The following is a 56893-nucleotide window of genomic DNA, read 5'->3' as shown; positions in this document are numbered from 1 at the left end:
AGTTGCATGCCGAAAATGCTTATCAGGCATTCGCTGATGCCCGCAGTCAAATAACCGTTACTGATGAAGTACTTGAATTACTTACTAATCTCAGTAAACACTACCGCCTCATCGCCATCACCAATGGTAATGTCGAAGTAGAAAAGTTTAACCTTAATGGTGTATTTGAGTTAGTTTTACAAGCAGGCCCACACGGAAAAGCGAAGCCGCATAGCGCCTTATTTGATAGCGCAGCCAAACACTTAAAGGTGCCTCACAAGGAAATTTTGCACATTGGCGATAGCCTAGATACTGATGTGCAAGGCGCCAATAATGCCGGCTGCCAAAGCGTTTGGCTTAATAACCAAGCAACGCAATATCGTTATCAAGGGTTAGCAGATATTGAAATAAGCAATATCATGGCGCTCAATCATTTAGTTAAAAAGTAACGACTTTAAAAAATGTGTTTTATGCTGAGTAAGTAAATAACAAAGATTAAATGATTGGGCAAAACGGATGAATGCTTTTCTTAAATTAATATTGCTATGCTCTCTTAGCTTAAACGGATACTTTATTTGGCAACTGTTTAACCCCGCGAAGCCAAAACAAATTGAGACTGTAGCAACCACTCCTATAGTCAAGAAAAGCGCGGTTTTACCAGCCCACTTTCAACAAGCTGTTGCGCTATTTAGCAACCAATTATTCGACAAAGCGGTGGCCGAGTACACCCAATTGCTTGTTAATGAACCTCACTATGCAAGGCAACTTAAACAAATTTGGCAACAACAACTTGAGACATGGCTTTCCCATCAAAAATTCACCTTAAGTGAGCAATTTTTAACGGCCTTTTTAAATAGTCACCCTTACGATGTCACCATGCTTGAACTTGAGGCAAAGCGTTTAATAGCACAAGGTGATACCCAACAAGGTATTATCAATTTACTGGCGCTTAGCAACCAGTTAGACAGCAATGATAAGCAACAACTTAACAAACAAATAGACGAGCTAAGCAAATCCTATATTGATGAACTTATTGCAACGCAACAATGGCAAGCCCTACTTAATATTAGTCAACAATGGCTTGATTACGCGCCTGGCAACGCGCATTACTTATATAACAATGCATTAGCTAACTACCATTTAGAAGATTATGTCGCGAGCCAAATAACCCTAGATCAACTACCCGAAGATCATGACTATAAACAACAGGCTGAGCAATTACATCAGTTGATTCAACAAGCCCTCGCAGGTGTTGAAATTATAAAATTAACTGCTCGAGGTTCGCACTATTTGGTGAACAGTATTATCAACGATGATATCGAAACCGAGCTGATGATCGACACCGGCGCTAGCTTTACTGTAATTAACCAAACATTATTAAACTCGCTTAACACCCCAGCCAATTACCTTGGCACCTTACAAGTAAACACAGCTAATGGAATTGTTGAAGCAGAGCGTTATCAGCTCGAGTCGTTTCAAGTCGGTCAACAACGTATTCGTAATTTTGAAGTGCTGGTAATAGAAAATCATGCCGGGTATGGTTTACTAGGTATGAACTTTTTAGAGAATTTTGAGTTTAATATCAATCAGCAAGTGAATGAGTTAGAGTTGATAAAGAACAATTTTTAAGGACAAGCAATGACTCTTAACGAATTTCTTTCGAAATTAGCAAGCACACCGCAGCAAATTGAGTTTACCGATACCATGGCGGTCATAGACAACAATTATGACTTTACCCCAAGTGGTTTTAACAATCATGGCCTGCTAAGCGCGGCAAATGAAAATAATGGCTCGTGTAAAATTTTTGCCTTTGCTAAGCTAAATCAATTGAGTAAACAAAACACCCTAGATTGCTTTGGCGCGTTTTATCGTGATGACGTATTACACAATCCTGAAGGGCAAGACCACATGAACATCCGCACCTTTATGCTTGCCCCAGAAGCGACCCCTTTCTTAGGTGTTACTTTTACCGAGCAAGACGTGCTTAAAGCGAAGTGAGTAAAAGCTGATATTTAAAGGCTTTTTTCCATAAAATAACGGCAGCCGTCGAGTGGGTAGTTACGCATTTCATATTTAACTAGGTAGCCGTTGTTTTCGTAAAAGGGTTTAGCTTGGAAATCGAGCGTATCAAGTTGTGCGGTGTTTGCACCAAGTGCTTTAGCTTTACTCTCTAATTCAGCGAGTAAGCGTGTCGCAAGTCCCTTACCACGCGTCTTATCATCACACCAAAGCCAACTAATAAGCAGCCAATTGCCAAATACCTGACCATGAATACCAGCAACAACAGTGTTTTGTTTATTAACGAACTTAAAACCAACGGGAATACGCTCGGCATTAAAATGCGCGGCGTTGAAAGCCACAATATGTTCTCTAAGCTGGTTGTTTAAATCAGCTGAGTCATCACTTTTTAATTGATACATATACTCAGTATACGCTTATATCGTTAATCAGTATAAGTGGTTCTTACCATAGGGTACTTCAAGCATGTTGCTGGCCAGCTTTTCGGGCTGACCACACATCTCATCATAAGCACTAGTGTGGCGTAAAACCATATCACCATAACTTAGGTGATCGAGACGCTTTTGAATGTGCAACGGGCTAATATCGCGAATAAACTCACCTTGCTCATCAGTAACATAATACTCAACGTTATTGATCAGCACAGACACCTGATACAGCGCCATTTCTAATGAATGAAGGATAACCTTTTGCAGTGGTTGGTGAGCTGCAAGCTCTGATAATTTGATAGGCATGTGCATTCCTCTTTGGTGGTGGAACTATTCATACGTGATTTTGATATACTGTGATCAAATTAATTGTACAAAAATCACTCATGCCAGAAAAAGTACGACTTGCTAAATTTATTGCCCATGCGGGTGTTTGCTCTCGAAAGCAAGCATCGCGCTTGATAGATCAAGGTGAGGTAACAGTAAATGGCCGTGCCGCAAATCATATAGATCATGTTGATGAGCACGATGATGTGATTGTACTTGGCGAAAAAATTTTAGCTAAGGCACCACTCACCTACTTTGCTTATCACAAGCCTGTTGGTATAGATTGCAAATTAAATGCTGATGACCCAACAAGCCTTATTCATAGCCTGCCTAAAACCACTCGCGTTTACCCAATTGGCCGGCTCGACAAAGACTCCCGAGGTTTGTTGATTTTGACCAATGACGGTGAGTTTTGTAATCAACTGATCCACCCTGATTACCACCAACCCAAACGCTATTTAGTCACCGTTGATAAGTCCCTTGATAGCGACTTTTGTAAAAAAATGGCGGGCGGTGTGCCTGTCGATAAGCAAATAACCCTCCCTTGCACGGTGACTCAAGTCAACGAAACGCAGTTTTGCATTGTCTTAAAACAAGGTTTAAATCGGCAAATACGAAAAATGGCACGTTTTTGTGGCTACAAAGTCATCGACCTTTACCGCACAGATATCGCAAAACTGTCACTCACCACGCTGAATTTGCCCGAAGGACAGATAGTCAGTATCAAAAAAAGTGACATTCTCTAACAAAAAAGTTTGCATTAATTGATTACACGTGTAATCTTTAATTAAAGATTACATCTGTAGGCATAAAAATGATTGAACTTTCTAAAGCTGAATTCGAAGTATTAGATGCAGTATGGCTTGGCTACCCAGCCACAGCTAGTGAAGTAATTGCGCGTTTAAGTGACGATAAAGAATGGCACGAAAAAACCATTAAAACGCTACTAAGCCGTTTAGTTAAAAAAGGCGCTCTTAGCTTCGAGAAACAAGGCCGCCAATATAACTATACCCCTTGCATCGCCCGTGAAGAATACACATTAAAAGAAAGCCAAAGCTTTATTGAACGTTTCTTTAATGGCCGTATTGCGCCACTGGTGAGTGGCTTTGCTAAATCAGAGCAACTCTCGCAACATGATATTGATGAGCTGAAAAAGGTCATTGATGATTGGGAAAAACAGCAAAAATAAGGCGTTGTTATGTTAGATGTATTTTTTAATTGGCTGTTAGATCAACAACTTTTGATCTCATCTGCAATTATGTTTTTATTGCTGTTAGAGCGAAAGTTACTAAGCCAGCTATCGGCACGCTTGGTTTATACACTCTGGGCGCTTTTACCAATTAGTTTATTGTTAGCGAACCTACCAGAGCACTTAAAGCCAATTCAAAACGACTTTATCAGTAAGCTGACTATCACGCCAAACAAAGCAATAATGCCGCAGTTTACGCTCACTTGGTTTGCTATTTATGGCTTTATTAGTGCCGCACTGCTGATCACTGCCGTATATTTTCATTACCGTTTTCTAGCAAAACTGCAGTTAGCGCCAATTACGCTTGATCATCACAGCAATCAAAGTATGCGCTTATACCAAAGCAACCAAGTGAGCTCACCTATGGTTGTAGGGGTTTTAAATACCAAGCTAGTGCTGCCTACAAACTATCAAAGTCACTACGATAACCATGCTTTAGCGCTTATTTTAGAGCATGAATCAGTGCACATTAAACGCAAAGACAACCTAATTAATGCCATCGCTTTAAGTGCCACTATTTTGTTGTGGTTTAACCCTGTCGCTTGGCTTGGTTATGCAAGTCTGCGCCGTATTCAAGAGCTTTCATGTGATGAGCAAGTACTCAAAAATAAATCAACTGAACAACGAATTTTATACAGTAAGGCATTAGTGCACTGTGCAAGCTTTAGCAGAACAGGCTTAATGGCTTATTCACAATACGGAGATAAAAACACCATGTTACAACGTCTAAACCAAATAAAGCAGATCGACAACAGCTCATTTATCGCAAAAACAGCGTTAGTTATTTTTACAGCGGGCATGCTTAGCAGCTTTGCGATTGCAAAACAGCCGATGTCAGTTGAAAAGACAAAAGACTATCAAGCGGTTATGCGTGTAGAGCCGATATACCCTATTCAAGCTGCAGAGCAAGGTATTAGCGGTTCAGTCGTTTTGAAATACGATATTTTACCAAGCGGCGCCACCAGCAATGTAAGTGTGGTAAGTGCAGAGCCTGAAGGTGTTTTCAATCGAGAAGCGAAAAGAGCCTTAAAAAAATGGCAGTATGCGCCGTCTGAATCCGGCTTTAAAAACGCATTAGTACAACTCGATTTCGCCTTAGACGAAAACTACCAAGCAAAGGATTTAATAGAGAAAATTAAAGTTAGCTCTAAGTAAAAGCAATCACTTAAGACCCTAAAGCAAGCGCCTTATTTAAGCCGCTTGCTTTGTGGTTTTTGACTACTAGCTCTATCGCTAAAGACAAAGAGCAATCATAGCCACAGCACAAACATAGCCAACAAGCCAAACTAATGAACGTAAAATATCCTGGTTTATGTAGTAGAAAATACAATACAACACACGGGCAATAACATGCACAATCGCAAGGGTCTCAGTTACCTGATAGACATTATTGCTACCTATTACGACTGCCAGAGCGACAGCAAAAATAATCAGCGATTCAAAGCTATTTTGATGTGCTGCCAACGCACGAGCACCAAAGCCGGTTAGTTTAGCTTGTTGTTCGCGTGGGTGCTTATTGTCGTAGCCTGACAACTTATTTTGTGCAAAAGCCACAGGCGCTTTGGCCAAATAGGGGATGAGTACTGCGATGAGTGCGCAGATAATCAGTATGGTCATGATATTTCCTTATTTTTTAACTGTTTTAGCTTACCCTAACGCAAACAAAAAAAAGCCGCTACATATAACAGCAGCGGCCAGCAATAGCATCATTGTCACTATAGTCTAAAGTCAGCATAAAAGCCCTGCGGCATATTGTCACAGCTGAGTTTTTCTCAAGTTGGTCGATAAGCTGATGCTCTAACACTTTGGTTTTGTTACTATATACCCAAGCCTCCTCAAGATGCAGAATTCAGCGTTTCACAGGAGCTTAATATCAAGGCGGTACTTTGCAAGAATGGCAGTCCCTTTTAAGAAGTAACAACGATGAGAGTAAGTGCCTGTGAAGCGCCCAAAGGGTTGGTTTAAAAGCGATTTATACTGCGTTATTGATTTTAACAATAGAACCACTATTATTTGCAATCAATGCCTTGCCTAAATCGCTTTTAATTCCAACTGAAACTCACATCTTGAGGTGGCTTGGGTATAAATACTCCTCATTAATTTATTTTCAATATGACTTGGATTTTCTTAACTATTTTTGCGGCATTTATGCAGTCGTGGCGCAACGCTTTGCAAAGCAAACTCAGTGCAACAGTGAGTGTTGCCGGGGTAACGCTTGCTCGCTTTATCGTTGCCAGCCCAATTGCTGCCCTGTATTTATTTGCACTTTATCAATATCAAGACGCCGCACTTCCTGACTTTAATCTGGCTTTTATTGGCTACATTGTTGGCGCCAGTATCGTCCAAATTGTTGCCACAGGTTTAATGGTAAAGCTGTTTAAAATGAATAACTTTGCAGTCGGTGCAGGGCTTGCTAAAAGTGAAGCGCTAATGGCGGCCATTTTAGGTGTCATGTTCTTTGGCTCAGCACTGTCGTTACTGGGCTGGGTTGGCGTATTTATTGGTGCAATTGCGGTACTGCTATTAAGTGGCATCGCGAATGTTAAACACTTTAATTTGGGCACCGCACTGCTTGGGCTTGCTTGCGGCACTTCTTTTGCTCTCTCTTCATCATGGATCCGTGAAGCAAGTTTAAGTTCAGGGCTGACTTTTCCGCACTCTGCAGCTTGGGTGTTAGTGCTGATAATCAGTTTACAAACACTGATGCTATGCGTGTATATTGCATTCAAAGAGCGCGATACTTTTAAGAAAATGTGGCAACACAAAGGCACCACGACCGCTGTTAGTATTTGTAGCTGTTTAGGTTCTATTGGTTGGTTTAGCGCCATGAGCTTGCAGCATGTTGCTTATGTAAAAACACTGGGGCAGATAGAAGTATTCTTTACCATTATGGTATCGATTCTTTGGTTAAAACAGCCGTTAAAACGCCAAGACACGGCGGGGCTTGTGTTAATTGCACTGGCTGCCATTCTTGTAATGCTACCCAATTAGGCTTATTTCTAGTCATTAAAAAAGCGGCTATGCCGCTTTTTTAATGACTAATCTTTAGGGTTATTACACCACTAATTATCAACAGTACTCCGGCAATGCGGCCAAATGTAGCGGCATCCCCATAAAATAAAATACCAACCAAGAAAGTGCCAGCAGCACCAATACCTGTCCATACTGCATAGGATGTCCCCATCGGAATATCCTTTTGCGCCAACCACAACATAAAGCCACTAGCGACCATAAAGGCGACAGCTATAGCAATCCCTAACCAGCGACTATCTGCCTGTTGAGACATTTTAAGGCCAACAGGCCAGCCAATTTCTAACAGCCCTGCGACAATTAAATACAACCACGCCATTATTGTTCTCGCTTTTTCAAAATTACATCATATAAATCTTCACGGCGGTCTTTTAAGTTTCTTACCGTTCCTTCACTGTGAAGAATTTTAAGTTTATCCATATCTAAATCACTGAATAACAGCATTTCAGTATTTGGCGTTGCTTCATTCAAGGTTGCATCATGCGGGAACGAGAAATCTGAAGGGGTAAGCACTGCTGATTGCGAATACTGTACATCTAAGCTTTCTACTTCAGGTAAGTTACCAACCGAGCCTGCAATCACAACATAACATTCATTTTCGATTGCACGTGCTTGCGCACAATGACGAACACGTAAGTAACTATTTTTTGTATCTGTCCAAAATGGCACGAACAAAATATCTAATCCTTGCTTAGCGAGAATACGCGACAGCTCAGGAAACTCTACATCGTAACAAATTTGAATACCGACACGACCCGCATCCGTTTCAAATACCGCAATTTTGTCACCACCTTGGATCACCCAGTCATTTTGCTCGTGAGGGGTAATATGAATTTTACGCTGCTCATCAATTTTACCGCTACGGTGGCACAAATAGCTAACATTATAAATCTTGTCGTCTTCAGCGAGTGGCATGGAACCGGTGATAATATTGGCATTGTATTCAACCGCCATGCGTGACATCGCATCACGGAAGGTTTCTGTGTATTCGGCCAGATAACGAATGGCTTCCGTTTGATTGCTTTGCTCAGTGAGACCCATTAACGGGGCATTGAAAAATTCCGGAAACAGAATAAAGTCACTTTTATAATCTGATACTGTATCAACAAAATACTCCACCTGCTTGAGCAGCTCTTCCACAGACTCAACACAACGCATTTGCCATTGTACGGCACCGACACGGACAATTGATTTGGTCGACTCAAGTACCGTATCAGTCGGCTCAAACATAATGTTATTCCACTCTAGTAAAGTGGCATAACCAACTGACTCCTGATCTTCAGGAAGGTATTTTTTAAGTAAACGTTTAACTTGGAAATCATTAGATAGCTGAAAGCTTAAAATCGGATCATACAGCTCTTTGTGGTCAACTTTTTCGATGTACTCCATCGGAGACATCTCTGCACTGTGATTGTAATAGCGCGGAATACGTCCACCCGCTAAAATAGCGCGCAAGTTATACTGACGGCACAGCTCTTTACGCGCATCGTATAAGCGACGACCCAGTCGCATCCCTCGGTGAGTTGATGAAATCACCACATCTAAACCATAAAGTGCATCACCTTCAGGATCACTAAATACACGGTCGTGACCATCAACAATATCTTCGTAGGTATGTGGGTTAGAAAAGCGCGCGTAATCAACCTGTACACTCAAGGCGATGCCTACTAAAACACCATCGTCAACAATGCCTATTTGCCCTTCCGGAAACTGGTCTATTAGCCTAAAAATAGTATGGCTTGGCCAAGCACCTCCAAGCCCTGGGTAAGCTTGATCCATGAGGGTCTTTATTTGTGGGTACTGTTCTTTAGTTAGATTACAAATCTCTAAATGCGTTTTTTCCGCCGGCATAACTACTCCTTTTTAGGCACGAAAATATTATCAAGGCAAACGGCAAGCCGATATCAATGATGGTTTGATTAGAGTGGCATTAATTCACAGTCCTGCCAAGCTTAAAGCTTAGCAAAAACGAAGTGAACTGGTGTTTAACCCGATTAAATTAAATGAATTAAAGAAACAGAAATCTCTTTAATTCTTCACAGCCTAAATTTTAATCTATACTAGTTTTTACACCTAGCTGTCTAAGAGGTCCGGTTGCTAAAACATCTCTTAAAACAACCTAAGCAATCAGAGTTACAAGAAATAGAGCATGTTAAGTTTCTTATTATTTTGAAGATTGCTTACTTTGCACTCGCAGTCCACGTTGTGCTAATTCCCGTTTTCGCTCACATTGGTGCAGTTACTTTGGCAATAGTAAATGTTCTAAGTGTGTGTGCATGGGCTGGAGGAATTTTTCTAATCAAACAAGGTTTAACCTCCTTAGCTCTTCGTGTGTTTTGTCTTGAAGTTGTTATTCACTCAACCATTGTTTGTGCAATGCTTGGCTTAGATGCAGGATTTCAATTTTATCTATGGACTGTGTCTTGCCTGTTAATGATCGACTATCAACTAACTTTAAAGCGAGCTTCTTTGTATAGCGTGTTAATGATCATTGCTTTTGCATTGTTGTATGTGTTTTTTTCAAATACAAACTACCCTTTTGCTTACTCTGAGCTGCTTCCCCATATTAAAATAATTAATATAATTATTGCTGGCTTACCTATGATTTATGGCATGGGCTTCATTAGAGAGATTACTCTTTCACAACGACTAGAGTTAACGGAAATGGCAGCCCGGGATCCTCTTACAAAACTTTTCAATCGCCGCTTTGCTAAAAAGCTAATTATGAATGCACGCAAAAGTTGCATAAATAATAACAGCCCTCTTTGCATGGCCATGGCAGACATCGATCAGTTTAAAAGAATCAATGATAATTACGGGCATGATAAAGGTGATACTATTTTAGTGAATATTTCACGACTCATCAGTGAATTCATGAGCGAGGATGATATTGCAGTTCGTTGGGGCGGAGAAGAGTTTTTACTAATACTTACTCAATCTAATGAACGCCAAGCCTTTGCAAAAATTGAAGCTTTGCGTACAAAAATAGCAGCATTGGAAGCTCACCCTGACTGTCCGGATTTAAAAGTAACTATGAGCTTTGGTTTAATTGAATGGCAACCCCTTACTCCCATAGAAAAAATGCTGCAGTATGCAGATTCAGCGCTGTATGAGAGCAAGCACTCTGGCCGTAATAAGACCACGATAGTGCATGCTCAAAGTACATTTTTTGAAAATGAAGATTAATTAATTGCCTCAATAGTAATGCTATGTGCAATCTCTTGCGGCAATAATGGCGTTAAACCATTACTGACATAATCGTTAAACCCGGCACGATAAAATTCTGACAATGGATGCCCAGATTGCCCACCCGGAATAGCCATAATCGCTTTATCTAAATGCCCTGGTTGAACAATAAAGCGCTGCGAAGCACCAAAACTACGCCCTTGTACTGAAGGCATAAAGGTATCACCAAACCCAGGCGCCGTAGGCATATTCAATAAGCTTTTAAGTACCGGTATTTGCTTGGCAAATGGGTGCTCAATCACTAACTCGTTGACCTTACCCCACTCCCAGCTGTGCGGGTTGTTACCGTACTGCTCGGTTAGTTTAGTGATAACGCGATCAAATGCAGCTAGCATTTGCTGATTCCAGTTTGCATACTCTGGGTTTAACCATGCTTCAGGCTGCGCTTCGATAAGTTGCCAAACAGCAGGCTCTAAGTCTCGTTTTACTGGTTTTAAGCTGCTGTCGAGGGCTTTTAGCTTATTCTCTAATGGACTAAATAAACCATTAATTACTTCACTGCGGTAACGCTTTACTAAGGTATAACCAATTGAATCGCTACAAGCACACGCCTGCCAATTATTTAGCTCTTTTAAATACAGCGCATATTTATCGCCTGCGTTGCTGAGCTGTTTGACCAGCAGTTTATGCCAAGCTGTTAAGAATCGAGCTTCATTATCATGTTGTAAGTCATAAAAATCTTGTTCGTTGAACTGTTGCTTTTCAAATAATCGATCGCGAATTTGTGCCGAGCGAGCCCCCATGGCATAAGCACCATTACCAAAGCGCTGGTCATCCTCTGCGGAAACAACGCGTGAGTTGCCCGTCCATAATCGGCCACTGTCTGGGTTTTTAACAAATGGACGCAGCGTTTCGTTTTCATGCCACGCTGCAGGATACGCTTGCTCAGCCACCGCTAATTGATGGGGCTCTTTACGGGCTGGAACGGCTCCCATATTCTTCCAAGCGGCGTTACCTTGATCATCAACAACCATCAAGTTTTGGACAGGAATACCCACTTCAGCCGCAAGCGCTAGTGCATCATCAACCGTACTTGCTTGCTCAAGCTTAAGTAATTCCATATCAACCGCATACTCATGGTGAGCAACCCAACTTAGTGCATATGGTTTGCCATTAATTTCTTTTACTGGGCCATATTCACTCATAGTTAAAGCATAATTTTCAATGCTGCCGTCATTGAGTAAGATGGGTTCATCTATCTGCCACGTTTTCTCTTTACTCTCAAGGGCTATCCAATCGGCTGTATCTAGGTAACCATTGGTGAATCCCCAAGCTATTTTATTATTGGTGCCAACTACAATTGCTGGAGCGCCAGGTAATGACACACCGGTGATTTGCTGCATTTCACCATTGAGTGGATAATTGAGCTGGGCACGGTACCAAATGATTGGCACAGCAAATGATAAGTGCATATCGTCTGACAACATTGCAGCACCAGTTTCAGTTAACTGCCCAGTAACTGCCCAGTTATTACTACCAAGCTCCTTGCGCTCTGCAATCTCAGTCATAGCCCATTGAGCGTCTTTGAGATTTGGAATACCTCCGTTATAAGGTGCTAATACGCTGTTATCGAGCGCCGCTTGATAAAGGCTAGGCTGAGTAATAAAGTCGACCATCGCCTTACCGTAGAGATCTTCGATTTCGATCAGTGTTTTGTCGCGTTCAAAGGTAGCCGTTTGCAAATCTAAATACATACTAAAAATGATTAGTAAGCTGTCTTCACTTTGCCAAGGTTTTGCTTCAGCGCCAGTCAGTAAATATTCAAAACTATCGAAACCTACTTGCGCATGACCCTCATTAACCCCATTCGCGTAAGCTTTTAATAGCGCTTTATCTTTTGCTGGTAACTGCGCAACAGCAATCTGACTACGTTTGCGTAACTGATGAAAACGCATTTTTTTATCAAGCCCAACAGCAGCTTTACCAAATAATTCACTAAGCTCACCTGCGGCATTACGGCGCAGTAAATCCATTTGAAAGAATCGGTCCTGACCATGCGCAAAACCAAGAGCATAGGCTGCATCTAAACGGTTTTCGGCATGAATAACAGCCAGCCCTAAAGTGTCTCGTTCAATCTTCACTGATTGCGAAATAGCGTCGCTTTTACCCCGGCCATCAAGAGCCGGTAAACTTAGATTTAATACACCATAAACAAGCCCTGTTGCGAGTAACACCACAACGAACAAACCTATTAATAACCATTTGATTATCTTGAACATGCCATTTACCCTTGCGCTAAAGTAACACTGTATTAACCTGCTATATTAACCTGAGTTTTGTGAAAAAATAGTGTTGCTATCCAAATATTTAAATTTAGTTTTCTTGATTAGCTGATGATTGTTAATTGCCTCAGAAATTGTCTATAGTAGGGAAATAGTTTAGAAATCAATCTTTCTCATGCCATTAGCAACTGAAACCGATAATAAAAAACTGCAAAAACTAAAGTTAGCCTTTTGGTTTTCACTTGCGCTAGTTATTGTAATTGGCTTAATCATCGATCAATTAAACTATAGCCGAGAAAAAGATGCGTTCCGTGCTCAGGAGATTGCGCGAGTTAGCGCTTACCGTGCAAAGTTAGAGGCGACTCTAATCTCTAATATTCAACTTGTTCGCGGCCTTGCCGTCGCAGTTGCTGCTGAGCCAAATTTAAATCAAAGCCGCTTTTCTCAAATTGCCACGCCATTATTCGAAACCTCTTCAGAATTAAGAAATATCGGCGCTGCACCAAACATGATCATTCAGATGACTTACCCACTAAAAGGAAATGAGAAATCAATTGGTCTCAATTTTCTAGAAAACGCCGCGCAGCGAGACGATGCAATTAAGGCGCGCGATGAAAACAAAATTGTCATGGCAGGTCCCTTAGAACTAGTACAAGGCGGTCAAGCCTTAATAGCTCGCATGCCTATTTTTACACCACCAGAACAGCACTTTTGGGGATTACTTTCTGTCGTACTCGATATTGATAAAGTTTATAACAATTCGGGGCTTCTAGCTTTAAATAAGCACTACGACATAGCGTTACAGGGTCGAAACGGGTTAGGTGCTGAGGGGGAATTTTTCTACGGAAATAGCGCTATTTTAAATGACACACCACTTAATTTTGGCATTAATTTCCCTGGCGGGAATTGGCGTATGTATGCTGTTCCGAAAGCAGGTTGGCATCCACCAAAATCAGCCATTTGGCCGTTACGTATCGCCATAATTATCGTATGTATATTATTTGCGGGTGCTTGTGTGTTCTTTTTAAAAATGCTCGAGCGCCAATACAAAAGCGAGCGAATGCTCGAAACAATGAGTAGCCTAGCAAAAGTAGGTGCGTGGTCATTTAATCTCGAGACCAAAGCTGTTTATTGGTCAGATATGACTAAACAAATCTTTAAGTTGCCACTCAATAAACAACCACAATGGCCAACCAATCTCGACTATTTTAAACCCGGTTACAGCCGTGACAAAATTCGCCACTTAATCGAAAAAGCGATAAAAGAAGGTGAAAGCTTTGAAACTCAAGTGCAAATAATTACTGTATCAGGCGAAGCTATCTGGGTTTTAGCGCATGGCGAATCTGAATATAAGAATGGCCGCTGTATCAAACTATTTGGGTCATTACAAAACATAGATGCTCGCAAACGCGTTGAGCTTGAAAACAATAAAATTGCCTTGCACAACGAAATACTTGCCTCATTAACTGTTCACGAAGCCGTCTTAACGGGTAATTTAAACTTATCTAAGCATGTAATTGTAAAAGCGATATGCCAAGCACTAGAGGTTGATCGAGCAAGCATTTGGTTATTTAGCGAAGACCGACAAACGCTTAACTCGTTTGCTAGTCATGATCAAAATCAATCGCGTTTTAGTCGGGCAGTGTCGTTACAGCAAATAGAACACCCTAACTATTTTGATGCCATTAACAATAACGCCGTTATAAATGCGAGTGATGCATATCACCACCCGTTTACCAAGGAGTTAGCTAGCAATTATTTTGATCGCGCTGATATTCGCTCCATGCTTACTGCAATCATTCCGACTGGAAGTAAAAGTATGGGGGTGGTGTGCGCAGAGAACAGCGCATCAAGACGACATTGGAGTAAAAACGAGGAAAGCTTTTTAATTGCAGTTGCGGCACTTATTGGTAGCTTACATGCAAGCCAACAGCGTATAGAAACTGAACATCAGCTAGTTCAAGCGAAAAATGCAGCAGAACAAGCAGTAAAAATAAAAGGTGAATTTTTAGCAAGTATGAGCCATGAAATCCGCACCCCGATGAATGGGGTTATTGGCATGCTTAATATCATTAAACAAACAAAATTAGATAAACAACAAAGCCATCATCTTGAATTGGCACAGTCATCAGCAGAGTCATTGCTGCATATTATCAATGATATTTTAGACTTTTCAAAAATTGAAGCTGGTAAGCTCGATATCGAAAACGTGAGTTTTAATATATCTAAACTTCTAGGCGATACCATTGAATCATTTGCTATAAAAGCAGAGCAAAACAATACCAAACTGTTACTAGATGCAACTCATATCAAACGTGAATTTATCATAAGCGACCCAAATCGTATTAGGCAAATCATCAATAACCTAATAGGTAATGCAGTTAAATTCACAAAAGACGGTGAGATAGTCGTGATAGCCAAACTTGAAACTGCTGATAACGAGTTATATCTGAATTGCTCTGTTGTTGATAATGGCTTAGGCATAAAACCAGAAAAACAAGCAACTCTTTTTGATTCTTTTACTCAAGCTGATGCTTCAACTACCCGGCAATATGGCGGCACAGGCCTTGGTCTTGCCATTGTTAAACAGCTTTGTACTCTAATGGGCGGCGATGTAAATGTTGTCAGTTCTTATGGAGAAGGCAGCACGTTCAATTTCTCAATTAAAGTAAAATTTGACTACCAAAAGCAGCTGCATGAGCCAAGTCACTTAATTGATAAAAAACGCATTTTAATTGCTGACAACTGCAAGCTCAGTAGCAGCATTACTAAAAAACAATTGCAATTATGGGGAGCAAAAGTTGAAGTTATTGGCAATATGCCAAGCTTAATTAACCGTGCGGCCCACTCTCAAGAGCCACCTTGCGATGCAGTTTTTATAGATTACCAACTTTATATGCAAGCAGAACAATCAGAGCAACGAGCGTTCCAAAAATATTATAATAACAATGCATGTAAATGTATTTTAATGGCACCTATGAGCCTAACTGAAGAGCAATCTAAACAAACTTTAGAAGCGCAAAGTATTATATTTAAACCTTTAACCCCTTCAGACTTATTTAACTCTTTGGCTAACGAAAAGTACATTGAACAACAACAAGTAAATAAAGAACAAAGCATCGCTAAAATTTCCATGCCAGCTTCGAGTACATCATCTCGCGTCTTATTAGTCGAAGATAATAAAGTTAACCAAGTGGTTGCTGGCGCCTTACTCAAACAAGCAGGTATTAGTTTTGACATTGCTGAAAATGGTCTTGAGGCAATAACAAAACTAGCAAATAATGAGAATGCCCCTTACGAACTAGTGCTAATGGACTGCCAAATGCCAGAAATGGACGGCTATCAAGCAACAAAGGCAATAAGATTAGGAAAAGCTGGCGAAGCACATCAGAAAGTCAATATTGTTGCACTAACTGCCAATGCAATGCAGGGTGACAAAGAACGCTGTTTAGATGCTGGCATGGATGATTATTTAACAAAACCCCTTAACTTTGACTCATTAAATAAAAAATTAGCAATTTGGCTAAGTGCAGCACATTAAAGAGAAATAAAATCATGCAATTATCATCGATACAACAACGCGTTATTGGCTGTTTACTCGAAAAGCAAAGTACAACACCCGAACATTATCCGTTATCTTTAAACTCCCTCACTAATGCATGTAATCAAAAATCTAACCGTGAACCGGTACTGTCTCTCACTGAGGCGCAAGTACAAGATACCCTAGATGAGCTTATTGCATCACGCTTAGTAACTCTTGATGAAGGGTTGTCAGGGCGGGTTAATAAATATGCTCACCGCTTTTGTAATACCGAATTTGGCAGTTTGCAATTTACTGAGCAGCAACGCGCCATTATTTGTTTACTGCTGCTACGCGGCCCACAAACACCGGGAGAGCTAAGAACGCGCAGCAACCGACTAGCTGAGTTTAGCAATGTCAATGAAGTTGAAGCCGCATTAAATACACTCATTGAGCAAGAACATGTTGCACGCTTAGCACGAGAGCCAGGCAAACGAGAGAGCCGCTATATGCACTTATTTGTTGACCCAGACAGCATCACTGAGGATATGGCTGCTAGTGAGCCGATGCAGGATAACAACAGTGAAGTGCAACAATTACTGAGCGAAATCGAAGATCTTAAGCAGCAAGTCAACGAAATAAAAGCGCATTTAGGTCTTTAATAAAAACCGCGCCCATAACATAATGTAAAAAACGCTGACAACCACAACGAAAAATAGGAGCTCTACCATGCGTGCCGACATTCTGGCGGAAATGAAAGTCCAACCAACTATTGATGTAAAAGCGGAAATTACCCGTCGCGTTAACTTTCTTAAAAGCCGACTTACTGCTGCGCACTCTCGCTCACTTGTATTAGGGATCAGTGGCGGTGTTGACTCATCAACCTGTGGCCGCTTATGCCAATTAGCGGTTGATGAATTAAACCAAGAACTCAACACCAACAAATATCAATTTATTGCAGTTCGCTTACCTTATGGTGTTCAAGCAGATGAAGATGAAGCACAAATGGCTGTTGATTTTATTAAGCCAAGCAAGCGTATGACGGTTAACATTAAAGCGGCTGTCGATGGCATGCATGAACAAGCAATGGCCGCGGTTGTTGGTGGTGGTGCTGAATTACCAGAGCAAGCTAAAATTGACTTTATCAAAGGCAATGTGAAGGCACGCCAGCGCATGGTTGCGCAGTATGAAATTGCTGGTTTCTGCCAAGGCTTAGTGGTTGGTACCGATCACAGTGCTGAAAACATCACGGGTTTTTACACCAAGTTTGGTGACGGTGCATGTGATTTAGCGCCGTTATTTGGTTTATCAAAGCGTCAAGTTCGTGCACTTGCTGAGCATTTGGGAGCACCAGCAGTACTGGTAAATAAAGCCCCAACGGCCGATTTAGAGTGTGATCGCCCAGGTCTGACTGACGAAGAAGCGCTAGGCCTCACTTACGATCAAATTGATGATTTCTTAGAAGGTAAAGACGTCAGCAATGAAGTCGAAGAAAAGCTAACAGCAATTTACTTACGTACTCAACATAAACGCCAAGCAATCCCAACCGTTTACGACGAGCTTTAAGGGTAGTTTAAACATTGCGAGGGCAATAATAATTGCCCTTTTCTACCCCTCCCGCCCCCCTTAGCAATATTCAGAACCTTCAATCACTGATTATCAGCTTCACAAAATGATCTGGAGCATCATGCCTGACGTAAAAGTTAGCAACATGATTGCAGTAAAGATGAAATAGTTCTGTAATTTGGTTTATAGTTGTTACAGTAAATACATTATATTTCAAATCAAAAATCTAAGGTTTTATATTAGCTTATGTCATCGCCCATCTTAATTACCGGCGCAGGCCAACGTATTGGACTCGCTCTGGCCGAGCACTTATTATCGAAAGGGCAAGAAATCATAGTCACTTATCGTACCCGCCATGCAGCAATTGATGTGCTTGCAGGCAAAGGCGCTATTTGTATCCATGCAGATTTTAATAGTGACCAAGCTATCGGGCACTTTATTGAAGAATTAAAAGCGCATACCAACCAGCTCAAGGCAATTATTCATAATGCATCTAGCTGGGATTGCGAAGCAAATAATCACGATTACGCTGACCTATTTGATAACATGATGCGTATTCATGCCAAAGCGCCCTATTTAATTAATTTAGCAGCCTCTGACTTGCTACTGCATTATCAACAAAACAGTGGCCAAGCCGCAGATATTATTCATTTAACTGACTATGTTGTTGAAAAAGGCAGTCCTAAGCACCTTGCTTATGCAGCAAGCAAAGCGGCGCTTGATAATTTAACCAAGTCGTTTGCCGCTAAATTTGCACCAGACATTAAAGTGAATGCTATCGCCCCTTCGTTAATTATTTTTAACGAACACGATAGCGACGAATACAAAGCTAAAACATTAAAGAAATCGCTAATGGGCATTGAGCCCGGCTGCGCCGAGATTATTAACAGCGTAGAACTATTACTAAGCAGTCACTACATTACAGGTCGTTCTATGCCTGTTGATGGTGGCAGACATTTAAAATAACGAATTACTGAGAAAGCTATGCACGATGATTTAAAAAACAGTTACCAACAAATAATTACCGCAGTAGGTGAAGATCCTGCTCGTGAAGGATTACTCGACACACCAAAGCGCGCTGCAAAAGCAATGGAGTACCTGACTAAAGGTTATCGTCAAACGTTAGACGAGATCACCAACAATGCGGTATTCACTTCAGACGCCGATGATATGGTATTAATCCAAGACATTGAGCTTTACTCTATGTGTGAACATCACTTATTACCGTTTGTTGGCCGCTGTCATATTGCTTATATTCCTAATGGCAAAGTACTTGGTTTATCTAAGTTTGCGCGAATTGTTGATATGTATGCGCGTCGTTTTCAAATTCAAGAACAATTAACTCATCAAATTGCTAAAGCGGTTGAAGAAGTAACTGGTGCGAAAGGTGTTGGCGTAATCGTTGAAGCAAAACACATGTGTATGATGATGCGCGGCGTTGAAAAACAAAATTCAAGCATGCGTACATCAGTTATGTTAGGTAACTTCAGAGCCGATCCAAAAACCCGTAACGAGTTTTTACAACTAGTTAGAGGGTAATGATGGCCAACGCAATTATTAATGTCACTAACCTCAGGCTACGAACCTTTATTGGTTTTAATCCTGAGGAACGTGAGAAAAAACAAGATGTAGTGATTAACTTAGAAATCCACTACCCTGCAGATCAAGCCTGTGAAACTGATGCGGTTGATAAAGCGCTAAACTACAAGACTATCACCAAAGAAGTGATCAGCCTTGTAGAGGAAGGCCACTTTTTGCTGTTAGAAAAATTGGTTGCTGAGATTTTATCAATTTGCCACCAGCATCAAAGTGTTCACTATGCCAAAGTGCGCGTTGATAAACCGCACGCGCTGCGCTTTGCAGATTCAGTATCACTGACTCTTGATTGGCAAAAAAGCTAGAATAAGAATTTATCAAGCCCTACTGCAAAGGCAAGCACAGCTAAATAACGTGCGCCTTTGCCTAGGGTCACGAGTAACAAAAAGATTGAAAACTTAACCCTAAAAATTCCGCCAACAACCGTTAACGGGTCGCCGACAATAGGCAGCCAAGCAAACAGCAAACTGTAAATACCGTACTTATTAAATTGCTGTTCGGCTTTGTCTATCGACTTTTGTGAAACGGGAAACCATTTACGGTCTTTAAATCGCATGACTTGCGTGCCCAGCCAATAATTAACACAGCTCCCAAGCACATTGCCCACGGTTGCACTTAACCATAATAGCCAAATTAAATAGTCACCACTGGCTATCATAGCGGTCATCACTAATTCTGAAGAGCTAGGTAATAGGGTAGCTGCAATAAATGCGCTGAAAAATAACGATAAGTAGGCCATAAACATCACATAAAAAAGCTCAGCAAATGGCTGAGCTTTTAGTATATGGCAATTAGTTTACTTTATAAATTCTATTGCCATTGGATATTTAACTTCTTTACCATCGTTGGCTTTAATCGCCGATACTACCACCATAATCAATGAGAATAGCGCAACCAATGGCAGCAAAATGACACCAACGACAACAAACATCAGCATAAAGCAGACAATGTAAGCAATCATCATGGTTAATTGAAAGTTTAATGACTTGCGACCATGCTCAGCAACGAGCGGCATTTCTTCTTTTTTTACAAGCCAAACAATCAAAGGCCCAATCACTGAGCCAAACGGAAAAAGTAAACCAGCTAAGGCACTTAAGTGACAAAACATTGCCCAAGTGCGCTGGTCTTTATCTGCCACAATTATTTCAACTTTTTGATTATCATCCATTTTAAATTCCTTGTTATGGGTCTATTTGTCTCTTTACTATAAACCTTAATAGCATTTTACCCTAGCTAAATTGATTAAATTTAAAACTCTCAACCAGCAAAAAAGGCTGTAATCAATGCTGTGATAAAAATGTGATAACTTCGTGAAGGTTTTTGGATATTGCTATTCGATACTGATTTTGAATCATCAAAAACAGGAATCTCACATGAAAGCTTTACCTTTAACTTTGTTCGCTGCATGCGCAGTAACTAGCCTTGCAAGCCAAGCAGCTGAGCTTGATATAAAACTGACTAACCTCACGCAAGGTTTACACTTTACCCCTATTCTCATTACGGCTCACAACAGTGACAGTAAGCTCTTTAGCGTTGCTATGCCTGCTTCTACAGCCCTACAGACAATGGCTGAGGGTGGTAATCTCGAGCCATTAATGAGTGAAGCCACAGCTGCAAACAGTGACATGGTTGCTAACCCAGCTGAAGGCCTATTGGCGCCAGCAAGTTCAACGATGGCGAGCTTATCTACCAGCGATGGCAATAATTACTTATCGCTCACAGCCATGCTGCTGCCTACCAATGATGGCTTTGTGGGTTTAGATAGTTGGATGATCCCAACAGAAGCTGGCACCTACACTGTTTATCTCAATGCCTATGATGCAGGCACCGAAGCTAATGATGAGCTTGTTGTTGAGGGTTCAGGCATGCCGGGCACGCCAGGTATTCCAGCCGCACCGGGTGGCAATGCAGGAATGAATGGCAGCGGCCTCACCAGCAGCGAAACAAATATGATGGTGCATATTCATCCGGGTAATTTAGGTGACGACGATTTAGAGGCAGGTATGAGTGACCTTGATAACACCGTGCACAGATGGCTAAACCCAGTTGCGTTGCTAACAGTTACGGTTAAATAGGAGGTTATCATGCGCTTTTCAAAAAGCTTAATTATCCTCGCATTAAGTGCCGGCCTTGCGGCCTGTGGGGATTCAGATAATAACGAGGTGGAAGTAACAGATCCTGTAACGCCCGCTATGAGCTATGAATTTACCGTACATGTTACAAACTTAACCAATGCCCAACCTTTATCACCGATTGCAGCCATTGCTCACACTGAGGGTATGCTTTGGCAAATAGGCGAACCAGCCTCAGCTGCCCTCGAATTAATGGCTGAAGGAGGAGATAACAGTGAATTATTAGCGGCTGATTTTAATATGAATTCAAGCTCAGCTGAAAGCCCACTTCTTCCTGGTGAGCAAGTCACTTTAATGCTGAGTACTGAGCAGCTTGATGAATTAAAAATCAGCTTAGCGACCATGTTGGTGAATACAAATGACGCGTTTACCGGTCTTAATGCTATAGACGTGTCTTCGTTAGCGGTAAATGAGTCACTGTCACGTACTAGTTTTGCCTATGATGCAGGCACCGAAGCTAACTCTGAAGCAGCTGGGACAATCCCCGGCCCTGCTGATTCTGGCGAAGGTTACAACGAAATGCGCGACGATATTGACCGTGTTGCAATGCACCCAGGTGTGGTCAGCCAAAATGATGGCCTGACAAACTCAGTGCTCACCAGTCAGCATAAGTTTGATAACCCAGTTGCTCGGTTCACCATAACGCGGACGCAATAATAATCGCACTCCTTACACCGAGGTTATAAGGATGTGCCTCTGTGATTTGGAGTGAGCAATGCGCCAAGAAAAGTTATTAATCGTCGAAGATGATAGAGCAATACGCCAACTTATCAGCACACAATTACACTGCCTAAACCTACATATTGATGAAGCTTCGAGCGCTGAAGCTGCAATAAAGAAGCTTGCCAGCTCAAGTTACGGCTTGGTGCTACTCGATATCAATCTACCACAAATGGATGGCTTGAGCTTATGCCGCAAAATTAAAGAGCACTACCCAAGCATTGCCGTTATTTTACTAACTGCACTCAGTAGCGATATGGACAGAGTGATCGGTCTGGAAATGGGCGCTGATGATTACATTTGCAAGCCGTTCTTCGCCAGAGAGTTACAAGCACGAATAAAAACACAATTACGGCATAGGTCGCAACTTATGGCAGCCCAATCACATCATGAAGATAGCGCTCAAGCAGTCATTCAACTCGGTGAACTCCATATTGAATTTGCCAGCCACCAAGCATTTTTAGCTGACCAAGCAATTAACTTAACCGCCACCGAATTCGATTTACTAGTCTATTTTGCTAAACACCCAAACCATGTTTTTAGCCGCCAACAGTTACTAGACCAAGTGTGGGGTTACCAACACAGCGGCTACGAGCATACGGTTAATTCCCATATAAACCGTTTACGCAGTAAATTTGAGCAGCATCACCCTACAACCTTTATCGAAACAGTCTGGGGCGTAGGCTATAAATTAAACCCTAGCCAATTGAGTGTAAACTAATGAAATCAATGACGCTTTATCAAAAATTGGCTTGGTCATTGGTGCTTATTTTTAGCCTGTTGTGTGCACTGGTTTTAAATTGGAGTAAGCAGCTAGAGCAAAGCTCTGTACACCATGCTCAGCAAAACTTGCACCTTCAATTAGCCGAACATTTAGTGCATGATAACCCACTGATCCAGCAAGGTGTGTATGACTATAAGGCACTAGAAAACTTATTTCACACGCTGATGATACTTGGTCCGGCTTTTGAGTTTTATTTTGTAGACCCAGAAGGTCATTTACTGACATATTCAGCCAAACCGGGGCAAGTCGTAAGGCAACAAATAAACTTAAGCCCAATACAGCAGCTACTCGACAACCCCACTGCCACGCCAATTTATGGTGACGACCCGCGTAGCAAGGATGGCGTAAAAATATTTTCGACCGCGCCAGTTTATAATCAGCAACAACTGCAAGGCTATTTGTACGTGATAATTGGCGGGCAAGCTTACGATACAACCCTTAAAAACATTAAAGCCAATGATAACCTTTGGCTTGCCGCAATGTGGTTTATAGCCGCCTTAGTTGCGCTATTTATTGCGATGTTGCTGTTATTTCGTTTTTTCACCTTACCGCTCAAAAAACTCAATAAAGAGCTTAATAAAATAGAAGCGGCTAACTACAGCCTAACCAAAATGTCATTGGACTCTAGCTACACTGCTGATGATGAAATTGGCAATTTAAGCAAAGGCGTCAATGCCATGCTCGCACGTATTGATGAGCAGTTTCAGTCATTACAGCAAGCCGATAAACAACGCCGTGAGTTACTTACGCATTTATCACATGATTTACGTACGCCGCTATCTTCACTGCACGGCTTTCTTGAGGTGATCAATAAACCGGATAGCCACTTAAACGAACCTGAGCAACGTCATTACCTCAACCTTGCAATGGATAACTGCCAGCAATTAAAACATCTGATCGAACAAATTTTTGAACTTGCTAATTTAGAGTGCGGCCAAGTAAAAATTCAATCAGAGACCTTTAATTTAGGCGAGTTGATTTATGATTGCGTGGCAAAGCTTGCACTCACAGCACAATCCGCAGGAATTTCACTCAGGGTTATCCCAGAAATTTGCGACTTTACCGTGACGACAGACATTGCAAAATTAGAGCGGGTACTAACAAACTTAATTGAGAATGCTATTCGACACACCCCAAGTGGCGGTGAAATTGCCGTCAAGGTTAGCCAACAAAGTGATCAGTTATACGTGGCAGTATCTGATACTGGGGTTGGTATTCATGAGGATGAACTCAATGCTATTTTTGAACCTCATTATCAGGCCCGTAATAGCATAAAACGAGGCTCAACAGGCTTAGGACTGGCTATTTGCAAGCAATTGCTCACCCTAATGGATAGTGAAATAAACGTCAGCAGTACCTTGGGAAAAGGCAGTGAGTTTCGTTTTAATTTAGCAATGCAGGCACCCGTTTAATCACGGATGCCTGCGTTGTTATTATTTTTCGATACCCGCTAAATCTAGCATAAATGCATAATATAAAGCGGTGTCTTGTAAGCTCTTAAAGCGCCCAGAAGCACCGCCATGACCTGCTTCCATGTCAGTTTTAAAAAGCAATAGGTTATCATCGGTTTTATATTCACGCAGCTTAGCAACCCATTTTGCTGGCTCAAAATACTGAACTTGAGAGTCATGCAAGCCGGTGGTGACTAACATATTTGGGTAAGCCTGTTTCTTAACTTGGTCGTACGGCGAATACGACAGCATATAATCGTAATAGACTTTATCGTTCGGGTTACCCCACTCGTCATACTCATTTGTTGTTAGTGGTAAGCTGTCATCTAGCATAGTCGTGACCACATCAACAAAAGGCACTGCCGCAATCACTCCTTTATAAAGTTCAGGCGCTTGATTTACAACAGCCCCCATTAGTAAGCCACCCGCACTGCCACCCATGGCAAAAACATTATCTTTATCTGCATATTTTTGAGCAGCCAATGATTTAGTCACATCAACAAAGTCATTAAAGGTGTTTTGTTTATGAAGTAACTTGCCGTCTTCGTACCAAGGACGACCCAACATCTGCGAGCCACGGATATGTGCAATTGCAAATACAAAACCACGATCGAGTAAGCTTAATCGTGAACTAGAAAAGCTTGGATCCATGGTCGCACCATACGAACCATAGCCATATTGCATAAGCGGATTAGAGCCATCTTTTTTAAACTTATCTTTTCGATAAACAAGGCTCACTGGAACATCAACACCATCTCGCGCAGTTACATATATGCGTTCAGATGTGTAATTGCTCGGGTTGAAATCACCCAATACTGTACGCTGTTTAAGCAGTGTTTTTTCGCCACTTTCGAGGTTGATATCGTAGCTACTACCTGGGGTTGTCATACTTGAATAGTAAACACGTAAATTAGGGTTATCTAACTCACTATTACCATATCTAAAAACCATATACGTTGGATCATTAAACGCAACTATTTGCTCTTGTTGGTTGCGAAGGTCACGAATAGTGATACGGGTTTGCCCCATTTCACGTTCTTCATAAACCAAGTGATTGTTAAATAACTCAATACCCTCAAACTTAACCTTATCGCGACCAGCAATAACCGTTTGCCAATTGGTTTTATCATGAGCCTTATCGCGGTGCACTTTCATCAGTTGGAAGTTAACCGCATTTAAATTGGTAACGATGTAATACCAATCACCTAATTTTTGAATATCATATTCAAGCCCAGCTTCACGTTCAATAAAACGTTTTGGCATTGCTTTGACATCATTAGCATCAATAACCGAGACACCCGAAGCACTGGTGCTGCCATGACTAATATAGATTTCTTGTTGGTCTTTACTCTTGTAGATACCGGTGTAGTAACTGGTGTTTTTCTCTTCGTAAACGAGTTCGTCGTCGGCTTGCGGGGTGCCTAGCGTATGGCGATATACTTGGTAGCCTAACAGCGTTTGTAGGTCTTTTTTGATGTAGTAAAAGGTTTTGTTGTCATTAGCCCACACGACATCACCTTCCGTGCCTTCAAGGCTCTCTGTGAGCATTTTACCTGTGGTTAAATCTTTAACTTTAATTGTGTAAATGCGACGACTAACTGTATCTTCACCGTAAGCAAGTAAATTGCCATTTGGACTCACAGCTAAACCGGTGACAGCAAAGTAATCATGATTTTTAGCAAGCTCATTTACATTTAAAATAACTTGCTTACCCTCTCCTTGACTATCTTGGCTACGCACATAAACCGGATATTCATCATCACCACGCGTTTGTGAGAAATAATAATAATCCCCTTTTTTTGTCGGTACGGTATCGTCATCCTTTTCAATACGCCCTTTAAGCTCTTCGAAAAGGGTGTTTTGTAGCGTTTGAGTATGCGCCAATCTGCTTTCAACATACGCATTTTCAGCATTTAAATGAGCAATAACAGCGGCATCTTTGCGCTCATCATCACGCATCCAGTAGTAGTTATCGATACGTGTGTCACCATGAATGGTCATTTCATGAGGTATTTTTTTAGCAACGGGAGCTGCTATTTGAATCGACTCAGTTGCACCCGATTGTTTTATTGTATCTTTTTCATTTGAGTCATCAGGAGCTTTATTACAGGCAGTTAAAATAGCTAAAGAGAGTGCCGCGAGACAAAGTGAGTGGCCAACTTTCATAGGGATCCTAAATTAATTTTTATTATTAAGTCCCTAATATAAGTAATTAACCGTGAATTTATAAGTAGCCTTTGTGAAGCAATGTAAAAAGGGAGCCGAAGCTCCCTTTTATCACTTATTTTTCAAATAATTACTTTTGCTTACGACGACGCATGAATGCGAACGGTGCAGCAAGTAATGTTAACCACGCTAGTGAACCTGAAGAAGATTTTTTCTTCGGCTCTTCAACTACAACTGGTTGCTCAGACGCTTCATCTGCTAGGTTGTTAACTGTAACAGTTACCATCGCAGACTCTGAAACATTACCTGATCTGTCAGTTGCAACAACTTCTAGTTCAATTGATGTTAAACCAGCGTCATAATCAAGTACGTCTTGATTCATAACTACAACATCACCTGAAGATGTTACTGAAATAGCTGTTGAACTTGAGCTAATTACAATGAACTCTGTAACAGGACTTGCTAAATCAGCACCATAAGTTGCTTCTAGCGTACCAATTACCGTACCGTTTTCAGTGTTTTCATCAACAGAGAACTCAGTATCAACAACAACTGGTGGAGTATTCGAGTCTGATTCAGGTGTTGCAGCATACGCTTTAGAACCCGAGTCAGAAAGAATCATGAAGTCTTCACCTGCATTGTATAAAGTAGCTGAAGCACCTGGTTCAATTGAGCTAACAGCTTCACCAGCTTCATCTACAAACATTGCATATACATCACTTGATGCATCTGTGAATGTGTAAGTACCCATTGCAACATCACCTTCTTCAGTTGCAATTGGTGTCCATGTTTCTTCTTCTGTACGGAAACGAACATCTACAGTTGCTCGACCAATGTCATCGGCTGTTAGGCCAAATGCTTCAATACAGCTTTGCATTGTGAGGTGGTTGTTACCGATAATTTGGTAATAATTATCTAAGAAACCAGAAGCACTACCATAGCCGTGAGTAAAGGTAATTGCAGTGCCCGGCTCAACATCGTAGAACCACTCTAACTTACCATTTTGTACTGTAACATCGTAAACACCATCTTGGTCCATATCGAAGTCAGCCATGAAACCACCCACGTAAGAGTGAGTAATTCCCTCGTTTAGCACTAATGTAGTAAGTGTTACATAACCGCTTTCACAAATTTCAGCTGATACAGCAAATGTTTCGATTGATGCGCCTACTAAGTCAAAACGTTGGTCTTCATCAATATCATCAGTCATTACTGTAGGAGCAAATACAGGATCAAGTGCTACCGCACCTGTGTTTGTTACTTCATGTGCAACGCCGTTATCAGTCACAACTGGCATGAAGCTCATTGCCGCATTTGCTTTTGGTAATACGTGATAAACAAGGTGGAATGCTTCATCGCTGCCATCAGAGAAAATTAGCGCACCATCAAGCTCTAGGTTAGTTAAGTCAGCCGTAGCATCTTGAGAACCAATATTTTCCTCAGTTAAAATCCACTCAGGTAAAGTTGCAGGATCAATCGTCGCTGTCACGTCAAATGACATTGTTTGACCTGCTGGCACTGTAATTGACTCTGGGTAGTCAAGTGAGAATGAACCACGCTCAACATCATCTGCATAACGCTGCTCAAGAGAAAGTGTATACACTTGATCTTCGTTAGAGAAGTTCTTAACTTGAACTGTTTTAGTAAGCTCAACGGTTTCTGATGCGTTTACTAAACCAAACGAAAGAGCAGCTTGTTTAGTATCTGCAGCCCATGCAGCAACTGGTAAGTTAGCCGCTTTGTTTACATCAACAAGACCCGCACCGATATAACTAATTGGTGCAAGCTCAGCGTCTGGGTTAATCGCTAACGGCTCCATAGTTACATTTAGGTTTGCCGTGTTCATTAACGTCGCTTTAATTTCAAACGCGTTACGCTCTGGCAGCGCTTCTTTTAATAAGCTCACCGCACCAGCAGTAATTGGGCCCGAGAATGAAGTACCTGTTGCGCCAGTAAGACCATCACCAAGACCAGGATGAGCAGTCATGATGTTTACACCTGGTGCTGTAATCTCTGGTTTTAACAGCCCGCCCATTGAAGGACCACGCGATGTGAAATCAGCAATCGCGCCAGACATAACAAGACGCTCAACTGTTAGGTTAAACGTACCGCCCGCTTTTAGAGCTGTACCAGCTGCAAACGTTACGCCTACAGAAGGGATAGTAACAGTTGGATCTGAACCGCCCATAGGTGCTGGCGTGCCATCGTCATTATTGTTTGCAATAATAACAAACTCTGCGCCTTTAGCTTGTGCTGCTAATACTTTAACTGTAAATGCACATGCACCACGGTCGATGATAACGCCTTTACCTGTAAAATCTACGTCGTCAGCAAACGCTTCACAAGCCGTTTGATTTGCATCTGGGTACACAAGTTCCAAGTTTTCATTAGTGTAGCTAAATGCCATCTGTGGACCAAAGCTGGCTGGTTGCACAATCGCTTCTTCACCATTAACTGTACCACTACCAACTGATTCTTCACCTGTAGGGTGAGTCATAGCACCTACTGAAAGAGCGTTTTCAGTTGTACTTGGACCACCAACGATGAACGGGTATGCACCGTCATTACCAGCAGAGATAACAACGTTTGTGCCAAGCTTAACCGCTTGGTTGATAAATAGGCCTACAGCATCGTTGGCAATATCACCGTAATCGCCACCAAGTGACATATTTACAACGTCAACACGGTCGCTCATATCACCGTCACCATTCGGATCCATTGCGCTTTCAAGTGCTAATAATTGCGCAAGACCTGGACAGCCACTATTACACACAGAGTAAACGAATAAATCTACGTTTGGCGCGATACCGTTAACAGAGTGAGAAACGTGTGTACCGTGGTTAGTTGTCACATCGATAGGGTCAGCATCATCATTAATAAAGTCGTAGCCGCCTAATACCTTACCTTGTGGCCAATCTACAGAAGCAGGGTCAGCAATCGCTGCAGCATATGCTTCATCTGTACCCGCACCGCCAAAAGCAGTGTGAGTGTAGTCAATACCTGTATCAAGCACAGCAACGCGAACACCTTCACCTGTTGCTAAACCATTAGAAACTAAAGGCGTTGCTTCAATATAGTCAGCGCTGTCAGCAACATGCAACTCATAATCGTATACTGGGTAAATGCCCTCAACTTGAGAATTCGATAGTAACTTAGCAACATCTTGCTTGTTACCATTCACTACGATTGAACTTACTAATGTTGATGTTTTAGCAACAACTTGTACTGGTAAATCCATGCTATTAATAGCTTGTTCTACGCTTGCTTGCGCTACTTTTGCTTGCGCTTGAATTGACGCTACATCCGCGCCCATTGTTTTAGCATTAACTGATGCTGGAGCATTTAACTTAATTAACCAGCTTGTAGCTTCGCGATGAGCTTTTTGTTCTTTTTTAGTTACCGCGCTCGATTGGATTAATTTTTTGCCGGCAAGATTATATTTAGAAAAGTCATTGGCTTGTGCACTAGCGCACATTGCACTGGTTACAGCCAAAGCAACTGCAGTTCTTTTTATTAGATTTTTAGACATGGGTTCCCCTGGGATATGTTATGTTATCGTCTAAATAGTGATTGAAACAAAGTTTCAGAACCAATATAAAACGGAAACCCTAGCAAGAACAACATTTCTGTTACATAAGAATTACATTCAGCTAAAACAAAGAACGCCAAGTTTAAGTAACGCATTGTTTTAAAATGATTTAAAGATGCAAGCTAGAGTTGTAAACGTTTGTAAATGAACAGTGTGTTGAGTTTTAGTAAATAGAGTATTGAAAATGAATTCAGAAGTTATCAACATTCTTACCATGGCAAAGGTGATTCAAACGGCTGTTGCACCCGTCTTTTTAATTACCGGTATTGCAGCAACGTTAGGCGTGCTTTCCAACCGCTTGGCGCGTATTACCGATCGAGCGCGGCAGTTAGAACGCAAGCTTAAAGTCAGTACGGATGAAGACTTCAATAAGTCATTAACAACGGAGCTAAGGGCACTGTTGAAACGCTCTCGCTGCATCCATATTGCATTTAGTCTAAGTGTACTCAGTGCTTTATTAGTATGTGCTGTGGTTATGTGTCTATTTTTATCGCATATTCAATCTATCAACTTGAGCGTGACAATTGCTAGCTGCTTTGTGGCTGCTATGGCGCTTTTGATATGTGGATTTTTATCTTTACTATGCGAGGTTTTCTTAGCAACAAGAAGCATGCGCCGCGGCATGATCTTCGCTGATATTGATATAAATGATTAAATTAAACTTAAGTTAAGATTAACCGCAATACACTTGAATATTATATTGAGCTAAGATAAAACTCAGTTAGTTTACTTTTATGACATCTTAAGGGGCAAAAGGAATGAAATTAAAACAATTAGTAGTGGGTGCAATGCTTTCAACAATGGCACTAGGCGCTTCAGCAAATTCTGTATTTGAAGAGCCAAGCGATGCAATCGAGTATCGTCAGGCAGCATTTTCAATGATCCGCGTACAAATTGGTGACATGGGCGATATGCTAAAAGGGAAAGTACCTTTTGATGCAGAACGTTTTCAAAAGCGTGCTAACAATGCAGCGGCATTATCTAAAATGCCTTGGGAAGCTTTCGTAGCGGGTTCTGATAAGGGTGATACATCTGCGCTTGCAGCTGTATGGAGCGACAACGAAACCTTTATGAAAAAAGCAGTTGCTTTCCAACAATATGCTGATGAGCTAGCAGTTGCAGCGCAAAGTGGCGATAAGAAAGTAATCGGCAAAGCATTTGGCGCTTGGGCTAAAGGCTGTAAAGATTGCCATAAGTCTTTCAAAGACTAGTTAAAAATTTAAACTAAAAAGGCGCTTATTAGCGCCTTTTTTAATGTCTTATACCAATTCGCTTAATTAAGTGGTCTATTTTGAGGCAATAGAACCTCGTTGATAGCAAGGCAAAAATTTCGTTATTTAGTTTGTTCTAAATCAGAAATTTTTAACGCAGGTAGCGACAGGTTTTATCCCTCAAAATGATTAAGTATTATTGCGGATTGGTATTAGATTACCTAGCCAAGCAAATAGCTGAGCGGCTCAGCACCCCAAGTCGTAAATAGCACCACTAAGCACACTGCAAAAATAACAAAAGCTATCAACGGTGATTTAGTAACAGGCTCAGTAACCGCAACTTGCTCACTATTACCCGTTAGCATAGGTTTCACTAAGTTTTTTCCCTTAATGCGGTAAATCACAATCGCTAATACATGCAACACAATGGCATACAACAAGATGTCAAAGTTTAAATGATGGAGCCAACCGGCAAACTCTACGGTATCTGAGGATACATGCGCCACCAGCGGGCCATCCGTTAAAATATCGTCACTGGTCATTAAGCCAGAGGTTAACTGTACGATGAGTAGCGCAAAAAAGGCTATCACCATATAACTACCCGCCGCGCCATGACCCGCTTTATGTTCATTGCTTGTAAATGACTTAATTGCAGCAACAGGAGAGTGAATAAGTGCAGAGAGCTTTGCCGTTTTACTACCAATAATGCCCCAAACAAGACGTGTAATAATAAGCGCTAGAGTGAAGTAGCCTGCAGTAAAATGCAGCTCCAACATACCTTCTTCAGCACTAAAATAGAGGGTTGCGATGGCGGCAACTAATAACCAATGGAAGCTTCTTATAAAGCCATCCCATACTTTAACTTTTGACATTGTAACTTTCCCTTTAAAAGATGCTAATGATTTCAGCAACAGGCTCGGCTATACATTATTGCAAACTTCAGTTATTTTGACACACCTCTATTTCAGCTGTTTTGATCTGAGCCATAACAACAAACATGAGCGATAAGATGCATAAATCAACAATAAGAGCCTTACTAAAAGGTTTTTTCGACATGCTCCCCTTATGCCTTGCGGTGTTACCTTGGGGAATTTTATGTGGCTCGTTAGCAGTTCAAAATGGCTTCAGTGCCCTAGAAACACAAGCTATGTCGTTGTTGGTATTTGCAGGTTCAGCACAGCTCGTTGCGATTGAATTAATGGCCGGCAATACGCCGCTTTTAACTATTTTATTTACCACACTCATTATTAGCTCACGGCACTTTTTATATGGTTTAGCTATTCGCCACAAAGTCATAGATCAACCCTTTCGTTGGCGACTGCCAGTGAGTTTTGTACTAACCGATGAATTATTTGCTTTTTCGCACCATCGCAAAGCGTACCGAACGAAAGTACGCCTTATTTATGCACTCAGTGCCGGTTTTAGTTTTTATATTGCATGGAATATCTGGACCTTGCTAGGTATTGTCGCAGGAAGCCTCCTTCCCGATTTAACACACCTAGGTCTTGATTTTGCCATCGCTGCCACGTTTATTGCTTTAGTTATTCCGGGTGTAAAGAACTTTGCAACACTGGCTACTGTGATCACCGCAGGCGTTGTTGCAACGCTATTAAAAAGTCAGGGCTTTCAACTTTGGCTTGTCACCGCGGCTCTTATCGCTATGACAGTGGGTTATCTAATTAGTCGCTGGCAAGCAAAAGAGGAGCATACACAATGATGATCACCATTTTATTAATGGCGTGTATCACCTTCTTCACACGTTACTTATTTTTACACCGCGCATTACCATTTAAAGTTGGCCCGAAAATGCAGCAATTTTTAAGTTTTAGCGCCCCTGCCGTACTCACCGCAATTTGGGTGCCCATTGTGTTTATTAATGACGAAGGGATAAATCTAGATTGGCAAAATCCTTACCTAAGTGCTGCTGTTGTGTCTGTTATCGTGGCCTATAAAACACATAACATATACTATACAACACTGGCAGGAATGGGATTATTTATAATTTTAAGTTAGCTGCGATGCTTATCCCCAAGTAAGAAAAGCCGCTGATTAAAATTTACCCTTTTAGAAAAATGCCAAGCAAGTTAGAATCAATGCAACAATAATAAAAAGTTATCACTATGAGCGAATTTCACCAACTCTCAGCTACCAGCCTACAAGGCCAATCCGTTGACTTTTCTGATTTTGAAAACAAGGTCGTACTTGTTGTAAACACTGCAAGTAAATGTGGCTTCACTCCACAATATGAAGGCTTACAAGCACTGCATGAAAAGTATCATGAGCAAGGCTTAGTAATAATTGGTTTTCCTTGTAACCAATTTGGTAAACAAGAGCCTGGGGACGCGAAGGAAATTAAAGAAGGCTGCCTCATTAACTACGGCGTTAGCTTTTTAATGATGAGCAAAGTCGATGTGAATGGCGAACATGCTCACCCTGTTTTTAGATACCTAAAATCAGAGTTACCGGGGTTTATCACCCGCAAAATAAAATGGAACTTCACCAAATTTTTAATTGGTAAAGATGGCAAAGCAATTAAGCGATATGCGCCACTCACAAAGCCTGAACAGCTCGAATCAGACATCGCAGCTGCACTGGGCAAATAACAAAGTCTAAAAGCAATAAAGAGGCAAATTGCCTCTTTATCTAAATTTATGCTTAGTCGTTCAAGTACTCGTCAAAGTCGTCATCGCCTAAGTTTCTACGCAAGCGTTTTTGTTCAAGATAGTCTTCCAACTTCTTCTTAACGCGTTGCTTTTTCTTGTCGTGTTGATTACGCCCGACCATTTCGTACTCGTCTTCAACAAAATCGTCATCTAGCGCGTCATAACTAAATGTCTTACCCACAACCCACTCCATAAAGTGTTTGAGACCAATTCTTGAGATTAAAATTTGCTCGATGAATTGGCAAAGATTAAAAAGCTCAGTAGTAATTTAGTATCTAAAAAACCACCAAAATAAAGCCATACACCCATGCTAAATAGGTCATATGTCAATATTGTGAATAAATAGCGCTAAATTTGATTTCTGAAAAGTGAGAGTTTTTTATCGTTTCGATAAGAGTCATTTATGCATGTGTATTTTTTAGTTAATTTGACTAAAAAGTGGTTAAAAAATTATTGACCGCAATTTTCAAAAAATCATAAAAACACATCAAACCATTGAATTAATTGAACTTATAAATTATGGCATTCAATTTGATTATGTATTTGTGTCATTTCAAACAGGAAAGAAAAAAATGAAAAAGTTATTGTTAGTAAGTTCTTTATTTATCGCTACCAGCGCAATGGCTCATAACGATAATGATACAAATATTTCATTCAGCGGTGAGCAGTGTGATGTTGAATTTATAAATGATGTACGCATCACACCAAGCGAGTTAGAAGTATACACAGCCGATAATCGCACTATGAAAATCATCGATCAGCACACTTTATATATCGATGGTCAAGGCGTATCGCTTGATGCTTCACAACAGCAAGCAATTGCAGATTACTCAGACAGCTTACGCAGCCAACTTCCTGAAGTCGCCAATATCGCACTTGATGGCGTAAAAATAGCAGGCGTAGCAATTGAAGAAGTATCAAATGCTTTCAATATTGATGGCCTAAACGACATTTCAGAATTAATGGACGATATCAGTGTAGAAGTGCAAAACGCCTTCTATCAGCAAGGTGTGTTTACCATGGGTCAGCAAAATTTCGAAAAATTTGGCCAAAACTTTGAAGACCAATTCGATGAGCAAATTGAATCGGCTGTCGAGTCAGCCATGATGCAATCGATGGGCAGTATTTTAATTGCGCTAGGTTCTGAGCTTTTAGGTTCAGGTGGCGACATGGATGAATTTGAACAACGTATGGAAAACATGGGCGCACAAATCGAAGCACGCGTAGAAACACAGGCAGCTCAACTTGAAGAACGTGCAGATGCATTATGCGGCAGCTTTGCTGATATCGCTCATAAAGAGCAAGAGTTAGTGGTGCTAGTACCAGAGCTAAAAGAGTATCAACTATTTACTTTCAAACAGAACGCAGAGTAATGAATTAACATCCCTGAACCAAAACACTTGGTCCTTTCGCGCAGAGCTTGCTCTGCGCTTTTTTATTTTTTGGCCAGCACAGTCAGTTGCGATAACGTTTTAATCGCCTGCTCTAAATTTTCAGACCAAGGCAAGCCATAACTTAAACGAAAACAGCTACGGTATTTTTTACCCGCTGAGAATATCAACCCTGGAGTAATACTGATCCCCGCCTCAAGTGCCAAATGGAATAACTTTACCGCATCATATTGGCTACCAAGGTCAACCCAGATAACACAGCCCCCTTGCGGGTTACTTATACGCGCACAATTTGGCATATATTGCTGCAGGCACCAAATCATTCTTTCTTTGTTGGTACTTAAGCGCTGTCTAAGCAAACGAATGTTACGGTCGTACTCACCGCTGGCTATAAACTCATACAAGGTCCACTGGTTTATAAGTGGCGCAGAGCAACTAAGCGCGCGTTTGTGTCGCCTTGCTTGTTCTGCAAACTTACCGGCAATGATCCAACCAATGCGGTAACTAGGTGCGGCTGTTTTTGAAAACGACGCGCAGGTGATCACTAAGCCCTTTTTTGAATAGGCCTGTGCAGGCGTCGCACGCTTTGCTGTAAAATGTAAGTCGCCATATACATCATCCTCAATAAGTACCACGTCGCGCTGCTCTAAAAGTGCCACTAATTGCTCACGCTTGGCATCAGGCATAAAGCTGCCAACAGGATTATTTAATGAGGTAGAAAACACACAGGCTTTTATATCATGTTCATCGAGTGCTTGAGCCAAGTCATCTAACCATATTCCTTCATCAGGACACAGCGGTATTTCCAGTGCCTTTAAACCTAAGCTTTCAATTAACTCGATAATGCCAAAATAACAAGGCGACTCGATAGCAATAACATCACCGGGTTTAGCGACACACTTAAGGGCAATCGCCAGCGCCTCTTGAGCACCATTGGTGATCACTAATTCATCGCTATCAACCCCAATACCAAAGTCCAGATAGCGATGAATGAGTTGTTTTTTAAGTGGCGCAAAGCCATCCATCGGCCCGTAATTAATTGCCGATGCGCCAGCTAATGTCATGACTCGGCGCATTGTTCGTGCCAGTGCTTTATCTGTCGGTGCAGCAGCCACAGGGTTGGCGATACCAAATGGCACCACATTAGCTTTGTGGATAGCGCTGTAGACTTGCTCAATCAAGCCTTGCTTATTGACTGTGGTAGGCTCTCGACTGAGCCTAACTCGCTTTGGTCGAGACTGATTTAACTGTGATGACTTTAAAAAGTACCCTGACTTTTCTCTGGCTTCGATCAGCCCTTGCCCTTCAAGTAATTGATACGCTTGCTTTACAGTAGGAATACTGATGTTGAGCTTGTCTGCCATTTTTCTGAGCGAAGGTAACTTTTCACCCGGTAATAACGAACCTTGCAAGCAAAGATCTCTAACTAGCTGAATAACTTGTTGATATAAGAACTCACTGTTACTACGACTGATAACTTGTGACATAGCCCACCAAACTGTATAGGTTGCATTTCTAGTTTTCTGTATATGTTAAGTATACAGAAGAGGATTAAAATGAACATACTTTCAATTTTTGGGTACTAACTATGAAAAGCGCCGCTCTCTACCTTGCTACAGTACTGATCTGGGGATCGACTTGGCTAGCTATTGAGTTTCAACTGGGTGATGTTGCTGTTGAGGTCTCTTTATTTTATCGCTTTGCCATTGCAGCCATTTTAATGTGGGCCTTTGTGCTGGTAAAAAAACTCCCTATGCAATATTCACTGCGCGATCACGGATTTTTTGCATTATTGGCTTTATTTAACTTTGGTTTAAATTATTTAGTGCTGTATTGGGCGCAGAACTATCTCACCTCAGCAATGGCCTCAATTGCCTTTTCGATGTTGCTATTAATGAACATTATTAACACCCGCTTGTTCTTCGCAAAACCAATTGCGAAACGAATTTACTTTGGTGCTTTACTCGGTGTAATGGGTATTGCCAGCTTGTTTTGGCCACAAATTCAGCAATTCGACTTGAGTAATGGTGCGTTGGTCGGGTTACTACTTGCGCTGTCTGGGACCTTTGTGGCTTCATTGGGGAATATGGTCAGTGTTCGAAACTCTCAGCGTAATATTGGCGTACTTCAAGGCAATGCCTGGGGTATGTTATACAGCGCTTTAGGGCTAGCAGCTTATGTTTTAGTAAGCAACGTTGAGCTGACATTGAATGCCCCAACCAGCTATTGGGTATCGCTCTTCTATTTAGCAGTATTTGGTACCGTAATCGCATTTGCTTGTTACTTCGCGCTACTTAAAAATATCGGCCCTGAGCGAGCAAGCTATGTAATCGTATTATTCCCACTGGTTGCAGTGGTCTTAAGTACTTTATTTGAAGGGTTTGAATGGCAAGCAAATACCTTTATGGGTTTTAGCCTAGTGTTATTCGGTAATGCTATCGTGCTGACTCCAACTCGACAAATTAAAGCATTTTTTGCTGCACGTAATCTGCAGCAAAAAAGCTCCGTCCCCAGTTAGAAGTGACTATGTCGCCTCTAACACCAAGCGCTGGCAAATTTTGCCGGCGCTTTTTTATGGCACATGAAAACGAAGTGCTTGTTTGTGAATCTTAACTTTAGCCGGAGTAAAACCAACGAGCTCACCATCGGCTTCTATAGCCAGTCCTTTCGTGGTGATCTCGGCAGTCGTTAACTGGGTATATTCCAGCGCGTGCAAACTATGATGCTTTACGAGCAGTAAATACAAAAAGCTGATCAGGTTTTTCAATAAACCGCCAGCTGGCATGCAGTAGCAATCAAGCTGACCATCATTTAACTTTGCCCGAGGGGCAATTTTTAAGCCACCACCAAAGTAATGATGATTAGCAAAAATCGTCGCTAAATTACTGTAGTTGAGTGCTTTACCATTAAACTCCCCCTTAAGTGAGCGTGCCCGAAATGAAAATAGCTGTTTGATGCCCTGCCAAGTGTAGCCAAACGAGCTGAAACTTCCGGCTTTATTTAGTTGCGTCACGACTTCAGCGTCAAACCCTATTCCCGCCACATTAATAAAATAGCGCTGATTGATTTGTCCAACATCGATTAATTCTGTACGGCTATTAAAAACAGCCTCATACCAAGCCTGTTTTTTACACGTAAAGCCACGCGCAAAATCATTTCCTGTGCCTGCTGGAATTAACGCGATAGAACAGCGACTCGACATTAATGCATTAACGGCTAAATGCAGCGTCCCATCACCACCAATCACCACAACTTGACTCTGGTTTTTAGCCAAATGCGCAATATCAGCGCAATCATTCTCAAACTTGCCTGTGGTTAAATACAATTCAGGCTCAATCTGTCTTTTTTTACATTCTTTTAGTAGCCAATCAACACTGTTTTTATGATTTTTTTTGTCACTTGGCTTTATTATTATCAACATCAACGGTTACTTCTTTTCTTACATGGCAAAAACACCACGCTCGTTCAAATTATATTAATCTGAATAATTAGTCACTTTCTCACTCTAAAAACGCATAAATAAAAACACCAAAAGCTAAAAACCTTTATTTACTTATACTTCAACGCAAACACAATTGCATAAGCATGCAGCGCAATGTGTATTTAAAAACTTAACTCCATGTTAATAAAAGACTTTAGGATTAGAAAAAGTTATCCGACAGACTCAATTTTTATCGTTTTATTTTTATTCAGTTTGATTGCAAAATACTCACGTTTTCAACCAAACACAACCCGGAGCAAAGTAATGAACCCAATTAATACATTAAACCAAAACGCTGCAACTCATGTTGCCGTAAAACCAACAAACCGCAAAGCAAAAATGTTGGCAAAACTAAATCGCTACGGCAAAAAGTTAGCTCTTGGCGGCGCAGTACAACACAAGTAATCCCCAACCATGGTTACTTTATCGGTGCAGTAAACACCCAACCACTAACGAAGATCCTTCTTTAGCTCCTCTGTTTACTGCCCCAACCCCCTTCTTTTAAGTTAAAAACAGCAAATAATTAAACCTTTTTACAAAAAACACCCTCTTTACGCTCAAAAAACAAGCAAACAAACTTTTTCCTATTTACACAGCCGATTCAGCTAAGTATTATTCTCGCATCACGATGTGGAGAGATGGCAGAGTGGTCGAATGCACCGGTCTTGAAAACCGGCAGGGGTTTGTAGCCCCTCTAGGGTTCAAATCCCTATCTCTCCACCACTTATTTTTATTTGTTGATTTATTTCAGCAAATTACAATCAGAATTATGCGCTGGAGAGGTGGCCGAGTGGCCGAAGGCGCTCCCCTGCTAAGGGAGTATAGGGTTTGTAGCTCTATCGAGGGTTCGAATCCCTCCTTCTCCACCATTTTATTATTAAAAACCGCTTTTTAGCGGTTTTTTTATGTCCGAAAACTTGCACTCCTCATTATATTTCATGCATGCTAAGTATCTATTTGCTACACAAAGTGATGCTATGTTTCGTTTTGCATTTTTTACTCTTGCCCTATCTGCCAGCGCCAACAGTCAAGCCACTATTTATAAGTGCATGATTGACGGGGTTGCCACCTTTACAGAGCAGCCTTGTGGTAAAGATGCAGCAATAGTAAAAATTACACCACCACCCGCAAGTAACCAACCCCCAGCCACAGAGCAGCCGCCAAATCCGCAAAAGCCTGCAGACTTAAGTGTTGAAGATTATTTAAAAATCCAGAAAGCCGATCGCGAAATAGACCGCCTTCAGTTAGAGATCAAAGAACTACAAAAACAGCAGAGTGAGCGCATTGGTAAACTCAATAATATGACACAAGATGCCGCAAATAGGTTAGGCGCAGCGTCTATTGATGATGCTATTAGTAAACAAAGCGAACGTATTAATGCTTATTATAAAAGCCAAATCGCCACCCTCGAAAAGCAAGTATCACAGCTAGAAGAAGCCAAAAAACAGCTCAAAGAACGAGCCACACAATCCAATTAGTCTAGCTTATCAAAACTGGTCAGACATGATATAACAAGATTTGCTGATTAAGTTTAGGGATCAATCGTTTTGCAAATTCATACGCTCGAAGGTTATATCCAAAATATCTATTTGGTTGAATACCCAGATAAATTGATGCTACTTGATGGTTGTTGCCGTGCTGATGTTGATACTGTATTTAACTATATTACCGAACAACTCAAGCGCCCCATCACAGACTTAAAACTAATAGTAGTCACCCATATGCACCCAGATCATGCCGGTGGAGCGCATGCATTAAGAAAGTTAAGTGGTGGAAAAATAGCGACGTCGAACGCCCCTGGGCAATGGTATAGAGGCATTGATGGTTTCTTAATGCATTTAACCGATATTGCTTTGGCTTGGTGGGTCGCCGGTAGGTTAAATAAAAAACGCCATAATCTTTGGTACAGCCGCCATTTAGATGCTGACTATTACCTTGCCACTGATGCAACCCTACCCGGCTTTGACGATTGGCAAGCACTGCATAGCCCAGGTCATACCGACCGAGATATTAGTCTGTATCATATTCCTAGCGAGCGAATTTACATTGCTGATTTATTGGTAAAAGTAAAAGGGCAGCTTGTGCCACCCTTTCCTGTTTTTTACCCAAAGCTGTATTTAAACTCTTTGTTGATGCTAAAAGCGCTGCAACCAAAACGAATTATGTTTGCCCACAGTAACGAAGTTAGTATTGATGACATCGACTTTGAGCAAATTTTAGCGCTGGTCCCCGAAAAACCAATGACGCACTGGCGTTCCGTCAAAGCAAAGGCTCGACAAGCTCTTAACGTAATACCAACTCGCAATAACACTTAATTAAGCGTTTTGTTATAAGGCCCTTTTCACAGTTGTGATAAAAGTATCGATATCCTGCTGATCATTATAAATATGAGCTGAGACTCTTAAGCCTAAGTGACGTTCATCAACTGCAATATTCGCTGCAATAAGCGCAGCTTTTACAGCCGCTTGTTGCTCACCAAAATGCATAATGGCTGTTCCAGAACATTTGTCATCCTGTATTGGTGAACGCACATAATCAGCTAATTGATCATGAAACTGCGCGAGCATTGCTAAGTTATGAGCGCGTACTTTCTCAATACCAAGATCAGCAAAGTAATTAATACTATGCGAAGCCAAAATATAAGGTGCAACTGAAGGGGTACCGCCCCAAAAGCGCAACGCGGTTTGATGATAAGCAAAGTGCTTAATATCAAACTCAAACGGATTTTGATGAGAAAACCAGCCAACATCTTGTGGCTGACAAAGTGATAGCTGCTTGCGGTTAACCCATAAATAAGCAGCACCCGGTCCACCACATAGCCATTTGACACTCGAGCCCAACATAAAATCGGCATCAAGCTTAGTTAAGTCGACCTCTAAAATGCCCGCAGACTGTGCAACATCAAGTAAGCTCAATGCGTTGTGTTGTTTCGCGATATTTATAATTTCGTGAATAGGCGCTTGCTGACCCGTGTTTGAATAAACATGGCTAATAAAGACTAAATCAATATCATTTTTCGCTAAATATGACTGCCAAACCTGAACATCGGTTAAGTCTTCATGCTTACCAATAAACACGATTTCAGCACTTTCAGGTAGAGCTTTTTGCATTGCAAAACCCATGCTTGGAAAATCACTTTCTGCCATCAACACTTTGCAATTTTCTTGTTGCAGTCGCGGGTGCGACATCAACAGCTTAGTTAAACCACTCGATAAGTTAACTTGTGGGCAAAATAGCTCACTGTGCGAGTTAAATAATTTAGCGAGACTACTCGTAAACGCCTCAACACCTTGCAGCCACTGTTGCCATGGCTCTTTATTTTCATTTTGCCAAGCGGCAAAAAACTGCTGATGAAAATGCTGCTCAGCAGATTTTAATGGTCTTCCAACAGAGTGGTTAAGCAAATAGCTGCCTTGTGGAATTACAAAATCGTTTTTGTTCATTACTTAATCCACTGTTTTAACTTAGTTAAGTCATCGAAACGGGTGCGAATATCATCCCGCTTTGCTGCCGCACGGCGATCACGCAACTGCTCTAGTGAGTTTAGTAACACATGCAAAGGCGGCCCACTGGCTGTGACTTTATCCATATGTTGTTGCTGCATTTGCTGTGAAGGCTGCGCTATGTATTTACTGACCAATTGATTATGGTGGCCAATGGCAGTATCACCATGCAGTTTACACACTTGAATGAACAGCTTTAAGTTAGTTTGTAACCATTCACTATCGCGCTCAGCTTCTGCGGCTAAGAAGTCATCCATAATACTTGTCATACGCATGCTTTCACGCAGGATCTGCTGATCTTCAGGCATCATATACAAGAATTTATCCACCAGCATTTGCGAGTAACTAGGTTCATTAGCAAAACAAAGACCAAGTAATAAATCGATGACATTTATACCCGCAAAATCACCGGCGTTCGCACCTCGATATACCTCTTTACCTACTCGATACGGCTTGTAATACGGACGAACACAATAGAAAAAGCGGTCTGTATCGAGCTTGTTGTATAGTGTATTGTTCGACTCAATCACATCAAGCAGCGCTTGTTTTGCTACTGTGAGTAAATCAGCCGTGATAGGGTGCGATATCCCTAATGGCTGAATTTTTAATAAAGCATCTGCCGCGCGCTTATACGCTAAAATGCCCTTAGTGTTGTAATCGACAAAGATTTTCTCATCTTCAAGGTCAGTAAAGCGCTTATACAAACCATCAACCGCTTTATTGTGGGTGGTTAAATGCGCCGTTGCAAAACGCGGGGTTACACCAATAGATGCACCAATGTGCATTGCCAACGCAGAGGCTTCAACAAGCGGTGAACTTGTTTCACGAGAAGGCTCAGTGATTTCATGTCGACGGCATGCCGCCATATACAAGCCAACATTGCCTAATAAATCGAAGGCGTTATCAAAGCCTTCATCGGTATTGCCCTCTGCCAGTAAGGCACGAATATGCTCATTACCCTCTTGCTCTAATTGGCGTTTAAGGTGCTCACCGACACCCTCTACATTCGCTTTATCGTCTTGTTGCCAATATAGTTTTTCTAATTCGCTGTTGATCTCAACAAAACGGGTGCGAAGCCAGCTATCAAATGCCTTGGTGTTCTCAGTCACAGGCTCACTCCAAAATAATTATATTGCGATAATGTTAACAGAGTTCAATGAGTGCTAATCGCCAAAATATAGACTAGAATCCATCTAGATTAGTGAAAATCACTCAAATAAAAATGAAATTAGATAAAAAAGACCAACAATTACTTAATGCTTTACAGGATAATGCGAGAACTTCTGTCTCGGAGCTGGCCCAGTCTGTTAGCCTGTCAGATACCCCTTGCCTTCGCCGCATTAAAAAGCTCGAATCAGCAAATGTGATCAGTGGTTACCATGCTGCCATCAATCCTAAAGCCGTTGATTTAAATGTGTCTGTGTATGCCTTTGTTCGCTTAAACCAGAACTCTGTTGCCGCTGCTGAGCAATTTGAACAGCAGGTTGAGAAGCTAGAACATGTGCTTGAGTGCTCTGTTATTTCAGGCAGTTATGATTACTTGCTGAAGATCGTTGCCGCTGACTTAGAAAGCTATGAAAGCTTTGTGAAACATAAATTAGGTAGTATTGATTGTATTGCTAACATCGAGTCGACAGTGGTTTTAAAACAAGCGTTCACTAAGCGTCATTTACCGCTCGCTTGACGCACCTTGCTTGCAAATAAAACATAACTCGATAAGCTAAAAACAGGCTTTAAAAGGATGCTTAAAATATGAAATTCATCAACTTAGTTGCTATCTCTTGGGCCATCAGTGGGCTATTTAGCAGCTCATTAATGGCGCAGCAACAAACCTGCCTTACTCAGCTTGAAGACCAAGAACTGATGATGAAAAGTAAGCGCGAAGGGCTGTTTAGAGAGCCATTGCCACGCACTCATAGCACCTTTAGCTATAATATCGAGCAAGCATTTAATGACTATTTAACCGCTGCTTACCTGCAAATTAGTAGCGAAAACCCGCGTGCTAATTTGCCATGCCCTGTTTACACAGACACCTATCAGCAACTTGTTGCACAAGGCGCTCGACCAGCTAACGCAACTGTTGCTGATTTAATAAGCCCATTTGAACTCAAACAGGCCGATAGCCGTAAAGCGGTGCTCTTGATCCACGGTTTAACCGACTCACCCTTTACCTATCACGACCTTGCACAAGTGTATTATCAACAAGGGTATACGGTACGCACAATTTTACTCCCTGGGCATGGTACCGCTCCTGCAGCACTTAGAGACATCGATGCCGATGATTGGCAAAAGGCTAGCGTGTATGCCATTGAGCGCACATTAAAAGACTTTGATCAGGTGATATTAGGGGGCTACTCAACCGGTGCTGCACTGGTTATTGATTACTTAACTCAAGGCCCAGTCGATAATAAAATTACGGCTGCTATGTTGTTTTCACCCGCAAGCGAGCCACACAATAAAAACGGTTGGCTAGCGAAATGGGTCGATGCGATTCCATTTGTGAATTGGATTGATAAAGACGCGGACCTTGATTTTGCCAAGTATGAGTCGTTTCCATTTAGTGCAGCCTCAGCTAGTCACGAAGCAATGAGCCGTATTAGCCTTGATGAGCTACGTCATCGCCACCTCCCTAATGTAGCGATATTTAGCACCTTTAGTGATGTTGACACCACAATAGATAACCAAGCGACCTTTAAAATTTTAACTAAGCTGCACGACCCAAAAACGCGCAAGAATAACCAGCTTGATCGGCTTGTATACTATGGTGATGACAATAACATCCCAGCTAGCTTTCCAGTTGATTACCAAATAATTCGTGATGACTGCAACACCGATGACTGTAAAAAAATCAAAGGAATGTCACATATTGGTATTGTTAATAAACCCAGCAACCCTTACTACGGTCGCACAGCATTGTATCGCAATTGCGGCAGCTACTTAGATGACGACACGCTTTATACAGCCTGCAAATACCAAAAAGACGTTGTGATGGGTGAACGCACAGCCGAAAATTTACAAGCGCACAAGCCCTTTGCACGACTCACGTTTAACCCTTATTTCGATAAGCTTGCTATGCATATCAACGATTTTATCAAAGATATTGAATCGGCTGCACAATGAGTAAGTTTAGCCACCGCTGGTTTAATCAAATAAGCGAGATTGATGCCACTCTATGGCAGTCATTTTTCGATGATACACCCTTTACTGATCACGCTTTTTTAGCTGCTTTAGAACAAGCAGGCTGTGTGAGTGAAGCGTCGGGCTGGCAACCCATGCACCTAGCAATTTACCAGCAAGAACAGGTTATAGCCTTACTACCCGGGTATCTAAAACACCACTCTTATGGTGAATATGTATTTGACTGGGCTTGGGCTGAAGCCTATCAACAACATGGCTTAGAGTATTACCCCAAATGGCTGTGTGGCGTACCATTCACACCTATTGCAGGGCAACGAATTAGTATAAATCACAATAAGCCCGCTGAAGTCTATGCGTACATTCAGCACATACTCACAGCAACAGCAGCGCAATTAGACTGGTCAGGTTGGCATATAAATTTTTGCCACCAGCAACAAGCGACTGCATTAACTAGCAACACCGTAATGCAACGTCATGGCGTGCAGTTTCAGTGGTTTAATGAAGGCTATAATGACTTTGAGGACTTTTTAGCTTCACTCACCGCAAGAAAGCGTAAATCGCTCAAAAAAGAACGCGCAAAAATAACTGAACAACAGATAACCGTAGAATGGCTCGAAGGTGCTGACATCAGCAAACAGCACATGCAGCAATTTAGTCATTTTTACCGCCAAACCTATTTGAAGCGTTCAGGCCACAATGGTTATTTGAATACCGCCTTTTTTGAGTTATTACAGCAAAGCATGGCCGACAAACTGGTGTTAATGTTCGCTAAGTATCAAGGAGAAGTGATTGCCGCCACACTCAGTTTTAAAGATCAGAATTGTTTATATGGTCGATACTGGGGAACGAACTATGAGCTTGATAGTTTGCACTTTGAGCTTTGCTATTACCAAGGCATTGAATACTGCATTACCAACAAACTTAAGCAGTTCCATTCTGGCGCGCAAGGTGAGCATAAAATAAGTCGCGGTTTTAAGCCCGTAAATACCTATTCATTGCATCATATTCAACACACTGAGTTTGCAGCTGCCATTAGTGATTTTATTACTAGAGAACGCCAACATATGGCGCTCTATAAAGCTCAATGCGAAAGCTTACTGCCTTTTAAACAGCAATAATTGGTTATTCGCTGGCATTTGCACATCTTCAACAAAGGTTAAGCCAGCTTGCTCTGCAAGTTGGCAAATCGCTTCAAAATCACGGATTGCACTATGTGCATCTTGCTGTTTTAAAAACGCATCGAATTCAGCATTACTGGCACTGGTATACTTACCTTGGTACTTGAATGGTCCATAAATACACAATTTACCTTTAGGCGCTAAGTGCTTTGCTACACCTTGGAAAAAGCGCTCCACCAGTGGCCAGCTAATAATGTGCATTGTATTCGCAGTGAAAATAGCATTCACTGTTTCAACCGGCCAAGGATCATTAAGGTCGAGTATGAGTGGCGCATGCAAGTTAGTTAAATCAGCTTCTTGATGCCATTGTAAAATCCCCGGGTGATTAACCTCGCGATCACTACAATGCCACTGCAAATGTGCTAAATGCGTTGCAAAATGCACACTATGTTGCCCAGTACCTGAGCCGACTTCTAATACGTCCGTCACATCAGAAAAGAACGCATCTAATACGTTTAAAATAGGTAATTTGTTGTTTTCACAGGCTTGAGAGAAGGGTTTATCCATACAAATTAGTGCACCATGTTTGGTAATTAGTGCACAACAGTAAAGCAAAAATAAATAATAAAGTCGCGGTGAATTTATTAGTTTAAAATATAAAGCAATAATTTTCAGCCGGTTACAAACTTTTATCAATATTGGTACAGCTTATGCTATTTCTTAAGTGAATTAACCAATAGGAGCAATATTATGTATATCTCACCCTACACCGCTGTAGATGCAGCACTTGCAGCCAGCGAACGAGCTGAAAGCGAAAAAGCCGCCTTAACAAGTTGTGACGACAGAGCAACCGTGATCGATCTTCTTTCTCAATGTAACAAAGAAAATGTACAGGCGCCGAAAAAGCATGAAACAGACCAGATTTTTATTCTCGGCTACAATTAATCACACACAGTTAATCCATTCAGTCTTAGCTTCATTATATAAGACTTGCACTAAAACCGATTAACTGTAATGATAACAATTATCATTACAGTTAATCGGTTTTTCTATGCACTCTCACAATGCTATGCTCCATTATCAGCGGCAAATGAAATGTGTTTGCCAAAGACCTGGGTTACATGCCCCTGCGCTTGTTGCTAACTATGTTGAAGCGGGTTTAAACATTGCACGCTATTACGAAAAGCATCACAACTTTATTTTGCAAGAGCTGTATCTAAGACGCACCTTTCATGAACTACTAGAAAAGATGTGTGATTCATTAGTGCATAATGCAATTCGTAAACAATGTTTGGCTCAGCTTTATAAACCGCAACTTGCGCTAAAGCGTTACTACAAAACTCATAACTGTATTGAAAAGTATTTCAGTTTGGAGCGAGAAGCGTGCCTTCTCAGCCAAGAATTTAACCCGATTTAGGAGTGTTTATGAGCCAATTTAGAACCGAATCAGATAGCATGGGTGAGCTACAAGTCCCTGCGAATGCTTTGTATCAAGCTCAAACGCAACGCGCTATCAACAATTTTCAAATTAGTGGCTTAGCCATGCCTAAGCAATTTATCACCGCCCTCGCCTACATTAAGCAAGCTGCCGCTCAAAGTAATGCTGCTTTAGGCCATTTGAGCCAAGGTAAAGCCAAAGCCATTGAGCAAGCATGCCAAGAGGTCATTGACGGTAAACATTTTTCAGAGTTTCCTGTTGATGTATTTCAGACAGGCTCTGGCACTAGCTCAAATATGAATGCCAATGAAGTTATAGCCACGCTGGCGAGCCAGTTTGCAGGCGAAGCCGTTCACCCCAACGATGATGTGAACATGGGACAAAGCTCAAATGATGTGATCCCCACTGCGATTGCTGTAAGTAGCGCTATTAACATCATTTATGAGCTGTTTCCTAAACTCGATAAACTCAGTCAGAGCCTACAAAACAAACAAGCCGAAGTGGGCCATATTGTGAAAACCGGTCGCACTCATTTAATGGATGCAATGCCTGTGAGTTTTGCACAAACACTGGCTGCATGGCAGTTACAAGTTGATCATGCAATGGCAGGCATTCGCCAAGCTCTTGAGCGAGTTTGTGAACTTGCACAAGGTGGCACAGCAGTTGGTACCGGCATAAATGCCGATCCAGCGTTTGCCGGTGAGTTTTGCCAACACTTGAGTGAGAATGTAGGTATTCGCTTTAGCCCAAGCAAAAACTTCTTTTATAACATCGGCTCACAAGACGCCATTGTTGCGCTGTCAGGCCAGCTAAAGGTACTTGCTGTAGCACAAATGAAAATAGCCAATGACTTGCGCTGGATGAACTCAGGCCCACTTGCAGGTCTTGGTGAAATTGAACTTGAAGCTCTACAGCCAGGTTCATCAATTATGCCGGGTAAAGTAAACCCTGTGATCCCTGAAGCTGCCGCTATGGTCAGCGCACAAGTAATAGGCAATGACGCTACCATTACAGTGGCTGGTCAAGCCGGTAACTTTGAGCTCAATGTAATGCTGCCTGTGATTGCCTTAAACATTTTGCAAAGTATCGAACTGTTGGCAAATAGTAGTGAAGCACTGGCAGATAAAGCGATTGCCAGCTTTAAAGTAAACCAAAGCAATGTTGATAAAGCGCTCGCTAAAAACCCAATTCTAGTTACCGCGCTTAATCCGGTGATCGGCTATAGCAAAGCAGCAAAAATTGCCAAATTAGCTTATCAAGAAGGTCGCCCTATTATTGATGTTGCTGCAGAGCATACGGATATTTCGCGCGAAGAACTGAGCGAGTTACTGAACCCCGCCAAACTAACCCAAGGTGGTTTGTAATACCCGCTTATTGTAAAGTGGTATAAACTTTTATCTTTTTGTAGCTCTGTGAATACAGAGCTACTTACTGAAAGCAAACGTTTTTATTGCTCCGCTTTGAGCAATGTGTATGATAGTGAGTACTTATTCAACGATTTTTAGGTATGTTATGCGCTATCCACTATTGGCAATTTTATTTCCTGTGTTATTAACTGCGTGCTCGGACGCTGCAACTAATGAGCAAGCCGAATCAACGGCAACCAGCAATAAACTTGTCGAGGCACCAAAAGCCGTTGAAATAAAAAACGCTGAGGAAGTGACCAAAGCAGCCCCAGATAAAGCCACTATTAGCTCTGCCCATGAGCAACTTAAACAATTAATCGATGATCCAAGCTGTGACAACAGCAGCCAATGTAAAGTATTACCTGTAGGTAGTCGTGCTTGTGGCGGCCCAAGTAGCTTCATTGTTTATTCAACCAAAACAGCTGACACTGCTGAGGTTGAAAAACTTGCAAAAGATATCACCGCCCTTGAAAAGCAATTTAACGCAGCAAACGACATGATGAGTATTTGTCAGCATCTAACCGCACCAGGTGCGCAGTGTTCTGAGAATACTTGTGTTAGAATCGAAGGCTCAGCGGCAAGTGTATACTAAGGAATAAGCAATAATGGTTCGTTCATCGACTTTCAAGAAACTTTTCATCACCACAACTGTGCTAGCAAGTATTGCTTTAAGCGGTTGCGAAACAACAACGTCGGGTAGCTCTGCGCGCGTTGATCTAGGTGATTTAAATGATCAGCTGAACGATATCGTTAGCAATAATAGCTGTACTGCGAGTTTTCAATGTAAAGTGTTAGAAGTTGGTGAGCGAGCATGTGGTGGCCCAAGTCGCTATGTGGTCTATTCAACGTTAAACAACGTACAAGAGCAAGCAGAGCAACTTGCAGAGCGAATTACAGCAGCTGAAAAGTCATCTGATCAAGCATTAACTGTTAACGACTGCTCACCAGTTCTGCCTGTACAATCGCTGTGTATTTCACAGCAGTGCCAAGCAATCGAGATTAAGTAAATAATGCAATAAGGCCGGATACTATCACCACGCTGATGATACAAATCCCGGCCTTATATATGTATTTAACCTGCATTGTATTATGCACCCAGTAAGCATAAATGTAGCGAACAAAGTAACTTGCTGCAGTGCCAAATAATGCAAAAATAACTAAATACGCAAGTAAAATAATATCCACAGTCATGCCACTTCTTTAAAACATCTAGTCTCAGTGTAAGGGCTTAAAGAATTAAAGGCAAAACCTTAGCTTTTTTTACTGTGTTCAATGAGCAATTCAGCCACGCGCTGCTTCACAGCACGCTTATCATCGGCTGCAACGCCAAAACGCTCAGCCAATAAAGCAATCTCTTCATCATTTAAGTTAAACGATAAGCGTTGTCTGGTTTTTTTCGACTTAACGTCGAGCTCCAAAATCTTACGGATCATATCTGATGGCGTAAGCTCTTGGTCAATGGCTTGCTTCTTAATTGATTTTTGCACTTCAGAGCTTAAATCAAACGCCATTTGCGTGGCTCTAACGGCTTGCTCCTGACGCTGCCATTTGGCTTTTGCATCACTCACTTGGCATCCCCAGGAAATAAGTCAACAATATCGCTAATTGGTCTGGTTAACGTCAGTGATACCTCTGTTTCACCGCCTTCCCAAATCTCAATATTTAAACTATGCGATTCATCGTCAGAGCTTAAACAGATCATTTCACACGGCTCACCACCTTCGTCTTCATAACGAGGTAAAGGCTTATTACGGTAGTCTTTATTATGGAAATAACACACATAAGGTGCTTCTGATTGTTTGTAGCTCGATGCTAAAAAGTGACTAAAACGCTCCGGGCTATTTTGTACATTAATTGCCGTTAATTCGTCTTCATCAAAAATACGAGCGAACTCATCAAGGGTAAAAATCTCATCAACATCGTCGCGTTGAATTTTGATCGCAAAGTTTGCCCATTGCTCACCGTCATCTGATTCAATTTGCAAAAACACCACTTGGCCAGATTCACTCTCGAGTACCAGCTCATACTCTGCACTACGTTGGTACTGATACGTTTGCACATCAATAACACGCAGTGTCTGTCCTTTTAACCAGCTTGGGTAAGCGAACGAATCAATCACCGTCAGCATATCACCAACGAGTAATTGGCTTGGATCAGTAAGCTGACGCTCTGGGGCTTTTTTAGATTTGAAAAAGTTAAACATTGGCTGACTCCTTGTTGAAGCAAAAAAGGTAACCCAGTGCGTGGGTTACCTTTTGTCTTTCCGTTAACTGATTAGCTATTTTGTTTTGCTTTAATACGCGCCAAAATATCCGCGCTTTTCGGGTTGGTATCACCAATACCCGCTTCAGCCATTTTCGCTTTTAAATCATCGCCATTAGTGTCTGCTTCTAATTGCTTAGCCGCACCTAACTGATCTTGGCGGTCTTGCTGGCGTTGTTTAATACGCTCTAGAGACTCACGTGCTGATGTCATTGATGAGCTGTTCGTATTTAGCGTGCTGTTTACAGCCATTGTTGCTTGCTGCACACTTTCAGTCGTTTTAACCATTGTTAATTGACGTTGGTTTTCTTTAATCGACTTTTCAGCTTCTTTAACTTGCTGCTTTAGTTGCACAATGTGGTTACTAAAACCAGCTAACACTTCTTCGTGCTCTGCTTTTTCAGCTTCAAAATCACCGATTTTTTCAGCGATTTCTAATGCAAGAGCTTCGTTACCTTTTTCAAGTGCTTGGCCTGCATACGCTTCATGTTCAGCAATTGATGCATCTAGTGCGCTAATTTTACGCTTCGTTTGCATCTCTTTTGCCATTACTTCGGTCAGGCTTTTCTTAGCGCGTTGTAAGGCATTTTGTGCATCAGCAATTTCTTGTTCAAAGATACGGATACCGTTTGCATCAACAATTGCTTGTCCTGCTTCACGAGCGCCACCACGTACAGCTGTAAATAGTTTCTTTAAAATACTCATAATCTTAACTCCAGAAATTGCTAATTAATCGTTTAAATAAATGGTCACGGCTTCAAGTGCATCAATCGCATTGTCTGCCAGTGTTACCAACTCATGGGTAATATCATCAAACGATGAATTAACCGATAACGCGCCAAAAATAGCGTATTTATCATCAATTTTTGCAAATGCGCTTAATGGGATTGGTACATTTAAACGTAGTAACGTTTCGTTTAACTCATTACGCATATCTGCTTGTACTTCGTCTTCAGCAAACAGGTAGCTAATACACAGTAATTGCTCTTCTGTTTGAGTAACAAAGATAGGTAACTCATCATTCCCATCGACGATAACTTGTAACACATCTTGCTCACCTTGGTTGGCAATCAAGAAAGACTCAAAGCTCACACCCTCTGTTTCAAAAGAAGCCAGTTTGATTGATAGTTCATTTAATTCCATGTCTCACCTTTTTACGTTTTGACATATTATGTCTGAGTTAAGATTTGCATAGCCGACATATTATGTCAACTATAAAATATCAATTTTTGTACAATTCGGTTTCAACTTGCCACGCTTGGCGGTAATAATCATATAAGGTTCCTGAACCTAATCTATTGACTTCAATCGTGTTTACTTGTTCAAAAAAATGATTCGGAAACACAAAAGAAGCCAATAAATATTCTTTGCTTACCCAACGAGATGGCACCGGTAATTCGTTAGTTTCACGAATTCGCTGACTTGCTGATTTGCCAGCGGTGGTCGCGATAGTCCAACCCCATTGACCAAACGAAGGGATATTTTGTTGGTATTGCTCAACATAACCAAAGCCAGCAGCTTTCATTGTTTTAGCAATACTCAAAAATGCTTTCTTCGCATGATAAGGCGATGTTGATTGCACGGCCACAGCCCCGTCAGGCGCCAATAACTGACGTACATGATTGTAAAAATAGTCACTGTACATCTTATTGAGATCAGGGTGATTAGGGTCTGGTAGGTCAATTAAAATAGTGTCAAAGCGCTCGCCTTTAGCAAGCATTGCTTCGACCTCTAAAAAGGCATCTGCAATGCGAATATCAGCACGAGGATCGCTCATAGAGTGTTTATTTAACGCTGTTAAACGTGTTCTGATTTTCTCTGGCGCATCATAATCGCCAACATCATTACCAAATAAGTTTAACAACTGACCATCTAAGTCAACCAAGGTGACATGCTCTACTGGCCACTTCAAAACATCACGTAATGCAAGCCCGTCACCGCCCCCGATGATCAACACGCGGTCATGACGATTTGAAGCCAACATAGCAGGATAGACAAGCATAGAATGATAAATTTGCTCATCCACACTTGAGAACTGTAAACGACCATTGAGGTAAAGATCAGTAATTGCATTAGGCTGATTGCGACTAAAACGCTCAGTTAACACCAAATGCTGATACTTAGTTGCTTGCGAGTAGATGACTTTATCTTTATATAAAACATTGCTTAGATTTTTCATCCAGTTAGTGCCAAGCACGAGCACAAACGCAAAAAACACCAACAACAGTACATGGCAAACTAACAGTAGCTTAGCGAAGCGAACATGTTGATGATAGCGCCATAGAAACACGAGACCGGCAATAATATTAAACAACGCCGTCCAAGCTGCTGCTTGCATAATTGGCATCGCAAGCATAATGCTCACCCAAATAGCAGCACCGACACCGGCACCGATATAATCAGCCCCGTAAATGGTACCCGCATTGTTCTCCAAAAAGCGCCCATAGACTTGCTGGCGAATACGCGCAATTAGCGGGATCTCCATACCAATTAATAGCCCAAGTAATAGACCAAACACATAAGGTAAAAAACGAGACCATTCTTGTAGCTTTTCAAATACATAGCCATTAAGTACGGTATCTGCAGGCAAGTTAAAAATTTCGGAGAAGATATGCGGCAATGAATAACTGACAGCGATAACACTCGCTATCGCTAAAATACAGCCCATGCCAACCAAAGCAATAATGCTCTCTAGCCATGCGAACGCAGTAAACGCATCTTTAAACCATCGCGCTAAAAAGGCACCGATACCCATAGCGACAATCATAGTGCCGATCATGGCATATATGGCACTCTCGACTGAGCCTAAGACACGACCAGCATAATGAGATAACAGGTACTCATAAATAAGGCCGCACCCAGCGAGTACGGCCATAACAGTTATTAATAGGAAATCATGCCCAAGTAGATGAGCTCTACTTGGGGCGCTTGTTGTAGTAGACACTTAATTAGGCACCTAACAAGGTTGCCATAGTCGAACCAATCGCAAATGAGATTGCTGCAGAGATAGCTGCTACACCCACGTTCTTCTGGCGGTTCACTTCATCTGAAATATCACAACCAGATAGGATGATTTTGATAGTCACTAAGTGTAGTAAAATGAAAGCAACTAAACTCACTGCTGCACTTAATGCCCAGTAACCTAAACTAGCAACAATGTTGTCAGCCGCATAAGGAGCAATACCTGATGCAGCAGTTAATGCCAATGCACTACCCACTAAAAAGCCAGCATAACGAATACCTACTGCTAAGTTACCGTCAATAACCGCTTGCTGTAAGCAATCACCACTGCGATTAGTATGCTTGAATAACTGCACGCGATATTGACTGATCAGTAGCATCGCAATGCTGCCAATGGCAAAAGCTGCGATCACAATTGGAATACCATGCCAGCCTTCTGTCGCAACCCAAAATAAAGCTGAGCGAATAACAATCGCCACACTAACAACATGGCCAAAATCAATGAGTGCAGCAGTAGCATTACCTTTTACGATTTCGTCATGCAGGCTCACTTTACGAAGCGCTACTTTGTCTTGGAAGAAGTGACCTAGCTTGATAAGCACAATCGCCATCACACCATAACCTAGCATTTGTAATGCTTCTTGTTGTAAGGTCGGTGCAAATGCGCCGCTGCTCACGCCACTAAGAACAATAGCAAGTGCCGCAAGTCCTGCCGCAAAGCTAATACCAAAAGCAAAATTGTCACGCTCAGTTATTTCATCATTAGCGTGTAAGTTAGATACCCAACCCTTAATAAATTTTAGGCTGACAAATAAAGCGATAATGATTGCAAAGTCGATTGCTAAAGCTTGCAACGACCAAGTTGTTATTCCATTAAATTCATACATGTGTTGTAACTCCGGTGGTTATTCTTTTCACTACTTACCGCGGCTAATGCCACGTGATGTTCTGCTCGAGCTGTTACGTAATGACCCAGAGCTTTTACTGTAACTACTGCTAGAAGCATAGCTACTACGTGTGCGTGGCGGCGTATAGCTGCTACGGCTTAATCCAGATGCGCCACTACGTTTCTTGGCATACGGACTAGTGAATTGTTTACCTTGGCGTTGATAAGACTGTCGAGTTCGTGTCTCTACCGTTTGTTGTGCTTTAATCTGCTTAGGGCTCGAATAACGATAACGGCCATAATCATTGTAATAGCTATACTTTCTATGACGGCTCCAGCGACCATATTCAACTCGGTCGAATACATCGCCCAACATACGATACATACCGTACCAAACCCAAAAGCTGGTACCACTGCTATTCGTTTGCCACTGCCCATAGTTAGGGTTGCCAACTAACTGGTTACCAACACTTTCGCCTTCAGCAGCTTCACTAATTGCACCAACCCGTGCTAGTGACCCCTGCGACATATCAGCAAGCATATTGATAGGATCGGTAAGCGCATCTTGAAATAAAGACGGTTTGGCAGCATCACGAATGAGGTCAAGTTGATGAAGCGTATCTTCATAGGGTGGTATTAGAAAAGTAGACTTCACATCTGCTAAGCGTTGTGTAAGACCTGAATAAATAGCCCCTTCACGAGTGGCATCAAGACTAATTACACGGGCGATCTCAGAAAGTTGCGGTTGTTGCTCAGCAAGCACCTTGCCGTATTGTTTAAGTATAGTCGCATTACGTAAAGAGCCATTATCAAGCGCTGTACCAAGTTGATTTAATTCAACTTCAGCTTTTTCTATGGATTGTTGTATTGTTTGTTTCAGCTGCTCTTCTTTTGACTCACAGCCCATAAGCAAGCTTACCAAACAAAACAGGCTAATAAGTTTCCAAGCTTTTATTTGAGACATTCATGTCACCTGATTGTGGTTTAAAAACGCAAATAGTTTTACATAGCTCAGGTACTAAACCAAGATTAAAATTGCAACAAAGGGTAAATTGGGTCGTGAATTGCTAGTTAGCAAGGGGGAAAAGTTTAAAGGTATGGCGTAGGTTGGGTAGAGCGAAGCGAAGCGAAACCCAACACATCACAGAGCTATCAGCTTTCAGCCGTCAGCGATCAGCCGCGCGGTGTGGGTGTTTGGTCCTGCGTCATCCTCTGGTTCTAGGCAAAGTCTACTTGTAGGAATGGCTTTAGCCATGAATATGTTTGTTATGGTCTGAAATCGGCACTGAAGTGTCTCCTACGGGGTTATTGCTGAGGGAGGCTCTGTACTAAACAACCCAACAGCGTGGTAATACCATTCCGCTTAAATATCTGATCTAATATAGGCTATATAAAATCACTGGTTATTAAC

Annotated in this window: 61 protein-coding genes and 2 tRNA genes (1 of these 63 cut by a window edge); 38 read left to right on the top strand and 25 right to left on the bottom strand. The window is 41.6% G+C overall.

What is annotated here, in order from left to right; translation table 11 throughout:
* The 3 genes from NO991_RS18615 to NO991_RS18605 all read left to right on the top strand — a co-directional run.
* A protein-coding gene (locus NO991_RS18615) for an HAD-IA family hydrolase (protein WP_054554655.1) crosses the window boundary here: on the top strand, positions 1–428 show its 3' portion. 283 nt of this gene lie to the left of the window's left edge; the window shows 428 of its 711 coding nt (coding positions 284–711); the start codon falls outside the window, past its left edge; it ends in the stop codon at positions 426–428.
* 67 nt (positions 429–495) lie between these two features.
* Positions 496–1608: a TIGR02281 family clan AA aspartic protease gene (locus NO991_RS18610; RefSeq protein WP_235373323.1), complete on the top strand. Its 1113-nt coding sequence runs from the start codon at positions 496–498 to the stop codon at positions 1606–1608.
* A gap of 9 nt (positions 1609–1617) precedes the next feature.
* On the top strand, positions 1618–1977 hold the full coding sequence (locus tag NO991_RS18605) for a HopJ type III effector protein (RefSeq protein WP_138618766.1): 360 nt from the start codon (positions 1618–1620) through the stop codon (positions 1975–1977).
* Positions 1978–1991: 14 nt separating this feature from the next.
* Here the strand turns inward: NO991_RS18605 and NO991_RS18600 are convergent, their stop codons facing one another.
* Positions 1992–2399 carry a GNAT family N-acetyltransferase gene (locus tag NO991_RS18600; protein ID WP_300359314.1) on the bottom strand — a complete coding sequence of 136 codons (408 nt, stop codon included), beginning with the start codon at positions 2397–2399 and terminating at the stop codon, positions 1992–1994.
* A gap of 27 nt (positions 2400–2426) precedes the next feature.
* Positions 2427–2732 carry a DUF6482 family protein gene (locus NO991_RS18595; RefSeq protein ID WP_054554651.1) on the bottom strand — a complete coding sequence of 102 codons (306 nt, stop codon included), beginning with the start codon at positions 2730–2732 and terminating at the stop codon, positions 2427–2429.
* 80 nt (positions 2733–2812) lie between these two features.
* Here NO991_RS18595 and NO991_RS18590 point away from each other — a divergent pair, with 80 nt between their 5' ends.
* The 3 genes from NO991_RS18590 to NO991_RS18580 all read left to right on the top strand — a co-directional run bounded on the left by NO991_RS18590 (position 2813) and on the right by NO991_RS18580 (position 5157).
* On the top strand, positions 2813–3499 hold the full coding sequence (locus NO991_RS18590) for a pseudouridine synthase (RefSeq protein ID WP_209328448.1): 687 nt from the start codon (positions 2813–2815) through the stop codon (positions 3497–3499).
* A 68-nt stretch (positions 3500–3567) separates the two neighbouring features.
* The gene (locus NO991_RS18585) at positions 3568–3942 is read left to right on the top strand and encodes a BlaI/MecI/CopY family transcriptional regulator (RefSeq protein WP_054554650.1); all 375 of its coding nucleotides are present in this window, start codon (positions 3568–3570) and stop codon (positions 3940–3942) included.
* Positions 3943–3951: 9 nt separating this feature from the next.
* The gene (locus NO991_RS18580) at positions 3952–5157 is read left to right on the top strand and encodes a TonB family protein (protein WP_371352275.1); all 1206 of its coding nucleotides are present in this window, start codon (positions 3952–3954) and stop codon (positions 5155–5157) included.
* Positions 5158–5235: 78 nt separating this feature from the next.
* Here NO991_RS18580 and NO991_RS18575 read toward each other — a convergent pair whose 3' ends face one another.
* On the bottom strand, positions 5236–5619 hold the full coding sequence (locus tag NO991_RS18575; protein WP_166341435.1) for an MAPEG family protein: 384 nt from the start codon (positions 5617–5619) through the stop codon (positions 5236–5238).
* Positions 5620–6114: 495 nt separating this feature from the next.
* Here NO991_RS18575 and NO991_RS18570 point away from each other — a divergent pair, with 495 nt between their 5' ends.
* Positions 6115–6993 (top strand): DMT family transporter, encoded by an 879-nt coding sequence (locus tag NO991_RS18570; RefSeq protein ID WP_138598955.1) that lies wholly within the window; start codon positions 6115–6117, stop codon positions 6991–6993.
* A gap of 40 nt (positions 6994–7033) precedes the next feature.
* On the opposite strand, the gene NO991_RS18565 is transcribed toward NO991_RS18570, so the two are convergent.
* Positions 7034–7351 carry a multidrug efflux SMR transporter gene (locus tag NO991_RS18565; protein WP_054554646.1) on the bottom strand — a complete coding sequence of 106 codons (318 nt, stop codon included), beginning with the start codon at positions 7349–7351 and terminating at the stop codon, positions 7034–7036.
* Positions 7351–8883, bottom strand: a complete 1533-nt coding sequence (locus NO991_RS18560; protein ID WP_194442861.1) for a carbon-nitrogen hydrolase family protein — start codon at positions 8881–8883, stop codon at positions 7351–7353. Before NO991_RS18560 ends, NO991_RS18565 begins: the two co-directional genes overlap by 1 nt.
* A gap of 243 nt (positions 8884–9126) precedes the next feature.
* Between NO991_RS18560 and NO991_RS18555 the strand changes: the two genes are divergently transcribed.
* Positions 9127–10218 (top strand): GGDEF domain-containing protein, encoded by a 1092-nt coding sequence (locus NO991_RS18555; RefSeq protein ID WP_194442860.1) that lies wholly within the window; start codon positions 9127–9129, stop codon positions 10216–10218.
* Here NO991_RS18555 and NO991_RS18550 read toward each other — a convergent pair.
* Positions 10215–12497 (bottom strand): penicillin acylase family protein, encoded by a 2283-nt coding sequence (locus NO991_RS18550; protein ID WP_300359336.1) that lies wholly within the window; start codon positions 12495–12497, stop codon positions 10215–10217. The two genes, NO991_RS18555 and NO991_RS18550, sit on opposite strands and share 4 nt — an antisense overlap.
* A gap of 178 nt (positions 12498–12675) precedes the next feature.
* Here NO991_RS18550 and NO991_RS18545 point away from each other — a divergent pair, with 178 nt between their 5' ends.
* From NO991_RS18545 to folX, 6 genes are all read left to right on the top strand, one after another.
* Positions 12676–16041, top strand: coding sequence for an ATP-binding protein (locus NO991_RS18545; protein WP_054554642.1), 3366 nt, complete (start codon positions 12676–12678; stop codon positions 16039–16041).
* A gap of 14 nt (positions 16042–16055) precedes the next feature.
* The gene (locus NO991_RS18540; RefSeq protein ID WP_138598950.1) at positions 16056–16682 is read left to right on the top strand and encodes a YceH family protein; all 627 of its coding nucleotides are present in this window, start codon (positions 16056–16058) and stop codon (positions 16680–16682) included.
* Between the two features lie 67 nt (positions 16683–16749).
* Complete coding sequence (gene nadE / locus NO991_RS18535; protein WP_054554640.1) at positions 16750–17586, top strand: ammonia-dependent NAD(+) synthetase; 837 nt, start codon at positions 16750–16752, stop codon at positions 17584–17586.
* 246 nt (positions 17587–17832) lie between these two features.
* A complete protein-coding gene (gene folM, locus NO991_RS18530) occupies positions 17833–18552 on the top strand; it encodes a dihydromonapterin reductase (protein ID WP_199529874.1) in 720 nt (239 codons plus the stop codon).
* Positions 18553–18570: 18 nt separating this feature from the next.
* A complete protein-coding gene (gene folE / locus NO991_RS18525; RefSeq protein WP_054554638.1) occupies positions 18571–19125 on the top strand; it encodes a GTP cyclohydrolase I FolE in 555 nt (184 codons plus the stop codon).
* A 2-nt stretch (positions 19126–19127) separates the two neighbouring features.
* On the top strand, positions 19128–19487 hold the full coding sequence (folX, locus tag NO991_RS18520; protein WP_300359366.1) for a dihydroneopterin triphosphate 2'-epimerase: 360 nt from the start codon (positions 19128–19130) through the stop codon (positions 19485–19487).
* On the opposite strand, the gene NO991_RS18515 is transcribed toward folX, so the two are convergent.
* Positions 19484–19921: a YqaA family protein gene (locus NO991_RS18515; protein WP_300359346.1), complete on the bottom strand. Its 438-nt coding sequence runs from the start codon at positions 19919–19921 to the stop codon at positions 19484–19486. The two genes, folX and NO991_RS18515, sit on opposite strands and share 4 nt — an antisense overlap.
* A 57-nt stretch (positions 19922–19978) precedes the next feature.
* Entirely contained in the window at positions 19979–20350 is a 372-nt protein-coding gene (locus tag NO991_RS18510) for a DUF4870 domain-containing protein (protein WP_054554635.1), read from the bottom strand.
* Positions 20351–20555: 205 nt separating this feature from the next.
* Here NO991_RS18510 and NO991_RS18505 point away from each other — a divergent pair, with 205 nt between their 5' ends.
* The 4 genes from NO991_RS18505 to NO991_RS18490 are packed head-to-tail and all read left to right on the top strand — an operon-like array spanning position 20556 to position 24230.
* Positions 20556–21257 carry a spondin domain-containing protein gene (locus tag NO991_RS18505; protein ID WP_300359350.1) on the top strand — a complete coding sequence of 234 codons (702 nt, stop codon included), beginning with the start codon at positions 20556–20558 and terminating at the stop codon, positions 21255–21257.
* A 9-nt stretch (positions 21258–21266) separates the two neighbouring features.
* The gene (locus NO991_RS18500) at positions 21267–21971 is read left to right on the top strand and encodes a spondin domain-containing protein (protein WP_194442853.1); all 705 of its coding nucleotides are present in this window, start codon (positions 21267–21269) and stop codon (positions 21969–21971) included.
* 58 nt (positions 21972–22029) lie between these two features.
* Entirely contained in the window at positions 22030–22755 is a 726-nt protein-coding gene (locus NO991_RS18495) for a response regulator transcription factor (RefSeq protein ID WP_138618792.1), read from the top strand.
* Positions 22755–24230: a HAMP domain-containing sensor histidine kinase gene (locus tag NO991_RS18490; RefSeq protein WP_300544447.1), complete on the top strand. Its 1476-nt coding sequence runs from the start codon at positions 22755–22757 to the stop codon at positions 24228–24230. Before NO991_RS18495 ends, NO991_RS18490 begins: the two co-directional genes overlap by 1 nt.
* 21 nt (positions 24231–24251) lie before the next feature.
* Here the strand turns inward: NO991_RS18490 and NO991_RS18485 are convergent, their stop codons facing one another.
* On the bottom strand, positions 24252–26435 hold the full coding sequence (locus NO991_RS18485) for a S9 family peptidase (protein WP_300359359.1): 2184 nt from the start codon (positions 26433–26435) through the stop codon (positions 24252–24254).
* 130 nt (positions 26436–26565) lie between these two features.
* Entirely contained in the window at positions 26566–29964 is a 3399-nt protein-coding gene (locus NO991_RS18480; protein WP_300544450.1) for a S8 family serine peptidase, read from the bottom strand.
* Positions 29965–30208: 244 nt separating this feature from the next.
* Between NO991_RS18480 and NO991_RS18475 the strand changes: the two genes are divergently transcribed.
* On the top strand, positions 30209–30679 hold the full coding sequence (locus NO991_RS18475; RefSeq protein WP_054554628.1) for a DUF2721 domain-containing protein: 471 nt from the start codon (positions 30209–30211) through the stop codon (positions 30677–30679).
* A gap of 103 nt (positions 30680–30782) precedes the next feature.
* Positions 30783–31235 carry a cytochrome c gene (locus NO991_RS18470; RefSeq protein WP_054554627.1) on the top strand — a complete coding sequence of 151 codons (453 nt, stop codon included), beginning with the start codon at positions 30783–30785 and terminating at the stop codon, positions 31233–31235.
* 221 nt (positions 31236–31456) lie between these two features.
* On the opposite strand, the gene NO991_RS18465 is transcribed toward NO991_RS18470, so the two are convergent.
* Positions 31457–32107, bottom strand: coding sequence for a cytochrome b/b6 domain-containing protein (locus NO991_RS18465; RefSeq protein WP_054554626.1), 651 nt, complete (start codon positions 32105–32107; stop codon positions 31457–31459).
* 137 nt (positions 32108–32244) lie between these two features.
* On the opposite strand from NO991_RS18465, the gene NO991_RS18460 reads away from it, so the two are divergent.
* From NO991_RS18460 to NO991_RS18450, 3 genes are all read left to right on the top strand, one after another.
* Positions 32245–32952 carry an AzlC family ABC transporter permease gene (locus tag NO991_RS18460; protein ID WP_054554684.1) on the top strand — a complete coding sequence of 236 codons (708 nt, stop codon included), beginning with the start codon at positions 32245–32247 and terminating at the stop codon, positions 32950–32952.
* Positions 32949–33248: an AzlD domain-containing protein gene (locus NO991_RS18455; protein ID WP_063529256.1), complete on the top strand. Its 300-nt coding sequence runs from the start codon at positions 32949–32951 to the stop codon at positions 33246–33248. Before NO991_RS18460 ends, NO991_RS18455 begins: the two co-directional genes overlap by 4 nt.
* Before the next feature lie 107 nt (positions 33249–33355).
* Positions 33356–33838, top strand: a complete 483-nt coding sequence (locus tag NO991_RS18450) for a glutathione peroxidase (protein ID WP_054554624.1) — start codon at positions 33356–33358, stop codon at positions 33836–33838.
* Positions 33839–33890: 52 nt separating this feature from the next.
* On the opposite strand, the gene NO991_RS18445 is transcribed toward NO991_RS18450, so the two are convergent.
* Positions 33891–34079 (bottom strand): PA3496 family putative envelope integrity protein, encoded by a 189-nt coding sequence (locus NO991_RS18445; protein ID WP_082389337.1) that lies wholly within the window; start codon positions 34077–34079, stop codon positions 33891–33893.
* 391 nt (positions 34080–34470) lie between these two features.
* On the opposite strand from NO991_RS18445, the gene NO991_RS18440 reads away from it, so the two are divergent.
* A complete protein-coding gene (locus tag NO991_RS18440; protein ID WP_371352274.1) occupies positions 34471–35271 on the top strand; it encodes a YggN family protein in 801 nt (266 codons plus the stop codon).
* Positions 35272–35333: 62 nt separating this feature from the next.
* On the opposite strand, the gene NO991_RS18435 is transcribed toward NO991_RS18440, so the two are convergent.
* A complete protein-coding gene (locus NO991_RS18435; protein WP_063700597.1) occupies positions 35334–36776 on the bottom strand; it encodes a PLP-dependent aminotransferase family protein in 1443 nt (480 codons plus the stop codon).
* 101 nt (positions 36777–36877) lie between these two features.
* Here NO991_RS18435 and NO991_RS18430 point away from each other — a divergent pair, with 101 nt between their 5' ends.
* Complete coding sequence (locus NO991_RS18430) at positions 36878–37807, top strand: DMT family transporter (RefSeq protein WP_166341400.1); 930 nt, start codon at positions 36878–36880, stop codon at positions 37805–37807.
* A gap of 54 nt (positions 37808–37861) precedes the next feature.
* Here the strand turns inward: NO991_RS18430 and NO991_RS18425 are convergent, their stop codons facing one another.
* Positions 37862–38710: a diacylglycerol kinase family protein gene (locus NO991_RS18425; protein ID WP_371352273.1), complete on the bottom strand. Its 849-nt coding sequence runs from the start codon at positions 38708–38710 to the stop codon at positions 37862–37864.
* Positions 38711–39034: 324 nt separating this feature from the next.
* On the opposite strand from NO991_RS18425, the gene NO991_RS18420 reads away from it, so the two are divergent.
* The 5 genes from NO991_RS18420 to NO991_RS18400 all read left to right on the top strand — a co-directional run bounded on the left by NO991_RS18420 (position 39035) and on the right by NO991_RS18400 (position 41085).
* The gene (locus NO991_RS18420) at positions 39035–39175 is read left to right on the top strand and encodes a hypothetical protein (protein WP_166341396.1); all 141 of its coding nucleotides are present in this window, start codon (positions 39035–39037) and stop codon (positions 39173–39175) included.
* Between the two features lie 227 nt (positions 39176–39402).
* A tRNA-Ser gene (locus NO991_RS18415) sits at positions 39403–39493 on the top strand.
* 53 nt (positions 39494–39546) lie between these two features.
* Positions 39547–39639: transfer RNA gene (locus NO991_RS18410), tRNA-Ser, on the top strand.
* A gap of 108 nt (positions 39640–39747) precedes the next feature.
* Positions 39748–40248 (top strand): DUF4124 domain-containing protein, encoded by a 501-nt coding sequence (locus tag NO991_RS18405; protein WP_371352272.1) that lies wholly within the window; start codon positions 39748–39750, stop codon positions 40246–40248.
* Between the two features lie 69 nt (positions 40249–40317).
* Positions 40318–41085 (top strand): MBL fold metallo-hydrolase, encoded by a 768-nt coding sequence (locus NO991_RS18400; protein ID WP_371352271.1) that lies wholly within the window; start codon positions 40318–40320, stop codon positions 41083–41085.
* Between the two features lie 12 nt (positions 41086–41097).
* On the opposite strand, the gene NO991_RS18395 is transcribed toward NO991_RS18400, so the two are convergent.
* On the bottom strand, positions 41098–42213 hold the full coding sequence (locus NO991_RS18395; protein ID WP_054554616.1) for an aminotransferase class V-fold PLP-dependent enzyme: 1116 nt from the start codon (positions 42211–42213) through the stop codon (positions 41098–41100).
* A complete protein-coding gene (locus tag NO991_RS18390; protein ID WP_138598932.1) occupies positions 42213–43382 on the bottom strand; it encodes a monodechloroaminopyrrolnitrin synthase PrnB family protein in 1170 nt (389 codons plus the stop codon). The genes NO991_RS18395 and NO991_RS18390 overlap by 1 nt, the downstream gene beginning before the upstream one ends.
* A 113-nt stretch (positions 43383–43495) precedes the next feature.
* Between NO991_RS18390 and NO991_RS18385 the strand changes: the two genes are divergently transcribed.
* From NO991_RS18385 to NO991_RS18375, 3 genes are all read left to right on the top strand, one after another.
* Positions 43496–43957, top strand: a complete 462-nt coding sequence (locus tag NO991_RS18385; protein ID WP_054554614.1) for an Lrp/AsnC family transcriptional regulator — start codon at positions 43496–43498, stop codon at positions 43955–43957.
* Positions 43958–44025: 68 nt separating this feature from the next.
* Positions 44026–45393, top strand: coding sequence for a carboxylesterase (locus NO991_RS18380; protein WP_054554613.1), 1368 nt, complete (start codon positions 44026–44028; stop codon positions 45391–45393).
* Positions 45390–46529 (top strand): GNAT family N-acetyltransferase, encoded by a 1140-nt coding sequence (locus NO991_RS18375; RefSeq protein ID WP_371352270.1) that lies wholly within the window; start codon positions 45390–45392, stop codon positions 46527–46529. The genes NO991_RS18380 and NO991_RS18375 overlap by 4 nt, the downstream gene beginning before the upstream one ends.
* Here the strand turns inward: NO991_RS18375 and NO991_RS18370 are convergent.
* The gene (locus NO991_RS18370) at positions 46506–47096 is read right to left on the bottom strand and encodes a DUF938 domain-containing protein (RefSeq protein WP_054554611.1); all 591 of its coding nucleotides are present in this window, start codon (positions 47094–47096) and stop codon (positions 46506–46508) included. The two genes, NO991_RS18375 and NO991_RS18370, sit on opposite strands and share 24 nt — an antisense overlap.
* A 183-nt stretch (positions 47097–47279) precedes the next feature.
* Between NO991_RS18370 and NO991_RS18365 the strand changes: the two genes are divergently transcribed.
* The 5 genes from NO991_RS18365 (at position 47280) to NO991_RS18345 (ending at position 50380) form a co-directional block, all read left to right on the top strand.
* Positions 47280–47474 (top strand): hypothetical protein, encoded by a 195-nt coding sequence (locus NO991_RS18365; protein ID WP_054554610.1) that lies wholly within the window; start codon positions 47280–47282, stop codon positions 47472–47474.
* Between the two features lie 106 nt (positions 47475–47580).
* A complete protein-coding gene (locus NO991_RS18360; protein WP_054554609.1) occupies positions 47581–47946 on the top strand; it encodes a hypothetical protein in 366 nt (121 codons plus the stop codon).
* A gap of 8 nt (positions 47947–47954) precedes the next feature.
* Positions 47955–49331 (top strand): class II fumarate hydratase, encoded by a 1377-nt coding sequence (locus tag NO991_RS18355; protein ID WP_371352269.1) that lies wholly within the window; start codon positions 47955–47957, stop codon positions 49329–49331.
* 148 nt (positions 49332–49479) lie between these two features.
* Positions 49480–49965 carry a hypothetical protein gene (locus NO991_RS18350; RefSeq protein ID WP_054554607.1) on the top strand — a complete coding sequence of 162 codons (486 nt, stop codon included), beginning with the start codon at positions 49480–49482 and terminating at the stop codon, positions 49963–49965.
* A 13-nt stretch (positions 49966–49978) separates the two neighbouring features.
* Positions 49979–50380, top strand: a complete 402-nt coding sequence (locus NO991_RS18345; RefSeq protein ID WP_054554606.1) for a hypothetical protein — start codon at positions 49979–49981, stop codon at positions 50378–50380.
* Here the strand turns inward: NO991_RS18345 and NO991_RS18340 are convergent.
* The 8 genes from NO991_RS18340 to NO991_RS18305 all read right to left on the bottom strand — a co-directional run bounded on the left by NO991_RS18340 (position 50373) and on the right by NO991_RS18305 (position 56446).
* Positions 50373–50558 (bottom strand): hypothetical protein, encoded by a 186-nt coding sequence (locus NO991_RS18340; protein ID WP_054554683.1) that lies wholly within the window; start codon positions 50556–50558, stop codon positions 50373–50375. The two genes, NO991_RS18345 and NO991_RS18340, sit on opposite strands and share 8 nt — an antisense overlap.
* Positions 50559–50623: 65 nt before the next feature.
* Entirely contained in the window at positions 50624–50941 is a 318-nt protein-coding gene (locus NO991_RS18335) for a hypothetical protein (RefSeq protein ID WP_054554605.1), read from the bottom strand.
* Entirely contained in the window at positions 50938–51576 is a 639-nt protein-coding gene (locus NO991_RS18330) for a hypothetical protein (RefSeq protein WP_055199258.1), read from the bottom strand. Before NO991_RS18330 ends, NO991_RS18335 begins: the two co-directional genes overlap by 4 nt.
* 71 nt (positions 51577–51647) lie before the next feature.
* Positions 51648–52340 carry a PspA/IM30 family protein gene (locus tag NO991_RS18325; RefSeq protein ID WP_054554603.1) on the bottom strand — a complete coding sequence of 231 codons (693 nt, stop codon included), beginning with the start codon at positions 52338–52340 and terminating at the stop codon, positions 51648–51650.
* Positions 52341–52364: 24 nt separating this feature from the next.
* Positions 52365–52778: a YjfI family protein gene (locus tag NO991_RS18320; protein WP_054554602.1), complete on the bottom strand. Its 414-nt coding sequence runs from the start codon at positions 52776–52778 to the stop codon at positions 52365–52367.
* A gap of 79 nt (positions 52779–52857) precedes the next feature.
* Complete coding sequence (locus NO991_RS18315; protein WP_371352278.1) at positions 52858–54510, bottom strand: polyamine aminopropyltransferase; 1653 nt, start codon at positions 54508–54510, stop codon at positions 52858–52860.
* Between the two features lie 73 nt (positions 54511–54583).
* Positions 54584–55483, bottom strand: coding sequence for a DUF350 domain-containing protein (locus tag NO991_RS18310; protein ID WP_054554601.1), 900 nt, complete (start codon positions 55481–55483; stop codon positions 54584–54586).
* A gap of 30 nt (positions 55484–55513) precedes the next feature.
* Positions 55514–56446, bottom strand: a complete 933-nt coding sequence (locus NO991_RS18305; protein WP_371352268.1) for a CHAD domain-containing protein — start codon at positions 56444–56446, stop codon at positions 55514–55516.
* Positions 56447–56893 lie beyond the last annotated feature (447 nt).

It is taken from the genome of Pseudoalteromonas sp. DY56-GL22 (genome assembly GCF_041414715.1).
Lineage (GTDB): Bacteria > Pseudomonadota > Gammaproteobacteria > Enterobacterales > Alteromonadaceae > Pseudoalteromonas > Pseudoalteromonas simplex.
This window is presented reverse-complemented; position numbering and strand designations above follow the sequence as displayed.

Excerpts from the sequence above, each read along its gene's own strand:
- NO991_RS18420 (WP_166341396.1), top strand. The coding sequence starts at position 39,035 with ATGAACCCAATTAATACATTAAACCAAAACGCTGCAACTCATGTTGCC.
- NO991_RS18610 (WP_235373323.1), top strand. The coding sequence starts at position 496 with ATGAATGCTTTTCTTAAATTAATATTGCTATGCTCTCTTAGCTTAAAC.
- NO991_RS18495 (WP_138618792.1), top strand. The coding sequence starts at position 22,030 with ATGCGCCAAGAAAAGTTATTAATCGTCGAAGATGATAGAGCAATACGC.
- NO991_RS18315 (WP_371352278.1), bottom strand. The coding sequence starts at position 54,510 with ATGGCCGTACTCGCTGGGTGCGGCCTTATTTATGAGTACCTGTTATCT.
- NO991_RS18585 (WP_054554650.1), top strand. The coding sequence starts at position 3,568 with ATGATTGAACTTTCTAAAGCTGAATTCGAAGTATTAGATGCAGTATGG.
- NO991_RS18375 (WP_371352270.1), top strand. The coding sequence starts at position 45,390 with ATGAGTAAGTTTAGCCACCGCTGGTTTAATCAAATAAGCGAGATTGAT.
- NO991_RS18460 (WP_054554684.1), top strand. The coding sequence starts at position 32,245 with ATGCATAAATCAACAATAAGAGCCTTACTAAAAGGTTTTTTCGACATG.
- NO991_RS18425 (WP_371352273.1), bottom strand. The coding sequence starts at position 38,710 with ATGTTGATAATAATAAAGCCAAGTGACAAAAAAAATCATAAAAACAGT.
- NO991_RS18505 (WP_300359350.1), top strand. The coding sequence starts at position 20,556 with ATGAAAGCTTTACCTTTAACTTTGTTCGCTGCATGCGCAGTAACTAGC.
- NO991_RS18405 (WP_371352272.1), top strand. The coding sequence starts at position 39,748 with ATGTTTCGTTTTGCATTTTTTACTCTTGCCCTATCTGCCAGCGCCAAC.
- NO991_RS18325 (WP_054554603.1), bottom strand. The coding sequence starts at position 52,340 with ATGAGTATTTTAAAGAAACTATTTACAGCTGTACGTGGTGGCGCTCGT.
- NO991_RS18430 (WP_166341400.1), top strand. The coding sequence starts at position 36,878 with ATGAAAAGCGCCGCTCTCTACCTTGCTACAGTACTGATCTGGGGATCG.
- NO991_RS18305 (WP_371352268.1), bottom strand. The coding sequence starts at position 56,446 with ATGTCTCAAATAAAAGCTTGGAAACTTATTAGCCTGTTTTGTTTGGTA.
- NO991_RS18320 (WP_054554602.1), bottom strand. The coding sequence starts at position 52,778 with ATGGAATTAAATGAACTATCAATCAAACTGGCTTCTTTTGAAACAGAG.
- folX (WP_300359366.1), top strand. The coding sequence starts at position 19,128 with ATGGCCAACGCAATTATTAATGTCACTAACCTCAGGCTACGAACCTTT.
- NO991_RS18450 (WP_054554624.1), top strand. The coding sequence starts at position 33,356 with ATGAGCGAATTTCACCAACTCTCAGCTACCAGCCTACAAGGCCAATCC.
- NO991_RS18500 (WP_194442853.1), top strand. The coding sequence starts at position 21,267 with ATGCGCTTTTCAAAAAGCTTAATTATCCTCGCATTAAGTGCCGGCCTT.
- NO991_RS18570 (WP_138598955.1), top strand. The coding sequence starts at position 6,115 with ATGACTTGGATTTTCTTAACTATTTTTGCGGCATTTATGCAGTCGTGG.
- folE (WP_054554638.1), top strand. The coding sequence starts at position 18,571 with ATGCACGATGATTTAAAAAACAGTTACCAACAAATAATTACCGCAGTA.
- NO991_RS18595 (WP_054554651.1), bottom strand. The coding sequence starts at position 2,732 with ATGCCTATCAAATTATCAGAGCTTGCAGCTCACCAACCACTGCAAAAG.
- NO991_RS18605 (WP_138618766.1), top strand. The coding sequence starts at position 1,618 with ATGACTCTTAACGAATTTCTTTCGAAATTAGCAAGCACACCGCAGCAA.
- NO991_RS18560 (WP_194442861.1), bottom strand. The coding sequence starts at position 8,883 with ATGCCGGCGGAAAAAACGCATTTAGAGATTTGTAATCTAACTAAAGAA.
- NO991_RS18485 (WP_300359359.1), bottom strand. The coding sequence starts at position 26,435 with ATGAAAGTTGGCCACTCACTTTGTCTCGCGGCACTCTCTTTAGCTATT.
- NO991_RS18345 (WP_054554606.1), top strand. The coding sequence starts at position 49,979 with ATGGTTCGTTCATCGACTTTCAAGAAACTTTTCATCACCACAACTGTG.
- NO991_RS18370 (WP_054554611.1), bottom strand. The coding sequence starts at position 47,096 with ATGGATAAACCCTTCTCTCAAGCCTGTGAAAACAACAAATTACCTATT.
- NO991_RS18365 (WP_054554610.1), top strand. The coding sequence starts at position 47,280 with ATGTATATCTCACCCTACACCGCTGTAGATGCAGCACTTGCAGCCAGC.
- NO991_RS18465 (WP_054554626.1), bottom strand. The coding sequence starts at position 32,107 with ATGTCAAAAGTTAAAGTATGGGATGGCTTTATAAGAAGCTTCCATTGG.
- NO991_RS18380 (WP_054554613.1), top strand. The coding sequence starts at position 44,026 with ATGAAATTCATCAACTTAGTTGCTATCTCTTGGGCCATCAGTGGGCTA.
- NO991_RS18475 (WP_054554628.1), top strand. The coding sequence starts at position 30,209 with ATGAATTCAGAAGTTATCAACATTCTTACCATGGCAAAGGTGATTCAA.
- NO991_RS18395 (WP_054554616.1), bottom strand. The coding sequence starts at position 42,213 with ATGAACAAAAACGATTTTGTAATTCCACAAGGCAGCTATTTGCTTAAC.
- NO991_RS18480 (WP_300544450.1), bottom strand. The coding sequence starts at position 29,964 with ATGTCTAAAAATCTAATAAAAAGAACTGCAGTTGCTTTGGCTGTAACC.
- NO991_RS18490 (WP_300544447.1), top strand. The coding sequence starts at position 22,755 with ATGAAATCAATGACGCTTTATCAAAAATTGGCTTGGTCATTGGTGCTT.
- NO991_RS18565 (WP_054554646.1), bottom strand. The coding sequence starts at position 7,351 with ATGGCGTGGTTGTATTTAATTGTCGCAGGGCTGTTAGAAATTGGCTGG.
- NO991_RS18580 (WP_371352275.1), top strand. The coding sequence starts at position 3,952 with ATGTTAGATGTATTTTTTAATTGGCTGTTAGATCAACAACTTTTGATC.
- NO991_RS18310 (WP_054554601.1), bottom strand. The coding sequence starts at position 55,483 with ATGTATGAATTTAATGGAATAACAACTTGGTCGTTGCAAGCTTTAGCA.
- folM (WP_199529874.1), top strand. The coding sequence starts at position 17,833 with ATGTCATCGCCCATCTTAATTACCGGCGCAGGCCAACGTATTGGACTC.
- NO991_RS18600 (WP_300359314.1), bottom strand. The coding sequence starts at position 2,399 with ATGTATCAATTAAAAAGTGATGACTCAGCTGATTTAAACAACCAGCTT.
- NO991_RS18350 (WP_054554607.1), top strand. The coding sequence starts at position 49,480 with ATGCGCTATCCACTATTGGCAATTTTATTTCCTGTGTTATTAACTGCG.
- NO991_RS18330 (WP_055199258.1), bottom strand. The coding sequence starts at position 51,576 with ATGTTTAACTTTTTCAAATCTAAAAAAGCCCCAGAGCGTCAGCTTACT.
- NO991_RS18385 (WP_054554614.1), top strand. The coding sequence starts at position 43,496 with ATGAAATTAGATAAAAAAGACCAACAATTACTTAATGCTTTACAGGAT.
- NO991_RS18455 (WP_063529256.1), top strand. The coding sequence starts at position 32,949 with ATGATGATCACCATTTTATTAATGGCGTGTATCACCTTCTTCACACGT.
- NO991_RS18550 (WP_300359336.1), bottom strand. The coding sequence starts at position 12,497 with ATGTTCAAGATAATCAAATGGTTATTAATAGGTTTGTTCGTTGTGGTG.
- NO991_RS18590 (WP_209328448.1), top strand. The coding sequence starts at position 2,813 with ATGCCAGAAAAAGTACGACTTGCTAAATTTATTGCCCATGCGGGTGTT.
- NO991_RS18470 (WP_054554627.1), top strand. The coding sequence starts at position 30,783 with ATGAAATTAAAACAATTAGTAGTGGGTGCAATGCTTTCAACAATGGCA.
- NO991_RS18440 (WP_371352274.1), top strand. The coding sequence starts at position 34,471 with ATGAAAAAGTTATTGTTAGTAAGTTCTTTATTTATCGCTACCAGCGCA.
- NO991_RS18355 (WP_371352269.1), top strand. The coding sequence starts at position 47,955 with ATGAGCCAATTTAGAACCGAATCAGATAGCATGGGTGAGCTACAAGTC.
- NO991_RS18540 (WP_138598950.1), top strand. The coding sequence starts at position 16,056 with ATGCAATTATCATCGATACAACAACGCGTTATTGGCTGTTTACTCGAA.
- NO991_RS18545 (WP_054554642.1), top strand. The coding sequence starts at position 12,676 with ATGCCATTAGCAACTGAAACCGATAATAAAAAACTGCAAAAACTAAAG.
- NO991_RS18360 (WP_054554609.1), top strand. The coding sequence starts at position 47,581 with ATGCACTCTCACAATGCTATGCTCCATTATCAGCGGCAAATGAAATGT.
- NO991_RS18510 (WP_054554635.1), bottom strand. The coding sequence starts at position 20,350 with ATGGATGATAATCAAAAAGTTGAAATAATTGTGGCAGATAAAGACCAG.
- NO991_RS18515 (WP_300359346.1), bottom strand. The coding sequence starts at position 19,921 with ATGGCCTACTTATCGTTATTTTTCAGCGCATTTATTGCAGCTACCCTA.
- NO991_RS18575 (WP_166341435.1), bottom strand. The coding sequence starts at position 5,619 with ATGACCATACTGATTATCTGCGCACTCATCGCAGTACTCATCCCCTAT.
- NO991_RS18435 (WP_063700597.1), bottom strand. The coding sequence starts at position 36,776 with ATGTCACAAGTTATCAGTCGTAGTAACAGTGAGTTCTTATATCAACAA.
- nadE (WP_054554640.1), top strand. The coding sequence starts at position 16,750 with ATGCGTGCCGACATTCTGGCGGAAATGAAAGTCCAACCAACTATTGAT.